The organism is Flavobacterium zhoui, from assembly GCF_042787235.1.
Classification (GTDB): domain Bacteria; phylum Bacteroidota; class Bacteroidia; order Flavobacteriales; family Flavobacteriaceae; genus Flavobacterium; species Flavobacterium zhoui.
On record NZ_JBHZPY010000006.1, the window covers coordinates 115,343 to 173,013 of the forward strand.

Sequence of the window (57,671 nt, forward strand, 5' to 3'; positions counted from 1 at the left end):
ATGCTGCAGTTTTGTGTTGTGTATAAGGATGCCAAAGATACTGGCTGTCTCTTTCTGTTAAAGTCATTTGAATTTTTGATTTTTGATTAACGATTTCAGATTTCAAAATTAGAAGTTACAACTCCAATAAATTTTCTCGGAACGAATCAGCATATTCTTTTATTATATTTTGGTCAAAATACGGTTCCTGCTCTATTCTTCCAATGCATTTTACTCCAGTTTTACTCCCGATTATTTCTTCAGTCGCTTTGTTTTCATCGCCAGAAAAAACAATTCCAGCAATTGCTATTTTTCTGTTTTGTAAAGCTTCAATGGTCAATAAAGTATGATTGATACTTCCCAAATAATGACGGGAAACCAATATCACTTTATAATCGGGCTGAATCAAATCTATAACGCAATCATTTGCATTTAAAGGAACAAAAACACCTCCTGCACCCTCTACAACCAAATGATTTTCTGTTTTGGGTTCAATGATTTTATTTAAATTAATCGTAATTTTGTCCAGCTCAGCAGCAAAATGTGGACTTGCCGGAGTATTCAAAGCATAACTATTAGGATGAATCATTGTCTTTTTATTAGACAAAAATGATTTGACCTTTTGGCTATCGGAGTTTTCTAAATCTCCCGCTTGAATGGGTTTCCAATAATCGGCTTCTAGAGCCTCTGTTATAATTGCCGAAGCAATGGTCTTACCGACATCGGTAGATATTCCAGTGATAAATAGTTTCATTTATTATAATTTTATCCCGTCAGAGTTTTGAACCCTGACAGGTTCTTTTGAACTAAAACACAAAAGTACTTAACAATCGCAATACTTCGGAGATTTCTTCTTGTGAATTATAACTGTGCAAACAAAAACGCAGACGTTCTTGACCTTCGGGAACGGTAGGCGACAGTATGGCTTTGACATCGAAACCTTTTTCCTGTAATTGATTTGCTATGGATTTTACACTTTCGTTTCCCGGTATAATAGCCGATTGAATGGCTGATTTGCTTCGAACAAATAATTGTTTTAATCCTAATACACTCTTCTCTTGGTTGAAATGAATGATATTTCCTCGAAGCAATTCTATATTTTGTTTTTCTTTTTCTAAATAGTGATAACACATTAAAATCGTAGCAACTGAATGTGGCGAAAGTCCCGTAGTATAAATAAAACTTCGCGAAAAATTTACTAAATAATCCCTCAATTCCTGAGATCCTAAAATAGTGGCGCCATGACATCCCAAACCTTTCCCGAAAGTCATAATTCGAGCAAAAATCTGATCTTGCAAATTCAGCATTTGCACCAATCCTTCCCCTTTTGAACCAAAAACGCCCAAAGCATGCGCTTCATCAATAACTAAATAGCAGTTATATTTCGCCGATACTTGTACTAATTCCACAAGATTAGGTGTATCGCCGTCCATTGAAAAAACGGATTCCGTAACGATATAAATGACTGCATTTTGATTTCGAAGAATTAATCGTTCTAAATCCTCAAAATCATTATGATTAAATTTATAAGCTTTAGCATTCGACAATTGAATTCCGTCCCGAATAGAAGCATGACACAATTCATCATATAAAATCAAATCCCCTTTTTGCGGAAGCGAACTAAAAAAACCAACATTAGCATCATAACCTGAATTAAAAATCAAAGCCGATTGCGATTTATGAAACTGTGCTATGAAGTTTTCGGTTTCTGGATACAGTTTATGATTTCCGGATAATAATCTGGAACCTGTCGCTCCGTTTTGAAGGCTATCATTATCCACTAAATACTGATGCGTTTTATGAAAAACAGTTTCAGATTTTGACAATCTGAGGTAATCATTAGAAGCAAAATCAATTGTTTTACCACAAGAAGGTAATTGTCTTAATGCATTATTCTGCTTTCTGATTGCAAGTCTGGCGGATAGATTTTCTGGAAACTGTCTCATATAGTGCAAAAATAAGCATCTTTTTTGGTTTATAAATTTGAATCATTAGTGTTTGTCACTTTATGAAAATACATTCTTATTTCGCATCCTTATAATGTTGAAAAAACGTACAATATTTTGATTAAAATGCAATTCTTTAATAATTAACGTTTGAATAAATAGGAATCAAAATAAAATTGATAAATTTTTACGAAAACGGTTTCGATTTTATGTTATGTTAAATTTATGTTAAAAAACATTAATTTTTTTAATTTTCGCTGTTTCGTTATTAAATAGTTTTCTACTTTCGGCAAATATGAAACGAATTGCATCACTTTTCTTACTAGCAACATTGTTTTACAATGTCTTAGGATACTATACGATGTTTGCCTACCAAAAAGAGCAAACATGGGTGTCTAGTATGGAAAAAATTCCAAGTTCTGAGTTTCAAGTAATACGATTAAATGCTTCTGTTTATTCATTTATTGAAGACACTGATTTTGAATATGTAAATGAAAATGTAATAATTAAAAACAAAAGCTTCCATATTTTCAAAAAAAGAATTCAAAACAACATAATCAGTTTATACTACTTACGTAATTCTTATGGAGATGTAATCGGTAAAGATTTAAACGAAATTGTTGATAATCAATTATTCAACAGTACCCCTTCAAAAGAATCACCTGCAAAAAAAATTCTCAAAACTTCTCTTCCGGATTACATACCAAACAATACAATTTGTATTGATTTTTCGGCAAAAACTGGTTTGAATTCTCGTGAACCAATCATTACCCCAAATAAAGAGTTAGATTCCGGATACCTTTCCTTGTCGTACACGCCGCCTGACGTAGCTTAACATCTCTTATTGTTTAAGCGAAATCATTCGCATCCATGAGGTATATGCAAATTCAGGATTATTTGTAATTATTTATCAGTCAAGACGAACTATTATTCTAAAAAACTTATTGAAATTAACTTTTTAAAACACATTTTTTGTGCGCCTGACCCACATTTTAGTGGAGGTGAAGGAAGTCAATTTTTATATTTTTAAAAGGACAGTGCAGTTTCCTTTTCTAAAATTACGACTTCAATCAATTTGCATAAAAATTTAGATTTCAAAAATATCTTTGAATCATCTATTTACCTTGTAAACCCAAGATTAAATTTTGGCGAAAGCCATTAAATCATCTTGTTTTCTTAACAATAAGAACCAAAAAACCTTTTTATTTTTTTTGAATACCCATATTTCCATTAATGGACAAAGTTGCTATTCCTATCTATTACAATGCGATTTAATTACTAAACAAACCAAACTTTGAAAACTTTATCCTTTATATCTTCGTCCTTTACTTTTATTGCAATTCTTTTCATCTCCATTCATTCAGAAAACATCTCTGCTCAAGGCTGTGTAGCGGTTCGCCAAATGGGAGGTCAAAACATGAATTCTTCCAACTCTTATAATTTAGACCAAGGAGAATTCCAAGTAGGTGCAAATTATCGTTATTTTCATTCATGGAGACACTTTGTAGGAAAAGAAGAGCAACCACAACGTCAAACTACGGGTGGTGGTTTTGATGAAAACGGAAAAGAACGTGGTAATGCCGTTAATATCTATTCACATGCAGTAGACTTAAATATTTCTTACGGATTAACTGACCGTATTCAGTTGAATGCAACATTACCTTATGTAAACAACGAGCGTTCCCAAGTATTAAAGCAAACAACGCCAGTAAAAAACACTTTCCGATATAGTGTTGACGCGCAAGGTATTGCTGACGCTCGCTTGAGTCTTAACTACTGGGTCTTTGATCCTAAAACAGCGAAAAAAGGCAACCTTATGGTAGGTTTAGGAGTAAAACTCAATACAGGAAGTCATGACAAAAGAGATGATGCGCCGCAAGCCGACGGAACTACCAAAAGTGTTGTAATGGATCAGGCTATTCAACCTGGTGATGGAGGAGTAGGTTATTCAGTAGAACTTCAAGCATTCCGACAACTAACAGGACGACTTTATGGTTTTGCCAATGGATATTATTTGTTTAACCCAAGAGAGTCAAACGGCACCTTTAAATCAGCACCAAAAGCAGGATTGGAAGGATATGAAATTTATGCTAGTCCTGATCAATATTTTGGTCGCGCAGGATTTATGGCTGCCGTGGACAAAAAAGAAAACTTCACCGTATCCCTAGCTGGAAGATTTGAAGGAATTCCTGCTTACGATGCCTTTGGAGGTCAAGTAGCTTATCGTCGCCCTGGCTATGTAATTGCTGTTGAATATGGTTTTTCATATAGAATAGGAAATCATGGCTTGAGTTTATACATTCCTTACAATGTTGTTAAAAACCGAATTCAAAGTGCAGCAGATATCGCTAGTCAAGATTTACAAAATTCTGTAATTACAGATCCGACAAAATACGTACACGTCCAAGGTGACGCAGCATTTGCAGATTATTCAATTAATGTAGGCTATTCTTATCGCTTCAATTTAAATAAAAAAATGAAAGTGACTATGAAGCATTAAATAAAAAAACAATAGTTAAAGATCACTTCTTACATTCTATAATTAAACCAGTTTATTAAATGAAAAACTTTTACTTGGGTTGCCTACTGTTGGCACCTTTATTTATAAATGCGCAAACAGAGATTGATGGTATTATGATGAGCAAAAATAATTTTTGCTTTGGGGCGGTTTACCAATACAGCAGTTGGAATGAGTATTGGGAAGGAACCTTCAAAAGAGAGAACTTAAACCTGGGAACAGTATCGACCAAATCCGTTGGGATAATGGGAAACTACGGTATTACCGATAAATTAAATATTCTTTTTAGCGTGCCTTATGTAGAAACAAAGGCTTCTGCTGGTACCATGGGAGGGCAAAAAGGCCTGCAGGATTTATCATTAACGATAAAATATATGCCCATAGAAAAAACAATTGGAAAGGCTACGTATTCCTTCTATGTCTTGGGAAGTTTTTCGACCCCTATATCCAATTACTCCGCTGATTATTTACCGTTAAGCATTGGCCTACAAAGTAAAACAGCAGCTTTACGATTGATGGGGGATTTTCAGCTTGGGAACTTCTTCTCAACCTTATCTGGAGCGTATGTAAAAAGAGCCAACATAACCATCGATAGAAACGCCTATCTCACTGACGAAATTCATTATACAAATGAAGTCGATATGCCTGATGCTATTTCAGTAAATTTTAGAGCGGGTTTTCGATCTAGTAGATTGATCGCAGAATTCGTTATAGACAATTGGGTAACGCAATCAGGAGGATTTGACATTACAAAAAACAACATGCCATTTCCGAGCAATACGATGAACGCCTTAAAATATGGTGTTAATTCTAAATATACATTAAAAAAAATACCTCAATTATCTCTTGTAGGCGGCTTTAACTATGTAGTTCAAGGAAGAAACGTTGGAAAATCTGACACCTTTTATGGTGGTTTATTTTATGTGATTAATATTAAAAAAACAAGCGAACAAGATGAAAACTAAAATACAAAAAATAGCCTCTTCCACTCTTCTTACTTTATTTCTTGCCTGTACGTATTCTTGTAGTGATGATATTGTAGAACGAAACGAGCAATTTCATGCCTTGAACCCAACAAATACTGACGATTTGGCTGGCACTTGGAAAACATTTTTATTGACGACTCCAAACGAATTCGTACTAGATATTCCCATTGCAACAAATACGCCGGCATTCACAAGAGAAATTAATGAAATAAAAAGTTACCAGGTAAACATATCGGAAGATCAAAAAAGAATAATAAAATACTGGAGTGCTGGTGGTGTTTTGCGCTGGAATGAAATCATGCGAACATTAGTGGCTAGGCACAACCGTCCTCCTTATCAAAACGAAGACGGGACTTACCCAGCACCTTCGGCAGCGAATCCGTTTGCAAATCCACAATTTCCATTTTCAAATCCGCCTTATGCAGCCAGAGCGTACGCCTATGTCAGTGCAGCGCAATATGATGCTATGGTTGCCACTTGGTATTATAAAAAATTATACAACAGAGCAGCACCTTTTACCGTGGATGCCACTTTACAAGTTTTAATTCCAAAAAGTCCAATGCCTTCCTACCCGTCTGAAGATGGTGCATTATCTGGCGTTACAGTTGAATTATTAAAATTATTATTCCCAACTGAAATCGCTTACATAGACGGAAAAGCGGAAGAACAAAAACTCTATCGCATCATTAGCGGTGCTAACGTTAGAAGTGACGTAGAAGCTGGGATCATTTTAGGAAGAAAAATTGCAGCCAAATTTATTGCACGAGCTAGTACTGATGGTGCTGGAGCTGCTATTGGAAACCAGGCTCTTTGGACTCAATTGGAAACACAAACGGCGGCTGCCGGCGAAACACCTTGGAAGTCTTTGGATTTACCGGTAAGACCACCAATGTTGCCGTTATTTGGTAAAGTTAAGTCGTTCTTGATGACTCCTGAAATGGTTGTAGCCAACCGCCCAGTACCACCACCATCTACAAAATCAGAACAATTTGCCAAAGAACTGGCTGAAGTAAAAAGCTATGAAAAAAATGCAACTAGAAAAAACATGGAAATTGTTACTTTTTGGGCTGACGGTGTAGGAACTTACACACCACCTGGACACTGGAATGCTATTGCAGCTGAATCATTTGTAGAACAAGATTATAGTGAAGTGCGTTGGGCTAGAAATATGGCACTATTGAATATTGCCATGATGGACGCTGCCATTAGCTGTTGGGACGCAAAATACACTTACTTTAACCCACGACCATCCCAAATGGACCCTTCTATAAAAACATTGACAGGAACCCCTAATTTTCCTTCCTATGTGTCTGGACACTCTACATTTAGCGGCGCTGCCTGTGCAGTTTTATCGCATATTATTCCTGCAAAAGCAAAAAGTTTTATAAATATGGCAAAAGAAGCATCCGATTCTCGAATGTTTGGCTGTATTCATTATAGAAGTGACTGCGAAAAAGGACTTGAATTAGGCGAAAAAGTAGGTGGTTTTGCCATTGCAAGAGCCGCTGTTGATGGCGCAGAATAATACAAATAATTAAGTTGATACTTTGTTTTAATGGTTTGTTTTAATATTTCAGTTTATCAACTACAGCCTAACAGACGTTGGAAATCTGTTAGGCTTTTTATCTTTTAGCAGTTGAATTTCACAATACAATAACTTCTTTTTCTAATCTTGCAAGACACCAAGCGATACAACTAACATATTCAAACATTCTATTATGAGACCAACATTCAACCTTCTTTATTTTAGATTTAGCAAAAAAATGGAAAAGCATAGTATCAATGTGATGCGAATTTCACTGGCAATAGTTTACGTTTGGTTTGGAGCTTTAAAGATTTTTGGGATCAGTCCCGCAGGTGAATTGGTGGAGCAAACCGTTTATTGGTTTCGACCAGAAATATTCATCCCAATTCTTGGAATCTGTGAAGTACTTATTGGACTTGGTCTACTGATAAAAAAATTCATTCCTTATACAATTCTGTTGTTATTACTTCACATGACAGTTACACTTTTTCCCATTTTTATTTTAAAAACAATTTGTTTTAACTCCTTTCCATTTTGTCCAACTTTAATTGGACAATACATTATAAAAAATCTAGTTTTAATTTCAGGAGCACTTGTAGTTTCCGGAAAATACAATGAAAAATATTATATAGAAATGAATTTGAGATTAAGTGAAGAATAAAATCTAAATCCATTTAGTATAATTAAAGATTTCCTAATATTAGGACTACAGAGATAGCAAAGCGCTATTAATTAAACCGTGATCCTTAAAATAAAATGAAACCTATACTTTATAAAAGAGCATCAACCCTAGACGAACTGCAACAAATTAGAGAACTTCAATTACTAAATAGTTCTCAAAATATAAGTTCTGAGGAAAAACTACAAGAGGGATTTGTAACAGTACAACATACCGTAGCGTTATTAGATCAAATGAATACCGCTTGCGCGCATATTATTGCAAAGGAAGGGAAAAAAGTTGTGGGTTTTGCATTGGTGATGCTCTCTAATTTTAGAAATGAAATTGAAGTTCTCATTCCAATGTTTGAAAGAATAGACTCAGTGTTATCACCCAATAAATCGTATGTTATAATGGGCCAAGTTTGTGTAGATAAAAACTATAGAAAACAAGGAATATTTCGCGGATTATATGATTTTTACAGAACGCAACTTCAACATGAGTTTGATTATTTGATTACAGAAGTTGCAGCAATAAATCAACGCTCTATGAATGCACACGAATCCATTGGTTTCAAAAAAATAGACAGTTATGAAGAAGAGGGCATCAATTGGAATATTATGCTTTGGGATTGGAAATAAAAAAAGCCCTGCAAATTGCAGGGCTTTCATTTTATAAATAGAAATTATTTTAGTCTGCTAAAATAATAACTTTATTGTCTTTCATTTCGATTGTTCCTGAAACAATAGCAAGCGTGTAATTTTGATCATCTATTTTAGTAAACTTACTTACTACATCCTTGGTAAAATGGAAGCTTGAAGCTGCAATTTTAATAACTCCTTTTCCTAATATAGAAACAATAGGAGCGTGATGATTCAATATTTGAAAACTTCCGTCAATTCCTGGCAATGTAACCGAAGTTACTTCTCCTGAAAATAATTTTGCTTCTGGTGATACTATTTCTAATAACATATTTTTTAGTTTACAGTCTCAGTTTACAGTCACAGTACTAAATACTGAGACTGAACACTGAACACTAATTTATGCTTCCGCTAACATTTTTTCTCCAGCTTCGATGGCTTCTTCAATAGTACCTTTAAGGTTAAAAGCGGATTCTGGCAAGTGATCTAATTCACCGTCAATAATCATATTAAATCCTTTAATAGTATCTTTGATATCAACTAACACCCCTTTTAACCCTGTAAATTGCTCCGCAACGTGGAAAGGTTGAGATAAGAAACGTTGAACACGACGCGCTCTTGAAACGGCTAATTTATCTTCTTCAGATAATTCTTCCATACCAAGAATCGCAATAATATCTTGTAATTGTTTGTATTTTTGCAAAATTTCTTTCACTCTTTGTGCACAGTCATAATGCTCATCACCTAAAATTTGCGGTGTAAGGATTCTTGAAGTTGAATCCAATGGATCAACTGCAGGATAAATACCTAACTCAGCAATTTTACGAGACAATACAGTAGTAGCATCAAGGTGAGCAAAAGTTGTAGCCGGAGCCGGGTCAGTTAAATCATCCGCAGGAACGTAAACCGCTTGTACAGATGTAATAGAGCCCTTGTTTGTAGATGTAATACGCTCTTGCATCGCTCCCATTTCAGTAGCCAATGTTGGTTGGTAACCTACCGCAGATGGCATACGACCTAAAAGTGCCGAAACCTCAGAACCTGCTTGTGTAAAACGGAAGATATTATCAACGAAAAACAAAACGTCTTTCCCTTGATCAGTACCTGCTCCATCACGGAAATATTCCGCAATCGACAATCCAGAAAGTGCTACACGAGCACGAGCTCCTGGAGGCTCATTCATTTGACCGAAAACGAAAGTAGCTTTAGACTCTCTCATTCCTGGCATATCAACTTTAGATAAATCCCATCCTCCATTTTCCATAGAGTGCATGAATTCATCACCGTATTTTATAATTCCTGACTCTAACATCTCACGAAGTAAGTCATTTCCTTCACGTGTTCTTTCTCCTACTCCTGCGAATACTGAAAGTCCACCGTGACCTTTTGCGATATTGTTGATCAACTCCTGGATCAATACTGTTTTACCAACTCCAGCACCACCGAACAATCCAATTTTACCCCCTTTTGAGTAAGGCTCAATTAAATCAATTACTTTAATACCCGTGAATAAAACTTCAGAAGAAGTAGATAAATCTTCAAATTTAGGTGCTTGTCTGTGAATAGACATTCCGTTTTCACCTGTTTTTGGCAAGTTTCCTAAACCATCAATGGCATCTCCAATTACGTTGAACAAACGACCGTAAACATCGGCACCGATTGGCATTTGGATAGGATTTCCTGTTCCAACTACTTCATAACCTCTACTCAAACCATCTGTTGAGTCCATCGAAATGGTACGAACTGTGTTTTCACCAATGTGAGATTGCACTTCAAGTACTAATAAAGTACCATCTTTTTTTGTGATTTCTAATGAATCATAAATTTTTGGAAGTTCAACATCCTTACCGTTGAAAACAACGTCAACTACTGGGCCAATGATCTGGGCAACTTTTCCTATTACTTTAGACATTACTTATGTATTTATTAAATAGCTATTTAGGTTTATGAAACAGAACCAATCGAAACTTATCGATTAGACACTTTTTTCAGTGCGCAAAGATAATTTTTTAAAATAAAAAATCAATACCTTTTTCTATAAAAAACATGAAAAAATTAAAGTATTATTTAAAAACGGATCTAAAACAAACAAAAACCTTTTATCCCACTTAAAACAAGAAACCACCTCATTACAAAATGGGTGGTTTCTTTATCAAAAATTAAAAACAATTTTATTGAATAACTGCAGGATACAATATTGGATAAAGACTCAAATCAACCGGTTTTAAAGTTGAAGAGTATTTAGCATTAATTGCAGCCATAAATGCATTTGTTATTAATGCGTAACCTCTCGGCCCTGGATGAACACCATCAAGCGAAAACGCTCCACCGGTCACATAAGCTGAAGTGAGTGTGAAACTATTACTAACAACACCTCCAGTTGACAATTGAGTCATAATAGCTTTAGTATCAACAAAAGCCAGACCTTTAGCATCTGCAATTGCTTTTATAGTAACATTATAAGCATCTGTAGCAACTTTAACTTCCGCAATTTCCGTTGGTATTAATACGTGCTTATCTTGTAATGGATACGTAATTCCGAATTTATTTAAAGGAGAAGGCGGTGCCATTCCAATACCAGAATCACTTGCGGTAGGAGCTGCTCCTATTGCAGATTGAGTTGGCAAAAGCACTAAATCCGTAGCAGTAGCTTGTCGAGCCTGCCCAAAAACAGTTCCGTAAAAAGCTGCTGTTGCCGCTCCCAAACTCGGAGTAAAAGCTGCCGTTAATTGAGCAGATAAATTTGTTAAAGACTCATCCTTAATCAACATTGGATTAGCAGCCGTTGTAGAAAGAAGGTTAATTCTAGTTCCTGCTCCAAACGCCGTTAACGCTTGTTTTAATGGCCCATACAATTGTGCATTTAACGCACCTATAGTAGCCTGTCCTACCGCTTCACTACCACCACCAAGAACTTTAGCAGTCAAAGGATTATAAGGAACGGTCGTGAAATATGGAAGCGTACTTACATAAGGAAGATTAGCCACCACTCCTTTTGCTCCATTTGCTGTTAAACCATTGACTAATCCTGAATAAACACTTGCAAAAACATTAGGATCTGTTATGTCATTTCCGCCATAAGTAGCTGGATTTAAATTACCTGTTTGGTTTACACCAATACCTCCAGAAGTAGCATAACCCAAAACATCATTCCCTCCTATCCACAAAGAAAAGAAAGTGGGAGCCTGAACTAAAGCATCTGCCAAAACTGTTGTTCCCGATGCAGTTGCAAATCTTGCAAAATAAGGATTTGCAGCACCTGTAGCTACTCCAGCAACATTTCCATAACCAGGAGCAATAAGATGATAACTTTTTGCTCCGGGAACTCCTAAATTATTAAAAGGTCCTGTAATTTTTGAAGTCACCTCAGTTGTTGGAACACCTGGAACCGGAGTCGGAGAAGATGTACTTAATTTAAAGTACAAACGAGTACCAGCAATTACATTTCCTCCTAATAACAATCCTCCCAAATTATCCGATGTGAAAGGCGTTTTAAAATCGCCTCCACCAGCAGTGACAAATTGTTGAGCTAAAATATTCACATAAGAACCTTCTTGTCCTTTTTTGAAAAGAGCCCCATCACTATATCCTGCAGCGAATGAATCTCCCAAGGCAACATATTTTGTAAAACTTGCACTACCTGATGTTACCGGAACTTCAACAGGTGTCGAATTTTCATCGTCGTTATTACATGCTATAAAGGTTAACGAAACCAATAGTAGCCATTTGAAATTTTTTATCATGGTTGTATTTTTTAAAAATTATTGATTTAATTAAGGATTAATCGTCCAAGAAGCAAAATATTGATGCCCAATTAATCCAGCGCCTAATACTTGACTGTATTCTTTCCCTCCAATATTAGAAGCTCCTAATTTAAGTGTTGATTTTAATTTTGGTATGTTATAATTGATTTGAGCATCAACCACCGTAGCCGCGCTAATCATACCATCTACCATTGTAGATTGCCATAAATATTCGCTATTCCATCTTCCACTTACGTTAAATCCAAAATTTTCAAATAACTTTTCGTTTCCAAATGAAGCTTTCAACTTATGTTTTGGCGTGTTAAAACCTGCTTCAAAACTTGGATCTTTAGCTTGGTCAAATTTAAATTCAGCAAAATTATAATTAACTCCAAATTCAAAGTCTTTATATACTTTTTTAGAAAGTCCAAGACCAAATCCAAGAGATTTAATTTCTACATTAGTATTAGTATACAATTGATACACTCTGAAATTACCATTTTGAAGTGCATGTAACGTTTGAGCACCCGGATTCGTTGGACCCGCAAGAGGATTTGGAGAATCTTGCGTAGTACCATATAAAGGTGCTACAACATTTAAATTTCCAATAAAATCGTTATAAATATTATAATACCCATTGATATCAACCGAAACGTCTTCTATGAATGATCTATATCCCAACTCAAATGCTTTAACTTGTTCAGGTTTTACATAATTTACGTTTGTTTTTCTTAATAATGCAGAAGCCGCAATAGGATTACTAGCCGCTAGAGCACTAAAAGCAGCTACTGAGGAAGCGGTATACGAATTATTGTAAGCATTTAAACCAGTTAAAACAACCGTTGTTCCTCCGGCTAAAGCTTGACCAACTGCAGTTGAAACAGGCCAAACTTCGCTATATCTTGTTAGGTTGTCAGGAGCTGAACCAAGAAGCAAAGCACTTCCTACATTAAACCCGATGTATTGATCTTGGGTTGATGGGTTTCTAAAACCTGTTTGAAAAGAAGCTCTAAAGTTGTGATTCTTTCTTTCCCCTGCTGAATACACAAGAGATACTCTTGGAGAAACATTTCCATCGAAATTTTTTGATTTATCATAACGAACAGATCCTGTAAATTTCAATCTATCGTCCATTAATTTTTTTGTTAACTGAGTATAAAAACCATAGTCAGTATAATTAATTGGTCCGTTTGCATCTGTATAAATTCGGCCATGAGAATTCAACTCATACAATCTAAAAGATCCTCCAACCTGAATTTCTGCAAATTTTACAATGTCTTTAAAATTATAATTAGCATCAGAGTGGTATATTCTTGAATTATCAACCAATTTCGAACCCGAAAGCACACTTGGATCAGCAATAACACTATTAAAAGCAGCTTTAAATTCTGGTGTACCTGGAAGAAATCTTCCTGTATCAGCCGTATTTCTTGCAACTATGTGTGCATTTTCAGGTGTCATTCCTCCTAATGTAGATTGAATGTAGGCTCCAGCATATTGACCAAACCATGTCTTGTCATCTTTCCATTTTCTATTTACATTAATACCTGTAAAAAGCATATCATATGATTTTCCACCATCCTCATTAGTTGTATACCCTCTTACGAAAAAGTTTTTCCCTTTGAATTCTAATTTATGCTGTTGCATAAAAAAGTCATTCAAGTAATATCTATTGGCTCCTTGGTATACAGCATTTCCAAAACCAAATTTACTTTGCCAAATAACCTCTAACTTTTCATTCCCAAAAGGTCTGTAATGAAGTGAAAAGTCGATTTTAGTATTACTAGCCTTGTTATTTGTTAAATCGATTTCATTGTATCCAGTTCTGCTTACATTATAATTTGGAAGTAAGTTTACGGCAGCTTGAGAAATCAAACCTAAAGAGGCTAACGACTGCCCAACTCCCTTTATATTTGTGGAAACCTCGTCACCATAAACATTTATTCCATCATAATTTACATTACTTCTATCAATACCTGAACGAGTCTTGTCATCATAGTTTGTTGCATACCAATCCGTTCCACGCATGTAAGTAAAGTTTACTTTCCCTGCTAATTTTGAACTGAAAGCATGCGCCATTCTTACGCCATAGTCAATATAGTCATTTGTCCCAGCAGCTTCTTGACTTGTCTGTCCAAATTTTGCATAAGCAGTAATTCCTTGACTTGTAAATGGGCTTTTACTATTCATAAATAAAATACCGTTAAAAGCATTTGCACCATATAGAGCAGAAGAAGCTCCTGGCAATAACTCTACACTTTGAACATCAATTTCAGAAACACCAATCATATTTCCTAATACAAAATTCAACAATGGCGATGAATTATCCATTCCATCTACCAATTGCATAAAACGTGTATTGGCTACTGTTGCGAAACCACGCGTGTTTATTGATTTAAAAGACAAACTACTTGTGTTCATTTGAACTTCTTTCATATTTTCCAAACCATCATAGAAAGTCGCAGACGCCGATTTTTTTATGTCAGCAATACCCATTCTTTCAATTGTAACGGGAGATTCCAACACTCTTTCTGGAGTTCTTGAAGCAGAAACGACTATCTCATTCAATTTTGTTTCTTCGTCAGCAAGTTTAACTGCTACTTTTTGATTATTCGATGAAATCGTTACTTTTTGTGCTCCAAACCCCACGCTACTAACATTGATCACGTAAGGTGGTTTTTTTGAAGATTGCAAAGTAAATGAACCATCCATCCCTGTAACAGTAGCGGAGGTTTCACCAACAATTTTAATATTGGCTCCAGGAATAGGCTGATTGTTACTGTCAGTAACAACACCCGAAATTGTATTTTGAGCAAACGTTAAGCTGCAAAAAAACAATGACAAAAAAAGTAAATACACTCTCATTTGGTTAAATTTTTTGATTTATGCTGCCAAAGTACAATTATTTTTAATATTAATAAAAAAACGTTAAAAATAATTCATTATTGTTAACGTTACACCAACATTTTAACACATTTACGACAATATGATTTTTATACTAATCTCTGTTTATGTGTTAAAATGTTGCAATATACTATGCGTACATACTAATTTTAAGAAAAATTTGAGTTTATCATAAAAATGAATAGTTTCATTTATTTTTATCCAAAAAAAAAAGCGAGATCAAAAATCTCGCTTTTTTTATAAAATAGTTTCAAATAGTGTTTTATTCCACCGTAACAGACTTAGCAAGGTTACGCGGCTGATCTACATTACATTCTCTCATAACAGCAATATGATAAGACAAAAGCTGCAACGGTATTGTAGTTATTAACGGAGATAACGCATCCGAGGTTTCCGGAATTTCAATAACATAATCCGCTAATTCACGAACTTGAGTATCTCCTTTAGTAACAATTGCTATTATTCTTCCGCTTCTAGACTTTATTTCCTGAATATTACTTACAATTTTATCATAATGACCTTGTTTTGGCGCAATTACCACAACAGGCATATGTTCATCTATTAAAGCAATTGGGCCATGCTTCATTTCTGCCGCTGGATAACCTTCTGCATGAATGTAGGATATTTCTTTAAGTTTCAAAGCTCCTTCTAAAGCCACGGGAAAATTATACCCTCTTCCTAAATACAAGCAATTTGGCGCATCTTTAAATGTAGCCGCAATTTCTTTAGCTCTATCATTTGTTTCTAATGCTTCTTTAACTTTCTCGGGAATGATTTCCAATTCTTGTAAATACCTATGAAAGTCAGTATTTGACAATGTACCTTTAGCTTTAGCCAATCGAAGCGCTATCATTGTTAACACCGTAATTTGAGTCGTAAATGCCTTTGTTGATGCAACACCAATTTCTGGTCCAGCATGAGTATAAGCACCAGCATGAGTTTCTCTTGAAATAGAAGAACCAACTACATTACATACTCCAAAAACAAAAGCACCGTGCTCTTTGGCTAATTTTATAGCCGCCATGGTATCAGCGGTTTCACCAGATTGAGATATCGCTATAACAACATCTTTACTGTTGATAATTGGATTTCTATATCTAAATTCTGAAGCATATTCTACCTCTACAGGAATTCGAGCAAATTCTTCAAATATGTATTCTGCCACTAAACCGGCATGCCATGATGTACCACAAGCCACGATTATAATTCGGTCAGCATTTAAGAATTTTTCTAAATTATCTTCTACGCCTGACATTTTGATAATTCCTTCATTCGCATGAAGTCTTCCACGATAGGTATCTTTAATTACATTTGGCTGTTCAAAAATCTCCTTAAGCATAAAATGATCGTAACCCCCTTTTTCAATTTGCTCCAAATTCATTTGAAGTTCTTGAATATAAGGATCAACTAAAGAATCATCTTTAATTTTTCTCACTTTCATCGCCTTGTGCAATCTAATAATAGCCATTTCGCCATCTTCTAAGTAGATAGCATTAGACGTATATTCTATAAATGGTGAAGCGTCAGATGCAATAAAATATTCTCCTTCTCCAACACCAATTGCCAATGGACTTCCTAAACGGGCGGCCACAATTTCGTCTGGATTATTTTTATCAAAAACTGCAATAGCATATGCACCAACAACCTGGTTTAATGCAATTTGCACAGCTTTTCCTAATTTTAGTTTCTCTTTTTTTTGTACTTCTTCTATAAGATTTACCAATACTTCGGTATCTGTATCAGAATGAAAAATGTAACCTCTTTTTATCAATTCCACCTTCAATGGTGCATAATTTTCGATAATTCCATTATGAATTATTGCCAAATTTCCCGAATTCGAAAGATGAGGATGAGAGTTAACATCGTTTGGTACACCATGTGTAGCCCAGCGCGTATGTCCCATTCCTATAGTCCCATTAATAGAAATTTCTTTCGATGCTCTCTCCTCTAAGTCTACAACTTTACCTTTAGTTTTAGAAATTTTTAAGTTCTCACCATCATAAAGCATGACACCAGCACTATCATAACCTCTATATTCTAGTCTTTTCAGACCTTTTATAACAATAGGGTAAGCTTCTCTATAACCGATATATCCAACAATTCCACACATAATTTCTACTTAATTAGGTTTCGTATAAAAAATTTCAAGTTTCAATCTTTTGTCCACAGGAACTGTAGATTTTCCTCCGTAAAGAATAGTCCCTAACGGATTCATGACGCTAGCTCTTGGCACTCGTGAAGAAAAAGTATTGGGTGTTTTCAAATAACTTGAAGTCACCGTGCTTATATCTTCAGTCACCACAAGACCTAATTTTACATTTGTTGAATCAGAATTTTTTATTAAATTTCTTATCTGATTTGTAATTCTGATTTTATAAGTCAACCCTTTATTTGTGGCAGTTTCTTTATTAATCATACCTCCATAAATCAATTTCCCGTTTTTAGGGTTTGTACCTGTGGTAGCATCATTAAAATAATCAACAACCGGACGATTATTGGTCAGGTCAAATAAATAGATTCTATTAGGTTCAAAAACTTTTACTCCTCCAACATCTTTCATTTTGTCTGTATCGATGTGAAAAACAAGATTTGCTTCATTAATTAACCAACCATTAGATCTCAAAGTTGTAAGCTCCCCTGGAGTACTAAAAAGATCAAGAATAGCCATTGAACCCTCGCCACCTTTTAAGAATAGATTTTCATCTCCGTCAACAGTATTTGGATTAGCTGTGGCATTCGAGTATAACGCGTTTGTATTAGTTTGCTCTAAAAGACTTACTGAATTTCCAACCATGTTCAGTACGATAGACTTATCAACTCTGGTAACCGTAACCACTGTACCAACTGTTGTAGACAAATCTTCTTTATATTTTATAGTAATTTTTCCTAACTTAAAATTCAATAACGCTAAGTTTCCTGCGCTACTTCCTGATTTTTCTACCTTGAAATACAAACCTCTAAAATAGTCTTTAAACACATCTGCCGTAGCTAATTTACCGGCCGGTGCATGTAATATTTTAGAGTCAAAAAAACTTTTATTCAAGTTCAATCGCATCCCTGGAGCAGTACGCGTTGTAGTTTCGACTTTTGTAGTTGCATCAGTGGTTTTTTCAACATATTCAGCAGCACTAAAAAAGAAACCGTCGTTTTGAGCAACATTTACATCATCATTCAAACGATTTCCAATCTTGCCATTATCAAAATTAACATTCTGATTAGTGTAATATCTTTGCGCTTCTTGAAATCCTCCTGCAGGATCTAAATCTCGCATAAAATATCCCGACTCATAAACGTTTAATTTAATTTCAGCAGGATTTCCGCCGTAAATAGAATCTAATTCATAAACATGACTGCCATCAGTATTTGTAACCGTTTTAGTTGCATCAGTAAAATACGGAACAGTCAAAACAACACTTTCAATTTCGGGATTACTTCCAATTTCAGGACTTACAGAACCTAAACTCAATTGTGTTGCAAAATTAGCGGTTGTTGTCCCAAAAGCAGGATTTGTATAAATTCCCAACCCATTTACAGCAAAATCATTGGATTGTACAGGACCTATTTTTTGATTGTAGGCTATCACATTTGACGTATAGGTGCTAAAATCAAAATGGTTATCACCAATTAAATCCCCACCAATCGCATTATAATCTTTATCACACGAATACAAAAGGATAATGCTTGCTAGAACTAGCATTTTCTTAAAAAAAGAAGTATTGTACATATTTATTAATAAAAGTTGAATTTAAAGAACCTCGTTTTTGTAGAAATTAGTATACGCTTCCGCGAATTTATCTTTCGGGGCGAAAGGTAAAAAAGGTTTCCCTGAAGATTCTATAAATTTTGTTAAACTTGAAGACAGGTTTTCAGATGCAATAATTACGGCGTCAGAGTGCATAATAGTTGCTTTCATAATGTGTTCGTAGTCAGGTGTTTCTAATTCAACAATCGCTTCATTAGGAATTCCGTCAAATTTCACTTTATTAATCATTTCAGCATCCAAAATCCCTTCAAAAGACTGACTGTAAACAGAAGTGACAATTTTGGTTTCAGAAAAAAGAGCCTCATTTTTATAAAAATGTTTCAAATAAATAGGTAACATAGCAGCCATCCATCCGTGAACATGAATAATATCAGGAACCCAATTTAGTTTCTTAACGGTTTCAACAACACCTTTCGCAAAGAAAATAGCTCTTTCATCATTATCCGGATACATAACCCCATCCTCATCCGTGAAGGTTGCTTTCCGCTTGAAATATTCGTCATTATCGATAAAATAAACCTGAATTCTCTCTTTTGGAATGGAAGCGACTTTAATAATCAAAGGCATATCCAAGTCATTAACTACCAAATTCATCCCTGAAAGTCTAATTACTTCGTGTAATTGGTGTCTTCTTTCATTAATATTTCCATATCTAGGCATGAAAATTCTTATCTGTCCACCTTGATCATTGACCATCTTAGGAACGTCATAAGACATTAAAGAAACCTCATTTTCAGCAAGGTAAGGCACCACTTCAGATGATACATATAATATCCTCTTATCTTTCATATTGTAATTTACTTAGTTTATTGGTAATAAAAACCACGCAAAATTACAAAAATTTATGCAGTTATTAACTAAAATAGTAAGTTTGCATTTAATTTTAACAATACCATCATGCATATATTCTACGGAAAAGCGGCTTTGATAGACTTCTTGAAATCTGTTAAAACTACTCATTCCACTATTGGGTTTGTTCCTACTATGGGCGCTCTGCATCAAGGTCATCTGGCATTAATGCAAAAATCATTATTGGAAAATGAAAATACTGTTGTCAGTATTTTTGTAAATCCAACCCAATTTAACAATCCTGAAGATTTAGCAAAATATCCAAGGACATTAGAAGAAGATGTAAAAAAACTTACAGCTTTAAGTTCGAAAATCATTTTATATGCTCCTACGGTTGAAGATATTTATGATGGACAGCCCGTTTCTCAGTCTTTCGATTTTGATGGATTGGAAAACCAAATGGAAGGAAAATTCAGACCGGGTCATTTTGATGGCGTTGGCACCATCGTAAAACGTCTTTTTGAAATTGTGGAGCCTACTAACGCTTATTTTGGCGAAAAAGATTTTCAACAATTACAAATTGTAAAAAAAATGGTCGCAAAAAACAACTTAAAAGTCAATGTTGTTGGTTGTCCCATTTATAGAGAACCCAATAATTTGGCCATGAGCTCCAGAAACGAGCGATTATCCGCCAAAGAAAGAGAAGAAGCTGCCATTATCTTTAAGACATTAAATATTGCAAAAGAAAAATTCATGAGCAAAAGTGCTACTTTGGTAAGTGAATGGGTACAACAATCATTTGAAAAAAATCCAATGTTTACTTTAGAGTATTTTGTAATTGCTGATGAAGCTACACTACTGCCCAGCCTAAGAAAAAATAAAAATAAAAAATACCGTGCTTTTATAGCCATTGTCGTCAATAATATCCGTTTGATTGACACTATTTCATTAAATTAATTACTTTTGTAGCATGCAAATTCAAGTCGTAAAATCAAAAATTCATCGAGTAAAAGTAACTGGAGCTGATTTAAATTATATCGGAAGCATTACTATTGATGAAACTTTATTAGAAGCTTCTAATATAATTGAAGGAGAAAAAGTTTCTATTGTAAATATTAACAATGGGGAACGTTTTGACACTTATGCCATCAAAGGCGAAAAAAATTCTGGCGTAATAACCCTCAACGGACCCGCAGCGAGAAAAGTACAAAAGGATGATATCATAATCATTATTTCGTATGCCACATTAGAATTTGAAGAAGCAAAAACCTTCAAACCATGGATTATTTTTCCTAATGAAAAAGACAATTCTTTAACGTAGTTTTTAGAAAAAAAATCCGCCTTAACGAAATCACAAGATGAATTTTTAAAGATTTTCAACAAAGTCCTTTATAAGATCAAGCATTTCTTGCTTAAATTTTATAACAGTTGTTTTTGTTGGTCTGTTTTTAATAAAAGTAAATAAAGTATTATATTGGTACTCCATTTAGAATTAATTTAATTTCTAAAACCACTAAAATTATGAAACAGATTTTACTCTTATTATTCTTTTCTATTTCAGTATTTTCCCAAAAAACTACACAACCATTCGATTCACAAAAACTGGGTGCAAGCCGAGAAATTACAATTGGGTTGCCGGCATCCTACGAGAAGAACCCAAACAAAAAATATCCAATTCTTATTTTACTTGACGGCGATTACCTTTTTGATCCTTTTTATGGCGCTTTAAACTATGGCGCTTATTGGGATGACCTACCAGAGACTATTGTTGTTGGGATCAATCAAAACAAAAACGATGAACGAGTAAATGACAGCAATTACGATAAAACCGATGCAATTCCCTCGGGAAAAGGCGCTCAATTTTTTGAATTTATTGGAGGTGAACTACTACCTTATTTAGAAAAAAAGTACCGAGTTGCGCCTTTTCGAATTATCGCAGGACATGATACCACGGCGGGATATCTGAACTTTTTCCTTTACAAAGATGCTCCACTATTTAACGCCTACATTTCGTTAAGTCCAGAACTTGTTCCGGAAATGGAAAATCGCATTCCAGAAAAACTTACAAACCTAAAACAACCGATTTTTTATTACCAATCCACAGCTGATGGCGATGTAAAAAAATTGCAGGAACCGATAAAAAAACTGGATGCAAATGTAAAATTGATAACCAATCCTTCGCTCAATTATAAATTTGATTACTTCAAAGGCGCATCTCATTACTCTTTAGTATTGTACTCAATTTCTAATGCCTTATACCAAATTTTTGAATCGTACAAACCAATTTCATCAACGGAATATACAGATAAAATTGCCATACTTCCATCAGGATATGTTGATTATCTTACTGCGAAATATGATCTTTTATCAAAACAATTGAAATTAAATATCCCTGTTCGAATCAATGATTTTAAAGCAATTGAAGCAGCTATATTGAAAAATAAAGCATATCCCGAACTTGAAAAACTAGCTGGTATTGCCCGAAAAAATTATCCAAAATCAATGTTGAGCGACTATGAATTGGGATTGATGTATGAGAAAACAGGCGATCAAAAAAAAGCAGCAAAACAATACCAAAAAGCCTCCCAATTAGAGGAAATTGGAGATTTAACCAAAGACATGATGTTTCAAAAATTTGACGACATGCAAAGTCTAACACCAAAAAAATAATGTCAAAAGTAAAAACTACTTTTTTTTGTCAGAATTGTGGAGCCCAATACTCTAAATGGCAAGGACAATGCAATTCCTGTAAAGAATGGAATACTATAGCCGAGGAAATTATACAAAAACAGGAAAAAGCAGCTTGGAAAAGCGAATCTGTTTCTAGCAATAAGGCACCAAAACCATTACGAATAAACGAAATTGATTCTGCTCAGGAAATCCGAATGGACACTACTGACGGGGAACTGAATCGCGTTTTAGGCGGAGGAATCGTTCCTGGCTCGCTTATACTTTTAGGTGGCGAACCTGGCATTGGAAAAAGTACGCTTTTACTTCAAATTTCTTTAAAATTGCCTTATAAAACTTTATATGTTTCAGGCGAAGAAAGTCAGAAACAAATAAAAATGCGTGCCGAAAGAATCACTCCTAGTGGAGACAATTGCTATATTCTTACCGAAACCAAAACCCAAAATATCTTCAAGCAAATTGAGGCTATTGAACCGGAAATCGTGATTATTGATTCCATTCAGACGCTTCATACCGATTATATTGAATCAACTCCAGGAAGTATTTCTCAAATTAGAGAAACCACTGCCGAATTGATCAAATTTGCCAAAGAAACCAATATTCCCGTGATTCTGATTGGTCATATCACCAAAGACGGAAATATTGCAGGACCAAAAATCCTGGAACACATGGTCGATACCGTTTTGCAATTTGAAGGCGACAGAAATCACGTATATAGAATTTTACGTTCGTTGAAAAACCGTTTTGGTTCCACGGCGGAAATAGGAATTTATGAAATGTTAGGAAGCGGATTACGGGAAGTCTCTAATCCTTCGGAAATACTGATTTCTCATAAAGACGAGGAATTGTCCGGAACAGCGATTGCTTCAACACTGGAAGGAATGCGTCCTTTGATGATTGAAATTCAAGCATTGGTTAGCACCGCCGTTTATGGAACCCCGCAACGCAGTACCACGGGTTATAATGCGAAAAGACTCAATATGATTTTGGCCGTATTAGAAAAAAGAGCTGGTTTCCGCTTGGGAGCCAAAGACGTATTCCTAAACATAACCGGAGGAATTTCAGTAGATGATCCAGCGATAGATTTAGCTGTTGTTGCAGCCATTTTATCCTCGAATGAAGATATTGCAGTCAATAAAGATTTTTGTTTTGCAGGCGAAGTGGGACTTTCGGGCGAAATTCGTCCGGTAAACCGCGTGGACCAACGTATTCAGGAAGCAGAAAAATTAGGTTTTTCAACCATTTTCGTGTCAAAATACAATAAAATTGCATTAAAAAATACAGGAATAAAAATCCGATTGGTAGCGAAAATTGAAGATGTGGCGAGCGAATTGTTTGGATGATTTTAATAACGCATTAAAAGATGAAATCGTTTCAAGAACACTTACAAATCGTCAACTCCTTTCATGAACTTGGTGAAACTATCAAGGCAGCCCAATTTTTAATACAAGAATATGGTTTAGAAAACTCCAATTTCAAAGGCTTTGAATTAAGAGAAAAAGCCAAACCGGAATTTATCCTGATGACCACCGAAGGTGCTCTTGGAGAACCTCAAATCATCCGGATTCCTGAAAATACTTTCGAATATCCGCTGACATTAATGCTCAATCTCCTGGCGCATGAAATGATTCACGTAGGTCAAAAAACGAAAGAAAATAGCATTGAAGATAAAAATGAAAGGGAATGGCAAGCCTATTATGAAATGCTTTTTCATGAAAAATTTCCTCAAATTCCTGAGGTTTCTGATTTTCACAAACGCTTCTTCGCAAAAAAAGGCTTGGAATACTACAATAGAATGGGCGAAGGTTCTTCACTTTAACTAAAATATGCCAATCAAAAACATGAAACATATAATCTGCTGTCTTTTCTGAAGGCAAAAAGTTGTATAATTACTTCGCCGACCCAACGCATAGGATATCACCAGTGAATTGGTTGGATAATATTTATTTGAATTAATCTGTTTGTAATCAAACTTTTAATCTTCGCATTAAAACGAACTTATAACTAAAATTTGGGATGGTTATAATTAATAATTTGTAAATTTATGTTTCAGTTTTAGTTCAAAAGATTTAAAAAAATGTGATTTTGATCAGGCACTTTCTGATTTTTGAATTTTAAGAAATAAAGCTTTTATACACTAAGCTTCTTTAACATAAAAAAATAAAGACATGAAAAGACAAACTGGAATCTGGATAGACACCTCAAAGGCAATTATTGTCACTCTGGAAGGTGGTAAAGACGAAAAAATTTCCGAAATAGACTCTGATGTTGAAAACAGCGTTTACCACGATAAGGAAGGGAACAAAGGCACCTTTTCTGGAGGTCATCATGGCAATAGCGAGTCAAAATTTGAAAACCGAAAAAAAGAACAACTAGATTTCTTTATAAAAGAAGTGCTATCTTATGTAAAAGGAGCAGATGAACTTTTTGTTTTTGGCCCCGCTGAAACAAAGATCAGATTGGAACAAAAAATTCAGGATGAAAAATTATTTGCCAATAAACTAAAAGCAGTTGAAACAGCAGACAAAATGACCTTAAATGAAATCGTTGCAAAGGTTAAAAAATTCTATGTTTCATAGGATCATATCCTTAATTATTTGGTTTAATTACCTTTCCGTTTTACGACGATTGCACTAAAAAAAAGAGGCTGCCTAAAATAGACAGCCTCTTAATTACCACAAATTCCTTAATTATTATTTTACATCAACTGTTTCGACAAAAGTTTTACCATTAGAAGTGATAACAAATGTACATTTGTCTCCTTCCACATTACTTACGTTAAATATCTTACCCACATTTAATTCTCCAGATATGGTTTCGTTATAAAGCTCTGTGTCATTTGAGCTATAAATTTTAACGGCAACAGGTGCTTTACTTGTGTTTAACATATTAAACGTTACAGTTCCGTTTTTGTTTACCAAAACCGGCTTATACACTTCTGAAATAGCATCAACAGATAATTTAGCTACTTTACCAACAACCTCAATTTTGTATCTTGAAATTTTAAGATCACTTTCCGCTTCTAAGAAATAAACACCTTCTGGAAAAGCAGTTAAGTCATACGTTCTATTAATATCGTCACCAGAAGTAACCTTTTCTTGATAAATTAAATTATCACTCGTGTCATAAATCGACAAATCGATTTTTTTGATCTCTCTTAAAGTAAAACTCACCGTCTTTCCCTCTTCTTTTTTTAAATCTAACGAGAAATCAGCGTTTCCTGCATGTGCTTCTACGGCAGTTAATGCTACTGCGGCTAGCACTAAACTAAATTTTAAAATCTTTTTCATAATAGTAAATTTTTAGATTTATAATTGATTATTTATCTGATGCTAAATTACCTTAAGGGATTCATTATGAAGTACTACAGGATTTTCTGATTTATGTGCTATTTTACCTTTTACGAAAACGATTAAGGTTAAAAAAGGTAATTTTATACTTATATTAGGTAATTTTGTGCTATTCTAAATACGTAGTCTATGAAAATAGTACCACCTGCATTCGAAATTATAACTCCATCCTTTGGAAGTTCCTTTTACTATTCCCAATATATTGAAAACGCTAACAGTAAAGCGCACCTATGGCATTATCATCCTGAAATCGAACTAGTGTTTGTAAACGGCGGTTCAGGCAAACGACAAATAGGAAGCCATATATCCTATTATACGGATGGTGACCTAATCCTTATTGGCAGTAATCTGCCTCATTGCGGGTTTACCAATGAAGAAACAGGAAATAAAAACGAAACGGTTATCCAAATGAAGCCAGATTTTCTAGGGAATGAATTTTTTAATATTCCTGAAATGAGAAACATTCAAAATCTTTTTAGTCAAGCCAAAGCCGGAATTGCTTTTGAAGGAGAAACTAAAAAGAACATCGGCATTAAAATAGAATCCATGGAAAAACAGTCGTATTTTGAAAAGTTGATGACGATGTTAAGTATTCTAAGTGAATTAGAATTATCCAATGAATTTACCATTTTGAATGCAGATGGATTTTCGATGGAAATGCAGATGCAGGACAATGACCGCATCAATGCAGTATTTAATTATGTAAAAGACAATTTTCAAGAGCACATTACACTTGAAGAAGTAGCGGTAATCGTTAGTATGACGGTACCGTCTTTTTGTAGGTATTTTAAAAAAATTACGAATAAAACATTCACCCATTTTGTAAATGACTATCGTCTTGTACACGCCTCCAAGTTGCTGGCTGAAAAACCAATCAGCATAACTGAAATATGCTATGAAAGCGGTTTCAATAATTTTAGTTACTTCAATAAATCTTTCAAGGCGTTTGCAGGCAAAAGTGCTTCACAATACCGCCAGGAATTTCGATCTGTCCTTAAATAATACAAAAGCTTGTTATCACTAACAGCTTTGCGTTCGTAAATCGCAATACACAAAAAAGTCCTAAATAATACGATAAAATCATACCCACACTAGTTTTTTCCTTTACTTTACAGTTAAAATCACTTTGTGGTTTCTATTCAATAACAAACTGTTTATGAGAACCGGAAAACAAAAAATAATTCTAGCGTCTACAATATTAATCGTATTGTTTACAGTTTTAATTAGTGTTTTTTATATATTTCGAGATGCAGTTTTACAGCAAACCATCGCCAAGGTTTCTAATACAATGGAAATCGATTATAACAGTACTTTTTCAGTAAAAAAAGCTTCTTTTGATGGGTTTTCAACTTTAAACCTTTCTGATGTTATTTTAGCTCCAAAAAACGCAGACACACTCTTTAAAATACAAAAATTAAGAACAAGTGTCAACATCTGGAAACTACTGATAGGCGATGTACAACTTGGAACTTTAAACATCAAGAATGGTTTTGTACAGCTTACTAACAAAGGAAAAATAAGAAATTTTGATGCTTTTATAAAAAAAGACAAGCAAACAGAAATTGGGAAAGAAAAAAGAGATTATGCTGAATTTGCCTATCGCATTATCTCTAAAGCACTGAATTTAGTTCCAACCGACATGATTTTAGACAATCTTTCCTTTCGGTTAAATGACAACGGAAAAAAAGCGACGATTAATTTCCAAAAAATGCGATTGGTTGATGAGCAACTGGAAACTTCAATAAGAGTTCAAACTAATACTTTTACACAACGTTGGAAAATAAAAGGGTTTGCCGATCCAAGAAATAAAAAAGCTGACATTCGTTTCTTTAATATTGATACCGGCGCAATCAAGGTTCCTTACTTTGACGAACGTTACAACCTAAAATCGAGTTTTGACTCCATTCGATTAAATATTCAGAATATAGATCGTGATGGAGATGAATTGCATATCGACGGTTTTACCTCTATCAAAAATTTAAAAGTAAATCATCCTAAAATTGCCAGTAAAGATGTCGTCATTAAAAATGCGCGTTTTGACTTTCGATTCTTGTTCGGTTCTGATTTTATTTCGATAGACAGTACTTCAACGGTTCAATTTAATAAGGTGAAATTTCATCCTTATGTGGCTTACGAAACCAATAAAGACACCGTTTACAAACTCAAAGTAGTTATTCCAAAGATGAAAGCACAGGATTTCATCTCCTCACTTCCTGATGGTTTGTTCACACATTTTCAAGGAATGGAAGCACAAGGAAATTTTGATTATAATCTAAATTTCTCTTACAACAAAAACAAACCTGATCAGCTGGTTTTTGATAGCAATATAAAGAAGGAAAATCTAAAAATTACAAAATACGGGGAAGCAAACCTCAACAAACTCAATGGAGAATTTATTTACCGGGCACTTATAAAAAACGTATTGCAACGCCCAATTTTGGTTGGTTCTGCCAATGCAAATTATACGCCTTTAAACCAAACATCCGCTTATTTAAGAAAATGTGTTCTGACTACGGAAGATCCTTCTTTCTTTTCTCATCATGGTTTTATTAATGAAGCATTCAAACAATCCATCATAAAAAACATTAAAACCAAAAAATTCGCAAGAGGTGCCAGCACCATTAGCATGCAATTAGTAAAAAATGTTTTTCTTACCCGCGAAAAAACAGTATCCCGCAAACTCGAAGAAATCTTACTGGTTTACATCCTTGAAAATAACAGAATTGTAAGCAAGGAACGCATGCTGGAAGTCTATTTTAATATTATTGAATGGGGACCAAATGTATACGGAATTGGTGAAGCAAGTCGGTTTTATTTCCAGAAAAGTCCATCAGAATTAAATTTGAATGAATGTCTTTATCTCGCCAGAATTATTCCAAGTCCAAAGAAATTCATGTACCAGTTTAACGACCAAGGAATGCTAAAAGATTTTGCCATAAAACAAGAATCTTTCTTAACTAATATTATGTTCAGGAGAGGATTGTTAAGTCCTGACGACACTATTTATCAATCCCAACGCATCATTATTTCTGGGCCGGCACGATCTTTTCTAAGAATTAAAACGCAAGATACTACACAAGTAAAAATCGATTCATTATCCGTTGATGAGGAATTTGATCTTTAATACTAAAATTAAAAAACAACCCTGTCAGCGTTTTGAGCTCTGACAGGGTTTCTTGAAGATTTAAATTTACATTTTTTATTTTAACAAATTATGGAGCCGGATCAGGAATTATAGCCTGAACTTCATCAATAGCTTTTAGAACCTCATCCGAAAGCGATACTTTAATCGTGTCAATATTTTCTTTTAATTGTTCCATAGTTGTTGCGCCTATAATTGTGCTGGTTACAAAAGGCTGTTGCTCTATAAATGCCAAAGACAACTCCGTCAAGGACAGTCCATTTTTCTTGGCAATTTCCTGATATAATCTTGTGGCTGCTGTACACTGCTCGCTATTGTATCTTGAAAACTGCGGAAATAATTTTATTCTCGCATTTGGAAGACTTTCGCCTGTCAGGAATTTACCGGACAAAACGCCAAAAGCCATTGGAGAATAAGCCAATAAACCCACGTTTTCTCTTAAACAAATTTCGGCAGAACCCGCTTCAAAAAGTCTATTCAATAAAGAATATGGATTTTGAATGGTTTTTACTCTTGGCAAATTATTGTATTTACTTTCTTCCAGAAAACGCATGATACCCCAAGGCGTCTCATTAGAAAGTCCTATGTGATTTATTTTCCCTTCTTTAATAAACCCGTCTAATGTCTCCAGAACAGAATGAATGTTATCTTCCCATGCATCGTCTTGCACTTTGAAACCGCGTTGTCCAAAAAAGTTCGTTTTTCGCTCTGGCCAATGCAACTGATACACATCAATATAATCCGTTTGTAAACGTTGTAAACTTTGATCTAATGCAAATTTGATACTGGCTGCCGAAAAATCATTTTTCTCGCGCATGTACGTAAAATTGGGATTAGGTCCCGCAATCTTTGAAGCTAAAACTATTTCTTCTCTTTTGCCTGATTTTTTGAACCAAGTCCCAAGAATTTTCTCTGTACTTCCATAAGTTTCCTGACGCGCCGGCACAGAATACATTTCGGCAGTATCAAAGAAATTGACTCCGTTTTCTAATGCATAATCCATTTGAGCATGACCATCTGCCTCTGTGTTCTGTTGCCCAAAAGTCATGGTTCCAAGGCAAATTTTGCTGACTTTTATATCAGTATTAGGTAACGTTGTGTATTTCATATTCAAGGAAATTGTATTTTAATTTTCGAAAACAAAGATAAAATTTGTTTGTCGTTTTGATTTACTGTTAACACAAAATTGAGAAACGTTTATTTAAGACTAAGTCGGATATTTAAAAAAATAAAAACCCCTAATTCGCCAATTAAAAAACTTTCGTCAACAATTGGATTGAACGAATTAGCGGTAAAAAATTTATTTTAACCAAAAAAGGTTCAAAGCATAAACTTTGAACCTTTGTAATTATCACCTTTTTGAAACTTAATTTATCTCATTCAACATCTTAGAAATTTCGTCTAATCTTGGTGTAAGAATAATTTCGATTCTGCGGTTTTTTGCTTTTCCTTCGGCAGTTGAATTACTTGCTAAAGGAGAAAATTCACCTCGTCCTGCAGCCGTTAAGTTTTGTTTGTTAATTTTTTTGTTTTCGCTCAAAATCGCTACTATTGCTGTAGCTCTTTTAGTAGATAAATCCCAGTTATCCGCTATTGGACCTGAAACTGTAAAAGCATCATCATCTGTATGTCCTTCTATCAGCACGGAAATATCTGGATTGTCACCCAAAACTTTACCTACTTCAATTACTGCTTTTTTCCCTTCAGAACCTACCGCCCAACTTCCGGAATTGAAAAGTAGTTTATTCTCCATAGAAACATATACTTTTCCGTTTTTTTGTTCTACTGTTAAGCCCTTTCCTTCAAAACTATTCAACGCTTTTGACAACGTTTCTTTTAGTTTTTTCATGCTCGCTTCTTTGGCAGCAATCAAATTTTCTAATTCCTGCAAACGCTGGGAACTTTTATTCAAACTCTCTTGTTCAAGAGCCAAAGCTTTCCCTTTTTCGTCTAATTGTTCCAGCAAATCACGATTTTTTTTCATGTTGCTTTGCATAGCGTCGCTGCTGTTTTTTTCTAAAGCTGCGTAAGAATCCTGCAGCACTTTAAATTTATTTTGAGCTGCCGCGTACTCCATTTTTAATTTATCCAACTCCGACTTTGATTTGCTTAAATCCATTTTTAAGGCATCGCGATCTAATTCTAATTGGTTTTTATCCTTTAGCAAATCGGCGTTGTCATCAGCCAGGCTTCTATTTTCTTTTTTTAAATCGGTGAACTTACTTTCTAAGTCATTGTATATTTTCTTAGACACACAGGAGGTTGAAAGTGCCAATACTAATAATCCGATGGAAACTCTTTTAATCATTTTTGTTGGTATTTATGTTGATATTACTGTTGTTTTCGAAAGCAAAAATTCAAATTATATTTGGATGTCCTAGCCCCGATAAAAGTGAAAATCCTTTTTATCAGCCTTTTCGGCTGATAAAAAGATTGCAACGGATAGCGGGAAATAGCTCCTGAAAAGGCTATTCTAATTCCACTAAAACAGGGCAATGATCTGAATGGACTGCATCAGGAAGAATAACGGCTCTTTTCAGTTTATGTTTTAGGGTATCGCTTACTAAATTGTAATCAATGCGCCAGCCCTTGTTATTCCCTCTCGCTCCAGCGCGGTAACTCCACCACGAATATTGGTGCGGCTCACTGTTGAAATGGCGAAAGCTATCCACAAATCCGGACTTCATGAACCCATCAAGCCAGGCTCTTTCTTGCGGTAAAAATCCCGATATGTTCTTATTCCTGATAGGATCATGAATGTCTATTGCTTCATGGCAAATGTTATAATCGCCACAGATGATAAGATTTGGCGTTTCTTTTTTGAGTTCGTCAATGTAATTTTGAAAATCATCCATGAACATGAATTTATGATCCAATCGCTGGATATTTGTCCCCGATGGCAAGTATAAACTCATCACCGAAAAGTCATCAAAATCAGCCCGAAGGTTCCTTCCCTCGAAATCCATGTGCTGTATTCCGGTTCCGTGAATTACATTATTAGGCTTTATTTTAGAAAGAATGGCCACGCCACTATACCCTTTTTTGGTTGCGGAATAATAATATTGATACGGATATCCCGCTTTTGTGATGTCATCTACCGGAATTTGGTCTTCGGTTGCTTTAATTTCTTGAAGACAAATAATATCTGGATTTGCGTGCTGCAACCAGTCTATAAATCCTTTTGAAATGGCAGCTCTGATTCCGTTAACGTTGTATGAAATAATTCTCATTGATTAATTTTTAGTATTTCAAATGTAATAAAAAAGGATAAGTTTGACTCAGAAAAAGAGAGAAAATGGAGTTTTTTGCTATCTTTGTTTCTTGCTCAAAAAAAATTAAAAAATACATGGGTTTAGTAACCGCCAAAGAAGTCGCAAAAGCGATAAATGCAGATAAGTATGGGGTTTTAGGTACTTTTTCAGGCTGGATGCTTATGAAGATGTTAAAAATTTCAACCTTAAACAAAGTATACGACAGAAATAAACATTTAACCGATGTTGCTTTCCTGAATGGAATATTAGATGATCTACAAATAAAATTTGAAATCCCAGAAGAGGATTTAAAACGGTTACCAAAAGATGGCGCTTATATCACGATTTCAAATCACCCTTTGGGAGGTATTGACGGTGTTTTACTATTGAAATTAATGCTTGAAAGAGAACCTAATTTCAAAATTATCGCCAATTTTCTTTTGCATCGAATCGAACCGCTTAAGAAATACATCATGCCAGTTAATCCTTTTGAAAATCATAAGGATGCTAAATCAAGTGTAGTAGGGATCAAAGAAACATTACGTCATTTAAGCGATGGAAAGCCGCTGGGAATGTTCCCTGCGGGAGAAGTTTCTACCTACAAAGATGGTAAATTAATGGTCGATAAACCTTGGGAAGAAGGGGCTATTAAAGTAATTAGAAAAGCACAAGTTCCGGTTGTTCCTATTTATTTTCATGCGAAAAATAGTCGATTATTTTATCTTTTGTCTAAAATAAGCAGCACTTTTAGGACAGCGAAACTGCCTTCGGAAGTATTTAGCCAAAAACACCGCGTGATTAAAGTTCGTGTTGGTAAGCCTATTTCCGTAAGCGAACAAAATGAACACGCATCGTTAGAGGAATATTCAGAGTTTTTGCGAAAGAAAACGTACATGCTTGCAAATCCTTTTGAAAAAGAAAGTACTTTTTTGCCGACACCAACTTTAAAAATTCCAAAAAGTCCTAAAAAAATTGTTACTGCGGCAAGTCAGGAAAAAATGACTAAGGAAGTAAACGCACTGCGAAGTACGGATTGCCGACTATTATTAAGCAAAAACTACGAAGTGTTTCTAGCAGAAGCAAAAAAAATACCCAACATTCTTCACGAAATAGGACGTCTACGAGAAATAACTTTCAGAGAAGTGGGCGAAGGAACAAACGAATCCATTGATTTAGACAAACATGATCAATATTACCATCATCTTTTTCTATGGGATAGTGACGCCAATAAAATTGCGGGAGCTTATAGAATGGGATTGGGTTCTGAAATTTATCCAAAATACGGAATAAATGGTTTCTATTTGAATGACCTTTTCCGATTTGAACCTGAATTACATGACATGATGCACAAGTCTATCGAAATGGGCCGTGCTTTTATCATCAAAGAATACCAGCAAAAACCCATGCCTCTTTTCTTGCTTTGGAAAGGAATCATGCACACTACATTACGTTATCCAGAACATAAATATTTGCTCGGCGGAGTGAGTATCAGTAATCAGTTTTCTGATTTTTCAAAATCACTGATGATTGAATTCATGAAATCGAATTATTACGATCCGTATATTGCACAATACATTCACCCAAAGAAAGCGTATAAGGTAAAGCTAAAGGATGCTGATAAGGATTTCATTTTTGACGAAGCTGAATCCGATTTAAATAAGTTTGATAAAATTATTGACGAATTGGAACCTGGAAATTTACGTTTACCGGTTTTGATTAAAAAATACATCAAACAAAATGCAAAAGTGGTTGCTTTTAATGTTGATCCGCTGTTTAATAATGCCGTTGACGGATTGATGTACATCAGGATTGCTGATATTCCGGAAAGCACTATGAAGCCCGTAATGGAAGAATTTCAAACTGAATTAGAAAGAAAACTAAGCGAAAAAGAAGATTAATTTTCGAATTATAAATAAAAAATCCCGAATTTATTGGGGATTTTTTATGTTTTAGAACCAAGCTTTTTTACTTACTTGATATGTTTGGTAAAATTCTTCATCTGATTTTGTCAGATAAATTATTCCTTCGACAATTCCAATTACAAATCCCAAGCCACATAAAAAACCAAGGATAAGTTGAATAATTCCTTCTTTCGTATAACCTAATATAAATTTATGAACGCCCAATCCCCCTAAAAGAATAGCTGAAATTCCTGCAAGTATCTTCTTGTTTTCTTGTTGAACAGGCTGAGGATTATTCCATGCCTCGTATTTCGAATTTTCCATAAATTAAGTGTTATAAGATTATTTTTCAGTGATTAAAATTAAAAATTTATTGAAATGCTTTGTCAATTGGTTCCCACAGTTCGATTTTATTTCCTTCGACATCTAAAATCCAACCAAACTTCCCGTAATGATAAGTCTCAACTTCACCTACAATTGTTACACCTTCATCCGATAATTTTTGTAATAAAATTTCTAAATTATCTACTCTGAAGTTTTGCATGAATTGTTTTTCGCTTGACGCAAAATAAGTAGTGTCATCCGCAAAAGGTGACCATTGTGTGGAACAATCATTCCCGTTTTTGTCTTTCCACCAAAAAGTAGAACCGCATTCATCGGTTTTTAAACCCAAATGCTTTCCGTACCAAGCCACAAGTTCTTTTGGATTTTTGGATTTAAAGAAAAAACCACCTATTCCTGTAACTCTTTTCTCCGGCTCCGTCCTTTTCTCTTGGCCAAAATATTTTGCTTTAATTTTATCAACAATTACTTGCGCTAACCGCTCCTGACTCTCGAATGTCCAACCGGCAATATGGGGCGTCAGAATTACGTTCTTCGCCTTCAATAAGTATTGGAAAGCTTCTGGCGTATTTTTATCGTGAAAAAGGGTCTCAAAAGACAATTTCTCATATTCCAAAACATCCAAACCTGCTCCGAGTATTTTCCCAGATTCCATCGCCAAAACTAAATCGGCGGTAACAATATTCTTGCCGCGAGAGGTGTTTATTATCCAAAATGATTTGGCAAACCCATTTATAAAATCAAGATCGATCATTTTATCGGTTTCAGGAGTCCATGGAATATGAAGACTGACTACATCTACTTTTTCCTGAAATTCTTGCAATGAAACTTGATTGGCATTACTGTCTCCCACATTTTCCTTAATGTCATAACACAATACTTCCGCATCAAAACCACGGAGTTTTTTGGCAAATGATTTTCCCATATTTCCGTAACCAATAATCCCAACGGTCTTTCCGTCAAGTTCATGACCACGATTGCTTTCCCTGTTCCAATGCCCCGCTCGTATCTCGCTGTCTGCTTGATTCAATTTATTAAACAGAGATAAAATCATTCCTAAAGCATGTTCGGCAACGGCATTCCTGTTTCCTTCCGGTGCTGCAAAAAGCGTAATGTTTTTAGATGCTGCATATTCGCAATCGATACTTTCTAAACCAGCTCCTACTCGTGCGATAAATTGCAAATTAGTGGCTTTGTCCAAAAATGCCTTATCAATTTTGAATCGGCTTCGAATGACAACTCCTTGGTAATCCTGAATTTTGGATTCTATTTCTTCTTTTGAGCTAGTAAAATCGCTATGATTTACAAAACCGGCATTTTGCAATTGATTCCAAAGTAAAGGATGATTGCTATCAATATGAAGGATTTTGATGTCCATAATAAAAATTTTTAAGTTTTAATACGCCAAATTAACAAAAAAATAGCTCCCAAAAGTGTAAATTAGCATTCTTTCTATTCTGGAAATAGGTATCCTGAATTCAATAATAATAAAATTCAAAAAATGAGATTAACAAAAACATTTAAAGCCTTTTTTGAAAGCGAAAAAGCCGGAGGATTATTGTTGCTTTTTGTAACTATACTCTCCCTTTTTCTCGCTAACTCCCCATTTCAAAAGGAATATATTTCATTTTGGGAAACACAATTGGGCCACCACTCTATCACACATTGGATTAATGACGGACTAATGACTGTCTTTTTCCTGTTAATAGGTTTAGAACTGGAACGCGAAATTTACAAAGGTGAATTGTCCAGCATCAAGAATGCTGCATTACCTATTTTTGGAGCCTTGGGCGGAATGGTTGTTCCGGCAGGAATCTTTCTAGTCTTAAATTTTGGAACCTTGACGCAAAACGGAGCAGGAATTCCTATGGCTACGGACATTGCTTTTGCCATTGGTATCTTATCATTATTAGGAAATCGCGTTCCTACATCACTTAAGGTATTCTTGACTGCCCTTGCCGTAATTGACGATTTGGGTGCCATAATTGTAATTGCGATATTCTATACCTCAACAATTGCTTTTGTAAATTTATTTATAGCCTTAGGGATTCTTGGCGGTTTGTTTATTCTGAATCGGATGAAGGTTCACAGTTTATTCCCCTACTTAATTGGTGGTTTTGCCATGTGGTATTTCATGCTTAATTCTGGAGTGCATGCTACTATCACTGGAGTTTTATTGGCTTTTGTGATTCCGTTTGGTGATGGAAGCAAAAAAACATCTTCTTATAAAATTCAGCATTTTTTACACAAACCCGTAGCCTTTGTTATTCTGCCTTTGTTTGCAATTGCCAATACGTGTATTGCGATAGATTCGAATTGGCATGAAGGACTGAATCACCCTAACACTATTGGGATTATAGCTGGACTTGTAATTGGGAAACCACTCGGAATTTGGCTTTTCTCTTTTTTAGGTGTCACTCTGGGGATTTGTGTTTTGCCCAAAGATTTACAATGGAAAACTATTATTGGTGCAGGAATGTTGGGCGGAATTGGTTTTACCATGTCCATATTTATAACATTGCTTGCTTTTAAAAATGATGGCGAAGAAGTAATTACCTATTCTAAAATTGCTATTCTGATTGCTTCCTTTATAGCCGGAACAGCTGGTTTCTTTTGGTTGAAAAACACCTTGAAAATGCCGGTTAAAAAAATAAAGATTAACCAATCGTTTAATTGATTTATCCAATAAAAAAGGGTGTTTAGTTTTAAAACTAAACGCCCTTTTTTATTGAAACTTATGATTGTAATTGAACTATTTACAAGCCACATCAGCTTTACTTATTAGCCCAATAATCAAACACTGTGACTTTCTCAGGAGCTGGGTTTAACAGCGCTACAAAAGCTTTGTGATCCGGGTGAATAAGATAAGTATCTCTATCACCTTCACTACTGAATGTAAGTATAAAGCAATGTGTCAAACCATTGTTCAAGTTTTCAGGACTGTTATTAGTTCCCCATTCAAATGATTTAATTGTTGGGATTTTGTGCTTCAAATCACTCAATGCTGTTACCACTTTAGTTATATATGCGGCATCCGTTCCTTCTTTCCATCCAAACATCACCACATGTCTCAGCACCTGTTTGTGCTTGTCTTGTTGGGCGTTTACGGTATAGGTTGATATTAAAATAAGGGTTATTAGCAATAGTTTTTTCATTGTAGTTTTTTTTTGAAATATACGAATTATTTGAGTTCGATTTGTAGGAGAGGTTGATATTGGAGTAAAAATTACCTACTTTGTTTGCTCATTTGTTGTGGGCGTAAAATCAGAGACGTTTTCGCAGCATAAAAGATGAAGCATTTGCGAAGCAGGGCAGTTTGACGGAGTTGCTACAGAATGGCAAGCCCATACACTAGCATAAATTCGACTTGCTTTATTTGAATATGCAGAGAAGCTTTGGTTACAAAGTTGCTCAAGCTCGAATATAACTTGCGACTTTGCTCTATAAAGAAGATTATATACACGCCCTTAGATTGGCTTTGCGCTATAAATAGAGTTTATTCATTCTCTATCACAATTAATGGCTACCTTGTAGCTCGGATATCCAGACGGTTGGGGACGACGCCAATAAAAAAAGGATCCTATCAACAGTTACGCTGATAAGACCCTTTTTTTAATGGGGGCACGCCCCAAATGACAATTATCCTTTAATTTGCTTCAAAGAGGTTTTGATTCCTCGTATCAATGACGAACTGAATCCGTGCATTTCCATTTCGTTCAATCCTGCAATAGTACAGCCTTGTGGTGTGGTTACACGGTCAATTAATTGTTCTGGGTGAATTTGTTCTTCCATAATCATTTCGGCAGCTCCCTTTACGGTTTGTGCTGAAATAGCCAATGCAGTTTGCCAGTCAAATCCTATTTCGATTCCCGCTTGCATCGAAGCACGAATGTAGCGTAACGCAAAAGCTGTTCCGCTGGCCGCAAGAACCGTTGCTGCATCCATTAATTTCTCGTCTATAATAGGAGCTGTTCCTAAATCCTGGAAAAGAGTGACTACTTTTTGCGCTTTCTCTTTGTCTTTCTCATGGAAAGCAATACAGGTTGCCGATGCGCCAAACTGTGATGCAATATTCGGCATGATTCGGATGGCGCTATTGCCAGCACCTATCTTATTTTGTAAATTTTCGATCGATAATCCACTCACCGCCGAAGCGATTACTTTATTAGAAATCACAGGAAGTATTTCTGCCAAAACAGTATCTACTTGGTACGGCTTTATGGTCAGGATAATGATATCCGCATCTTGAATTTGATGCTTGTTATCTGTAGAAACGGTTACGCCTAGTTGTTCTAAATATAGAATACTGCTTGTATTTCTTCTGGTTATGGTGATTTGATTTCCTTGCGAAAATTTTGATAATCCCTTTGCAATAGCGACGCCTAAGTTTCCTCCGCCAATTATGTGAATTTTCATTGTGTTTTTAGTTGTTGTGGTTATTTAATAGCTCGAATGGTGGTTATTCATTCGGTTTTTTTATTCTAAAATTAAAATCCTAAAATCAAATTTGCAATTCCGAAGTAAATCATAATTCCGAATACATCGTTTGTTGTTGTGATAAATGGTCCTGTTGCAATAGCGGGATCAATGTTGTTTTTATGCAGAAAAAGAGGCACCAGAGTTCCTAAAATTGCTGCAAATAAAATGACTACTACAATCGATATTGATATAGCCATTCCTACTTGAAATTGTCCGTACATAAACGTATGGTAGCCCAATACCATCATTGCGATGATAGTCCCCGATATCATAGCAACGGCTATTTCCTTACTAAAATAACTACGACTAAATTCTTTCAGCGTACCATTTGCCAAACCTTGAACAATGATTGCCGATGCCTGAACCCCAATATTTCCAGCTGTTGCCGATAGCAAAGGCATAAAAATAATAAGTGTGTAATGATCTTTGGTAATCCCTTCATTGCCTTTTATAACATAGGAAGCTATTAATTCGATTAGCATACCCATCAACAACCAAGGCAAACGTGCTTTGGTGTGTTCATAAATACTGTCATTCGTTTCAACATCCTGGGTAATACCCGCCGCTAATTGGTAATCTTTATCGGCTTCATCCTTGATTACATCGATAATGTCATCAATCGTGATTCTACCCACTAAACGACCCAATTCATCAACTACCGGGATTGCTTCTAAATCGTATTTCTGCATGATTCGGGCCACCTCTATATCTTCAGTATCTACGTTTACCGAGTTTAGTTTACGGATATAAATGTCATTAATAGGGGTTTTTGTTGAAGTGGTCAGTAAATCTTTGAGCGACAAACGTCCTTTTAATCTATTTTCATCATCTACCACATAAATCGAATGAACTCTGGAGATATTTTCAGCCTGAATACGCATTTCTTTCACACAAGTCAGGACATTCCAATTTTCATTGACCTTAACCATTTCCTTATGCATGATTCCACCGGCAGTGTCTTCTTTATAACGAAGTAAATCAACAATGTCCTTGGCATGCTCAACATCTTGAAGTTCTGATATTACCTCAGCCTTTAAATCTTTGGAAAGTTCCGCAATAATGTCAGCAGCATCATTTGTCTCTAATTCATCGAGCTCTTCAGCGATTTCTTTTGCTGAAAGTCTGCCTAAAATATTCTCCCGCAAATCATCTTCTAATTCAAGAAGAATTTCTGCTGTTTTATCACTGTCTAATACTTTAAAAATATAAGTAGCCTCGTCAAAATCAAGCTCGTCAAGAATTTCGGCAATATCAGCGTGGTGCATATCATTCAATAAAACTTCCAGTTGTTGGTCGTTTTTGTTTTGAATAAGCTGCTCTAATTCATGAATAAGTTCTTTGCTGATTTTAAACTCCATCGGCTTCTATTTTTTGGGTAAGTTCTATGAACTGTTCTACACTTAATTGTTCTGGTCGAAGATCAAAAACAGGATCCTCTCTCAGTTTATCTGACAAATTTAAGGTTTTTAAACTATTACGCAAAGTCTTTCTGCGTTGTTGAAAACCAGTTTTAACCACCGTAAAAAATAATTTTTCTGCGCAAGGCAAGCTATAATCTTCTTTTCTGCGCAAACGTAAAACTCCTGATTTTACTTTCGGTGGCGGAATAAATACGTTTTCATCTACAGTAAATAAATATTCGGCATCATAAAATGCCTGCACTAAAACGGACAGAATTCCATAAGCTTTTGTCCCCTTTTTTTCGCAAATGCGCTGCGCCACTTCTTTCTGGAACATCCCGGCAAATTCTGGAATTTGGTGGCGATATTCTAATGTTCTAAAAACAATTTGTGTAGAAATATTATATGGAAAATTACCTATGATAGCGAATTGTTTTCCTTCAAAAGTTTCATTAATATCATACCTCAAAAAATCTTTAGAAATGATTTTATCCTTTAATTTCGGGTAATTTTCGTCTAAATATGTGACCGATTCTGTATCGATTTCTATAACGTAGGTATTGATTGGTTTGTCCAACAAATATTTTGTCAAAACACCCATTCCTGGTCCTATTTCTAATACATCATCATATCCCTCTAAATTCAACGTGTCAGCAATGTCTTTTGCAATGCTTTCGTCTTTCAAGAAATGTTGTCCGAGGTGTTTTTTGGCTTTTACTTTTTCCATTTTGTTTATTTTTTTGCCACAAAGGCACAAAGGTGCAAAGTGTTTTTATATTTTATTAATATCCAGAAAATTATCGCAAACTGAATACTATACACTATTTCTTATATCCTATCTTTTCTCTTTCTGGTGTGATTTCTTTATTTTCCATAAGTTCATCTACATATTGAAAAACGAGTTCTATGTTTTTTCCTTGATTTTCAATTTTATTTTTCATTATTTCAAAATCAATTCGTAAATCAGAATTATCAGAGAGCAGTTGCCTCGTTTTTGTGAATATTCGCATTATCTGAATATTGGTTTGAATTGCTTTTTCACTATTCAAAACACTCGATAACATTAATACTCCATGTTCTGTAAAAGCCATCGGCGCATAACGCAAACCCATCTTTTCAGAATTGGAGGTCACAATTTGTGACCTCCAATTCTCAAACTCTTCCTTATTCAATTCAAACATAAAATCTTCAGGAAAACGATTGATATTTCTCCTAACCGCTTGTTTAAAAACCTTAGTCTCGACACCGTAAAGCATTGCCAAATCACGATCTATCATTACTTTTTGATTTCTGATGAAATAAATCTTATTGATAACGATGTCATCCGGAATTATTGAAATTTTATCGCTCATAAAATGAAATTTTTATGTTTTTTTAATTGGAGGTCACAAATTGCGACCTCCAATTATATATATATTACAATCCGAAATTGATATCACAAATTGCGACTTCAAGATTTTGATTCAAAACGATACCCTGAATGTGATTGCTTTAGTTCCCTGCAATGACTCTAATAATCCGAAATCAATTCCAACTCGGTTCTAAAAGCAAGCATTTTATCTCCAAATAAACGCAATCCTTCTTCGCGAAAAGCAGGTGCATCTTCCAGATAATATTTCTCCAAAGTTTCTTTGCTGTCTGTCGTGTATTGAACCGAATAAGTAGTTCCTCCCAATTCTTCTTCAATTAGCACCCGCACCATTCTTGCTGATGAGAATTTCCCAGTAGCCAAAACTTCAGGGATGTGCTTGTGTTGCATCCAAATCATCCATTGATCGTGAACGCTTTCATGTATGTTTGTGGTAACGTTGTATATTATCATTATTGTTAATTTGGTTAATCGGTTTTTAGGTTAATCGGTTAAACAATTAACCGATTAAACATTAACTTATAAATTTGTATCGCCTCTCAGTTGCCTGAATGTCTTTCTGGCATCAACAAAATAAATACTGTCCTGATGATTGAAAATTATCTTTTCGTATAATGGTTTTGCTTTTTCGGGCAACATTAATTGTTTGTTATAAATTTCTGCCGAAAAAAACAATGCTTCGTCAACATAAATCCCATCACTATGATGGTCTATAATACTTTGATATTGGCTTAAAGCCAAAGTAAAATCCCCCAGTTTTTCGTAAATTCTTCCTAATCGCAATAACGTAACCGCCTCTATTTCCTGCCCTTTGTAATTTTTTAATATCGTCTGAAATTGAGCTTCCGCTTCCTGATTCCTGTTTTGATATAAAAGATAATCTCCTTTTGCAAATTGCTTCAAAGCCGTTTGTGTCGAATCTGCAACGGTATTATCATTAATCAAAAGAAAATATTCCAAAGCATCATTTGCAATCAATTGTGTATTAGCCGATTTCAGTTCCTTAAATTGTCTCAATGCCCAGACAAAATCAGTCTTGAAATAACTCGTTTTAGCCGATTTTAAACTGGCTTCATGCGCAATCACATCATTTTTTAAATCCAATTCAATTTGGGAATAATAAATCAACGCTTGATTGAATTTTTCTTCATAAAGCAAAATATCTGCTAATTCCATTTTGGCCTGAGCCACATCATAATCATTCAATTCCAACTCTAGTGCTTTCGTAATTATTGCTTTTCCATCTTCCGGTTTTTTTAAATTAAAAGTAACGAAATGCGCTTGAATCAGCTGCAAAGATAAGGTAAAAGGACTTATTTCATATTGTTTCAGTAAAGCCTGTAATTCTGCATTGATGGCAGCAAAATCTTTTTCTTTAGCCTTTCCTATTTTCATTTTTATCAAATAGGAATTGGCTTGAATCAACAGTTCTAAATCTTTTGTGTTTTCCAAAACGAAACCAAGAATCTCCTTTGCCGCTTCCTGATTGTCTTCCTCAATAGCCAATTGTCCTAAATTGACAATATTAGAGAGTGATTCCGGGTCGCGTTTATAAATTGCTTTTTCTTGGATAAATGCTTTTTCAAATTCTTTTTGTTGCACATAATACCAACTCAAATAGCGATTCCAAAAAATATCCTGATTTTTTTGAGTCCTAATAATTAATGCCTTGCGCAAGGTTTCATTAAAACTGGCATCTCCCTCATCAACCATAAAACGTGCCAGTTGATTTTGAATCATTATCGAATTTTGAGGATTCGCATAGGCTTCATTCAAGAAGGTTGAAATCATCATTTCGGCATTGCCCAATTGCCCATAAAGCAGTGCTATTTGATAATTAAAATTGAAATTAGGTTCTAATTCTGTAGCGGTTTGGTAGGATTTTAAGGCGTAATCTAACAATACTTTTTTCTCAAAAGAATTAGAAATACCATAAACCTCATTTGGGTTTTTCTTGATTCGTTCTAATGCCTGATCGTAGAAATTTTTGGCTTTTGCATCGTTTTTTTGCAACTGAAAGTTATAACCTAACTCAACAAGAAGATTGCCTTGATTGTATTTGTTTAATCGTGTTTGTATCGCTTTCTCTGCAACATCAAACTGCTTTAATTGCTGATAACAGTCGATAGTTCTTAAAAAATACTGAGTGTTTTGAGGAATATTTTCCAATAACTCTTCATAACTGATTTTGGCTTTTTCAAAATCGCCTTTGTCATAATAATATTGAGCCAATTGTTCGTTTTGAGAAAAACAGACTAATGAAAAAAACAGGGTTATATGTAGAAAGAGTTTTTTCATTGATTTCGAATCATTTTTTAACCATATAAGGCATTTAAGGTCATTTAAGTAAATTAGATATTACCAAAGATTGAATTCATTAAGGAAATGTATAATCCCAAGAAGAATAAATGCAACCCCGGCAGCGTAACCTGTAAATTTTATACTAAACAATTTACTTTCTGGCAGTTTGTGTGCGTACCAAAACATAAAAATACCAACCGTTATTGCCATAAGACTTTGAACAATAATTTTCCAAAATGTTACTGAATCCATATTTGTATAAATTATCTACAACACTTATATGACCTTAAATGCCTTATATGGTGGAATTTTTAGTCGATAATCTCAAACCCGCAATACGGACGCAACACTTCTGGTATTACGATTCCTTCCGGAGTTTGGTAATTTTCTAAAATTCCAGCCAAAACTCTTGGCAAAGCCAATGAACTTCCGTTTAAGGTGTGTGCCAATTGGTTTTTTCCGTCTTTATCTTTGAAACGCAATTTCAAACGATTCGCTTGAAAAGTCTCAAAATTAGAAACCGAACTAATTTCTAACCAACGATCTTGCGCGGTAGAAAACACTTCGAAATCATATGTCAAAGCTGAAGCAAAACTCATATCACCTCCGCAGAGACGCAATATTCTATAAGGCAATTTTAATTCACGCATAATACTTTTCACGTGCTCCACCATTACGTCCAAAGCTTCGTATGATTTATCAGGATGTTCTACACGTACGATTTCCACTTTATCAAATTGATGCAAACGATTCAACCCACGTACGTGCGCACCATAAGAACCTGCTTCTCTACGGAAACATGGCGTGTAAGCCGTAGTTAAAACGGGTAATTCATTTTCGTTTAAGATTACATCACGGAATAAATTCGTCACCGGAACTTCAGCTGTTGGAATCAGATATAAATCATCGGTTTTATCATGGTACATTTGCCCTTCTTTGTCTGGCAATTGTCCCGTTCCGTAAGCCGATGCTTCATTTACCATGTGCGGAACCTGAACTTCGTTGTATCCTGCTGCGGTATTTTTATCCAAGAAATAATTGATTAAGGCGCGTTGTAATCGTGCTCCTTTTCCTTTATAAACCGGAAATCCTGCGCCAGCGATTTTTACGCCAAGTTCAAAATCAATTATATCGTATTTTTTTACCAATTCCCAATGCGGTTGTGCGCCTTCGTGTAAAACTGGAATTTCCCCTTCTTCAAAAACGTTTAGGTTTTCCTCCGGTGTTTTTCCAACAGGAACAATATCAGCAGGAAGATTGGGTAACGTATATAGTTTCTCTAAAAGTGCTGCGGCAAGTGCATCAGCAGTTTCCGCTAAAGCTTTGCTTTTCTCTTTATTTAAAACTGTTTTTTCTTTTAAAATTGCGGCTTTAGCTTTCTCTCCAGCTTTCATCAATTCGCCAATATCTTTGGATAATTTATTAGATTCGGATAAAATGTTATCTAACTCCACTTGCGTAGCGCGACGTCTCTCATCCAGTTGTACCACTTCTTCAACAACACTTGTAGCATCGATGTTTCTCTTTGCCAAAGCGGTGATTACTTTTTCTTGATTCTCTCTAATAAATGCAATTTGTAACATAGTTGATTTTTTTAAACGCTAACTTATATAATAATGGAAGCAAATTTAAGGAAATGTTTGATAGAAATGGGGGAAAAAATTAGTCAAAAGTCCAAAGTCATAAAGTCACAAAGTCAAGCTTTAAGAAACAACCTTATTTAGTCACCCTTAATTTAAATATATTATCATGTTGAAAAGACAATGGAGTACAATAGAAAACACCTTTAAGACTTTTGACTTACGACTTTTGACTTAGTTTAGGCTCTTTTAATCTCATGACCCACAAATTCTTCTATGGTCGCAAACATGTCATCTACAGAAAGAACTTCAAAATCTGGGTGTGTTTTTAAAAAAGTAGCATTCAAAGTAACCAGGTTTTCTTCTATTTCGAAAAAAGTGTCGTTGTTAAGCAAATCTCGGATAGGATTTACGCCTTCCAGTTTCCCTTTCAGGAATTTATTCAACTTTACGCTGCTCATTAATTTTACTTTTTTGGATTGTTGTTGGAACAATTCCAAATGCTTTTCGGCGCCAATTAGTGCTAAACCTTCTTCTATCAGTTCATTTAATTCTTTATCCCAACTCGAATTATAGACAAATTGAGCAAAATTTCCCTCCGTATATTGTGAGGTATAATAATCTAAATAATAACTCATTATAGCATCTTCGTGAATCAAATCATCGTTTACGCCTTCCTCGCGCATTAAGTTGATTACCGAAATATTAGAGTGAATTACATCTTGGAGATTTTCACTGGCCATTGCCGTTTCTGAAATAATTATTCTGTCGAATTCCATAGGTTTAATATTTAAATACTAAAGTGCAAATTTCAGTTAAATTATTACAGGAAAGAAATACAATGCGATTTATATGCTATCAGATTCGTTACTATTCTTTTTCTGATTCATTTTGGCAACTAAAGCTTTCAACCGTAACGCTTTTTCTTTTTTATCCTCTTGAAGTTTCGCCTTTTTTCGATTTAGTAATTTGGTATGTAAAGCCTTATTTTTGGTGCTCTTTTCGGGTCCTTTTGCCATAATTTACAGTCTTCTTTAATTACGGTTACAAATATAAATAATCATTTTACATTATCTCAAAAAACGTCTTACGCCAACAAATCCCCTAGCCCCGATAAAAGTGGAAATCCTTATTGTTTTTTCTTTAAAAACAATAAGATTGCAACGGATAGCGGGAAATAGCTTCAAATAAAAATTCTATTGCTTATTTTTGCACTCAATAAAATTGAATCATGATACAGAATCCAAAAAGATATACGATTACAGCGGCATTGCCGTATACGAACGGACCGATTCATATTGGCCATTTGGCGGGTGTTTACGTGCCTTCGGACATTTATTCCAGATATTTAAGATTGCAGGGAAGAGACGTTTTGTTTGTTTGCGGAAGTGACGAGCACGGCGTAGCGATTTCGATGAAAGCCAAAAAAGAAGGCATTACGCCACAGGAAGTAATCGATAAATACGATGGAATTATCCGTAAATCGTTCTCTGATTTTGGAATTTCGTTTGATAATTACTCCAGAACTTCGGCTAAAATCCATCATGATACCGCTTCGGAATTTTTTAAAAAACTATATGATCAAGGTGATTTTATCGAAGAAGTAACCGAGCAATTGTATGATGCAAAAGCGGATCAATTTTTGGCAGACCGTTTCGTGGTGGGAACTTGCCCAAAATGTGGCAACGAAGAGGCCTACGGCGATCAATGCGAAAAATGTGGCTCTACACTAAACGCAACGGATTTGATTAATCCAAAATCGACCATTACAGGAGAAACTCCGATAATGAAAGCAACGAAACACTGGTTTTTGCCATTGGATCGTTATGAAGATTTCTTAAAAGAATGGATTCTCGTGGGACATAAAAATGACTGGAAACCGAATGTGTATGGACAAGTAAAATCATGGATTGACGGCGGATTAGAACCTCGCGCGGTAACTCGGGACTTGGATTGGGGAATTGATGTTCCGGTTGAAGGTGCCGAAGGAAAAAAATTATACGTGTGGTTTGATGCACCAATTGGCTATATTTCATCTACCAAAGAATGGGCTTTGCGCGAAGGAAAAGATTGGGAACCGTACTGGAAAGATCAAGATACGAAACTGGTGCACTTCATTGGGAAAGATAATATTGTTTTCCATTGCATCATTTTCCCGGCGATGTTGAAAGCCGAAGGAAGTTATATTTTGCCTGACAATGTGCCTGCGAATGAGTTCTTAAATTTGGAAGGAAATAAATTGTCGACTTCAAAAAACTGGGCGGTTTGGTTGCACGAATATTTGGAAGAATTCCCCAATCAGCAAGATGTTTTGCGTTACGCTTTGACATCAAACGCTCCGGAAACTAAGGATAATGATTTTACTTGGAAAGATTTTCAAGCGAGAAATAACAACGAATTGGTAGCGATTTACGGTAATTTTATTAATCGCGTGGTGGTTTTAACCAATAAATATTACAACGGAATTGTCCCTACTCCAAATGAACTTTCGGAAGTGGACGAAGCTACTTTAACCGAATTGAAAGCGTATCCTGCAGTGATTTCAAGTTCTCTGGAGCGTTATAGATTCCGTGAGGCTTTGAGTGAATTAATGAATGTGGCGCGTTTAGGAAATAAATATTTGGCGGATGAAGAGCCATGGAAAGTCATCAAAGACAATCCGGAGCGTGTGCAAACGCAAATGTATGTAGCGTTGCAAATTGCAGCTGCCTTGAGTGTTTTGTGTGAGCCTTTTTTACCGTTTACAGCAAAGAAACTTTCTAGAATTCTAAAAATTGAAGATAAAATAGGTTGGAATACCATTTCAGAAACATCTGATTTGATTCCGGCTGAACACCAAATTGGAGAAGCGGAATTATTGTTTGCTAAAATTGAAGACGAGGAAATCCAAAGACAAATAGACAAACTAGAAGCGACTAAAACTGCTAATAAAGCGGAGAATAAAGTTGCAGAACCACAAAAAGAAGTGATTCAATTTGAGGATTTTACCAAAATGGATATTCGTGTGGGAACAATTTTGGAAGCAGAGAAAATGCCGAAGGCAAACAAGCTTCTGATTTTGAAAGTAGACACTGGAATTGATGTTCGAACTATAGTTTCAGGAATTGCCGAAAGTTTCAAACCAGAAGACATTGTTGGCAAACGCGTGACTGTTTTGGTGAATTTGGCTCCGAGAAACCTTCGTGGCGTAGAAAGTCAAGGAATGATTTTGATGACTACAAATGCTGAAGGAAAATTGGTATTTGTAAACCCGGATACCGATGGTGTTGCTAATGGAGAGACGATAAATTAAGAAAAATTAACTGTGAATTCGCTAATTACTATGTATTCTTACTATATTAATTAGCGAATTTGCGGTAAAATCAAACAAATATGAGCCCTAAAGTAATTGCTTTCGACGCTGATGATACCTTATGGATCAACGAAACGTATTTTGATGAAACTGAGAAGAAATTCTGTGGTTTGATGGAAGATTATTTGTCGCATCAAGGAATCTCCAAAGAACTCTTTAAAGTAGAAATCGATAATTTAAAATTATACGGGTATGGAATCAAAGGGTATATTCTTTCCATGATTGAAGCAGCGATGTCTATATCAAATAATACAATTCCGATTCAAATCATCGAAAAAATTATCCGATACGGAAAAGAATTGCTTGAAAAACCAATCGTCTTATTGGATGGCGTAGAAGAAACTTTGGAAACTTTACACGGAAAATATAAATTGGTCGTTGCCACCAAAGGCGATTTATTAGACCAACGCCGAAAACTGCACAATTCTGGTTTGGGACATTATTTCCACCATATCGAAGTGATGTCAGACAAGCAAGAAATTGATTATTCTGATTTGATCAAACGATTGGAAATACAACCATCCGAATTTTTTATGATTGGAAATTCCTTAAAATCGGATATTCTACCGGTTTTAGCCATTGGCGGACATACGGTCCACATTCCTTTTCACACGACTTGGGCACACGAAAAAATTGAGCATAAGGTAGAGCATAAAAATTTTAGTGCTTTTGAAAAAATAACTGACGTATTGAAGAGATTACAATAATACTTTCTCTACGTGACGCTATTACTGATTAAGAATTTGCCGATTACAGACAGTTTTCAACCTGAATACTCGCATAATTGTACTGATTAACAAGGTAAATATGATAAAAAGCGGACTATTTATTTGGTTTTAAAAAAAAATATGTTTTACATAGAACACCTTAAACACTGATTAACAAATACTTACGTCGAACCTGTTTTTTAGTGCTTATAGAATTATTGATAAACTTTATATAATTAACGGTTTATTTTTTTTATATAATATTGTGATGTATTTTTGCATAAATTAAAAATTGAAAACAATTATGAAAAAAATCATACTTTCGTTAGTATTTGCTTCTGTTATGACCACGATGAGTGCTCAAACAGAAACTGTAAAAAGCACAGAAGCATCAGTTGAAACTCCTTTCAACAAATGGTCTGTAGAATTAGCTGGTGGTTTTAACAAATACCAAAGACCAGCAACAGCAGGTTATTCAACTTCATTAATAAGTCCATACGTTGTAGACTTAGGAGTTCGTTACATGCTTAACAACAAATTCGGTTTTAAAGCTGATTTTGGTTACAACAGCTTCACAAATAAAGCGGAGTCAAAAAGTTTTGATACCAAGTACTACAGAGTAGACTTACAAGGTGTTGCTAACTTAGGAAGAATCATGAGTTTTGAAACTTGGACTAAATCTATTGGTTTATTAGGTCATGCTGGTGTAGGTTTATCATTCTTAGAAAGAAAAGATCCTTCTTACTTAAAAGACAGAATGGGTAACTTCATGGCAGGTTTAACTGGTCAAATCAAATTGTCAGACAGAATTGCATTAACTGGAGATTTTACGACTATCATTAACGCAAAACAAAATCTTGCTTTTGACGCAGCTAGTTCATCTAACACTAGAGGTTTTGGTGGAATTCTTTTCAACGGTACTGCTGGTATTACAGTTTACTTAGGTAAAAACGTAAAACATGCTGACTGGGTTATCGATAATGAAGGTAAATTTGATGCAATTGATGCAAGATTTGCGGCTATCGAAAACAAAATGTTAGATTCTGACAATGATGGTGTAGCTGATTATTTAGATCAAGAACAAAATACTCCAGCTGGAGCAATGGTTGATACTAAAGGTAAATCTATCGACAAAAACAACAATAACGTTCCTGATGCAACAGAAGATTACATCATGAAGAATTACGCAAGTAAATCTGGTGACACTACTGTCGTATATGATAACGAATTGATTAAAAGTTTAATTAATGGTGGTTATGTAGCTGTTTATTTTGATTTTAATAAATCAAAACCAACTAACGTTTCTACAGAAGGTACTGATTTTATCTTAACTTACTTAAGAAACAATCCTACTGCATCAGTTGACATTATTGGTCATGCTGACGAATTAGGAAGATCTGCATACAATGATAAATTATCTAATGCAAGAGCTGCTAATGTAAAAAACACTTTAGTTAAAGCTAAAGTTGATGCATCAAGATTGAATGTAATCGCTGCTGGTGAAGACACTTCAGTTGACAAAGATTCAGACAGTGCAAGAAAATTAGTTAGAAGAGTTACTTTCAGAGTAAAATAAGCTACTTTCTTAATACTAGTAAAAGCCCTAAAGGAAATTTCCTTTAGGGCTTTTTTATGTCCTAAAACTTCATTTTAAAGGATATTAGCTTCTCCTTTTCAGTAACGATTTACAATTAACCCGATAAATCAATTTAAGGATTAAAAGTATTGCTGTACTTTTGGTATATAAATAAAATTAAAAAATCTTGAAAACACTTTTAGATATCGATAACTGGAATAGAAAAGAACACTTTCTGTTTTTCAAACAAATGGAAGAACCTTTTTTTGGCGCCACTGTCCAAATTGATTGCACGAAAGCGTTTCAAACTGCAAAAGAGCTAAATAGTTCCTTTTTCATCCATTACTTACACAAAACATTAATTGCTATCAATACGATCGAATCTTTTAGATATAGAATCAATGAGGATGCAATCTTTATTCATGACTTTATAAATGCCTCGGCAACAATTGGTCGAGAAGACGGAACTTTTGGATTTTCTCTAATAGAATATAATTCTGATTTTACTGTTTTTCAAAAAACTGCCTTAACAGAAATTGAACGTATTCAAAGTACTACTGGTCTTTTCACCAGAACTTTCGAGGAGGATAATGTAATTCATTTTTCAGCAATTCCTTGGTTGAACTTCACCTCGCTTTCACACGCCAGAAGCTATAGTTTTCCTGATAGTTGCCCGAAAATATCTTTTGGCAAAATGCTGGTTGCAGAAAACGGGAAAAGAACTATTCCTATGTCGGTTCATGTTCATCATGGATTAATGGACGGATTACATTTAGGTCAATTTATAGATTATTTTCAAGAGATTATGAATCAGTAAATTAAGTTTTTTTTGTAACTTTACTTAAAACATACTAGCATGTTATCAAAAAATATAGAACAAGCATTGAATATTCAGGTTCGTATCGAGGCTGAATCATCCCAAACCTATCTTTCTATGGCTTCTTGGTCAGAAACACATGGTTTAGAAGGAATTTCAAAATTTATGTATGCTCAGTCTGATGAGGAGCGTACACACATGCTTAAGTTAGTCAAATACATCAACGAACGCGGCGGTCATGCCAAAATTTCTGAACTAAAAGCACCAAAAACCAGCTACGAAACATTCAAAGAAATGTTTGAAGAACTTTACAAACACGAAATTTTCGTTTCCGATTCAATTAATGAACTAGTTCATCTTTCTTTTTCCGAAAAGGATTACGCCACACACAACTTTTTGCAATGGTACGTAGCGGAACAAATAGAAGAAGAGGCTCAGGCTAAACTTATTTTAGATAAAATAAACCTCATTGGAGATGATAAAGGTGGTTTGTATTTATTTGACCGAGATATTCAGCAGATGACTTTAAACAGTTCTGCATTCAACGAGTCTAAATAGTCAAACACACTTTAGAATCCATAAATAATTCCACTTGATTTTAACTTCATAGAAATTGAGTAAGAAAAAGAAAAATAAAGACAAGAAAAAGGATAAAAAAGAGCATTCTGAAAAGAACGCCACTAAGGGCAAACTCAAATCAAAATGTTGCGAAAGCTATAAAAAAGGGGAAGACAAACGATGCAAACGATGCCCTGGATTTGATTTACGGAAGAAAAAGAGTGATTAGTGATTACCGGTCAATTTTAATCAGGAACCACTGCTTACTAGTAAATTCTTCGACAGGTCGTGTGAGAAATAAATTAACACAAAAAGAACAGCCACTTCTCGAAGAATGAGAATGTGGCTGTTTTTCATAAGGTTACCCCATTTTTTTAAAAATTTTTAGTCCTAGCAAATCACTGGTACGAATGATTGCTGGATCCTAATATTATTTCCCTAAAAGAAGCACGTCATTAACCACAACTTCTGTGACATAGCGTTTCTCGCCATTTTTATCATCATAACTTCTATGGGTTAATTTACCTTCGATAGCAATTTCTTTTCCTTTAGTTACGTATTTCTCTATTATTTCGGCCGTTTTTCCCCAAGCAACTAATTTGTGCCATTGGGTTTCTTCTACTTTTTCTCCTTTGTCGTTTTTGTAGCTTTCATTTGTCGCTATTGTAAAATTGGCTATTTTTTTTCCTCCGTCAAAATTTTTGATTTCCGGATCATTCCCTACGTGTCCAATTAACTGTACTTTGTTTCTCAATGCATTCATGGCGTGTAAAATTTAAATGTTAGTGTATATCTTTTATTTGTTGAATCGCTATTCGATTTCAACAGGGCAAAGATGCGATGGGTTCCGAAATTTATTCGGTTACTAACTGTTTACTTTCGGTTGTAATTGTTTGTAACCGTTTGTAAATGGATTAATTTGATTATATTTGATGGAAATCAACTTCTTATGCAAGCAAAAATAAAAAAAGTAGAATTACGTAACTTACAGATTGAAGACTATAAGGAGTTAAAAAAATCAATGATAAAATCTTATCCAGAGCTAGAAGACTCCTATTGGAAAGAAGAAGATATTGAGAAAATACTTTCCATGTTTCCTGACGGACAACTGGTAATTTTAGCGGATAAAAAAGTAGTAGGCGCCGCCTTTTCATTAATTGTAGATGAAATTTTAGTTGATAAAAATCCTGATTACGCAAAAATAACAGGAAATTTTACTTTCTCGACACACAATCCAAAAGGGGAAATCTTGTACGGAATTGATGTATTCATTAATCCGGATTATAGAGGTTTGCGCCTTGGTAGAAGATTGTATGATGCCAGAAAAGAACTATGTGAAAAATTGAACCTAAAAGCTATTGTTTTTGCAGGAAGGATTCCAAATTATAACAAATACGCTGAGGAACTAACCCCGAAAAAGTACATCGAAAAAGTAAAACGGAAAGAACTGCAGGACCCCGTCCTCTCGTTTCAATTAAGTAATGATTTTCACGTGATGAGAATTATGAAAAATTACCTCCCAGGAGACATCGATTCAAAAGAATTTGCCGTTTTATTAGAATGGAACAATATTTATTATGATGAAAGCCCCCAGTTAATAAACACCCAGAAAAGCATTATCAGAATTGGATTAATCCAGTGGCAAATGCGACCCTTAATAAACTTGGACGCCTTATTCGAACAGGCAGAATTTTTCATTGATGCCATTTCGGGTTACAAAAGTGATTTTGCCCTTTTTCCTGAGTTATTTATTGCCCCACTTATGGCAGATTATAATCATTTATCAGAACCTGATGCTATTAGAGAGCTTGCCAAATATGCAGATCCCATTCGCAAAAAATTTCAGGAATTTGCCATATCTTATAATATTAATATCATTTCGGGAAGCATGCCTTATTTAGAAAATGGTACGTTGTATAATGTAGGGTTTCTTTGTAAAAGAGATGGAACCTCTGACATGTATTATAAGATTCACATCACTCCAAATGAAGTTTTACATTGGGGAATGAAAGGCGGTTCCCAAATTAAAACTTTTGATACCGATTGCGGAAAAATAGGAATTATGATTTGCTATGATGTCGAATTCCCGGAACAATCAAGAATAATGGCCGATGAAGGAATGAATATTTTATTTGTACCATTTTTAACAGATAACCAAAGTGGCTATATAAGAGTAAAACACTGCGCGCAGGCAAGAGCTATAGAAAATGAGTGTTATGTCGCCATTGCCGGATGCGTTGGAAATCTTCCAAAAGTGAACAATATGGACATTCAATATGCGCAATCAGCCGTTTTTACGCCTTCGGATTTTGCATTTCCAAGCACCGGAATAAAAGCGGAAACAACGCCTAATACTGAAATGACTTTGATTGTAGATGTCGATCTGGATTTGCTCAAAGAACTGCACGAACATGGAAGTGCCAGAATCCTAAAAGACCGTCGAACTGATTTGTATGAAATTAGAAAAATCAATCCATGAATAAAACCTGCCTTGAATGTGGAGAAAAAATTGTAGGACGCGAAGACAAAAAGTTTTGCAGCGACGGTTGTCGTAATGCCTACAATAATAAGATAAATAAAGACAGTACGAACTTTATGCGTAACATCAACAATAAGTTACGTAAGAATTACCGAATTCTATCCGAACTCAATATTGAAGGAAAATCTAAAACTACTCGAGCCAAACTCTTAAGCAAGGGTTTTGATTTCGAATTTTTCACTAATATTTTGCATACCAAAACAGGAAATACCTACTATTTCCTATATGACCAAGGCTACATGGTTTTGGACAATGATTTTTACATGTTAGTCAAAAAAGACATTTAGAACCCAATTCTATTTAAATGAAAAAAGATTATTCCTCAATTTTTGCCAGTTTATTTATCCTTGTGATTCTGGGATTCATATACTTTACAATGATGCCACACTGGATTTCTAACGAAACCGAATCGCTTTCAGAATTTTCGACCAAAAGAGCATTGGCCCAAGTAGAAGCCATTTCAAAACAACCTCATTATGTAGGTTCACAGAATCATCAAGTAGTGGCTGATTATCTTATAAAAGAGCTCCGCCATTTAGGCCTACAAACATCAATCCAGGAAGGATTTACCCTTAGTGATTGGGGAAATTTGGTAAAATCAAAAAACATATTGGCTCGTATAAAAGGCAGCTCCAGTTCTAAAGCCTTGCTTTTACTTTCGCATTACGACAGCGCGCCCCACTCCTTCTCACATGGCGCAAGTGATGATGCATCAGGCGTGGCAACAATTCTGGAAAGTGTCCGCTCATTTTTGCACACTAACAAAAGACATAAAAATGATATTATAATTCTATTTTCGGATGCAGAGGAATTAGGTTTAAATGGCGCCGCACTTTTTGTAACTCAGCATCCGTGGGCAAAAAACGTAGGTTTGGTTTTGAATTTTGAAGCACGTGGTTCCTCCGGACCCAGTTATATGCTAATGGAAACCAACAATGGAAATGCCGGACTGGTAAAAGAATTTGCTTCCGCAAAAGCGACTTTTCCTGTTTCTAATTCCTTGATGTATAGCATTTATAAAATGTTGCCCAATGACACCGATTTGACTGTTTTTAGAGAACAAGGAAATATTCAGGGTTATAACTTTGCCTTTATAGATGATCACTTCAACTATCACACTGCCCAAGATGACATTAAGCACCTGAATACAAATACATTGGCTCACCAGGGAACTTATTTGATGCCTTTGCTTAATTATTTTTCGAATGCTGATTTGAACACCACACTAGCTGCTGCTGATGATGTTTACTTTACGATTCCCTACACTTTCATATTTTATCCTTTCAGTTGGGTTTTGCTGATGGTGGTAATCGCTTTGACATTATTTATTTTCCTGTTGTTTTTAGGACGAGCCAAACGCATTTTGTCATTCCGAGAAATTGCTCGCGGATTTATTCCATTTTTGGGTTCCATAATTATTACCGGATTAATCACATTTTTTGGATGGAAAGCATTGTTGAAAGTCTATCCGCAATACAATGATTTACTCAACGGATTTACGTACAATGGTCATGCCTACATTGTCGCTTTTGTCCTTTTAGCTGTCGCAATTTGTTTCACATTTTATCAGCATTTTTCAGCCAAGAAAGTAACAATGAATCATTATGTGGCTCCATTACTCATTTGGATTATCATTAATGGATTTATTGCTTTTAGTTTACAAGGAGCAGGATTTTTGATTATTCCCATTTACTTTGCACTAATTTCTTTTGGAATTTTTATTGTGACTCAAAAGTCAAATAAAATACTAAATCTTATCTGCGGCATTCCAGCCTTATTAATAATAGCACCATTTATCCAGATGTTCCCTGTCGGTTTGGGATTAAAAGTATTGTTTGGAAGTGCGCTACTTACCGTTTTAACTTTTGCATTATTGCTCCCTGTTTTTGGGGCTTTCGTCAAAAAAGGAAGGTGGTCCTCCGTATTTTTCATACTCGCCATTGCCTTTTTTGTAAAAGCACATTACAGCTCCGGATATGAATTTGGAAAAGCAAAATCTAACAGCTTGTTGTATGTATATAATACGGATACCAACAAAGCCAGTTGGATGACCTACGATACCAATCTTGATTCCTGGACCAAAAATTATCTAGGTGAGAAGCCGAAACAAGCAACCGCAATGGAAGATACGCCATTGTTTAGTAAATACAATTCCAAGTTTACGTATCAAGCTGATGCTCCCATAAAAGTTCTCGAAAAACCAACTATTGAATTTCTTGAAGATAGAATTATTGGAAATCAAAGGTATTTGAAAATGAGGATTTCACCCAACCGAAAAGTAAACCGTTATGACATTTTTGCCAATGAAAAGATGACTCTCCAGAATTTTAAAGCAAATGGCGCAAGCACTTTAGGCCAAAAAGGTTCTAAATACAAACGAAACGGGAAGAAGATTTTGAGTTACTACGTGATAGATAATTTACCATTGGAAATGCAGTTCAGCATGGATGCCACAACCAATTTAGACATGGCCTTAATGGAAAGCTCCTTTGACTTAATGACAAATCCATTGTTTTCGATGAAAAAAAGAGAAAATTGGATGATGCCAACCCCATTTATTTTGAATGATGCGGTTGTAATTAATGAAAAAATAAAATCCAGTCCAGTAGTTGTGGTTGTAAAACCTGTCGTTACCCCAACTAAAAATTATATTAAAAAAGAACCTCTAATAATACTAACGGATAGCCTTAAAGTTCCAAAAATTTAATGAAATTTGCAACAATAAAAGAAGTCAGCATATTATGACGGCACAGAAGTAAACAAAATTGGTTACAATAAATAAAATGGCAAAAATTAGTATCCTAGGTTGCGGTTGGTTGGGTTTGCCTTTGGCGAAAGCCTTGCTAAAAAAAGGATTTTCAGTGAAT

The 57,671-nt window shown here is 35.0% G+C and carries 53 protein-coding genes and 1 pseudogene (2 of these 54 running past the window's edge); 26 read left to right on the forward strand and 28 right to left on the reverse strand.

The window, feature by feature from the left end; genetic code table 11:
- The 3 genes in view from bioA to ACFX5F_RS08825 are tightly spaced (at most 52 nt apart) and all read right to left on the reverse strand, a layout consistent with a single transcriptional unit that may run on beyond the window.
- Window positions 1-67: the beginning of an adenosylmethionine--8-amino-7-oxononanoate transaminase gene (gene bioA / locus ACFX5F_RS08815; RefSeq protein WP_379851695.1), read on the reverse strand. The gene continues 1,205 nt to the left of window position 1, outside the view; only the first 67 of its 1,272 coding nucleotides appear in the window; its start codon is at window positions 65-67; its stop codon lies beyond the left edge, outside the window.
- Between the two features lie 48 nt (window positions 68-115).
- Entirely contained in the window at window positions 116-733 is a 618-nt protein-coding gene (gene bioD / locus ACFX5F_RS08820; RefSeq protein ID WP_379851696.1) for a dethiobiotin synthase, read from the reverse strand.
- Window positions 734-785: 52 nt separating this feature from the next.
- A complete protein-coding gene (locus tag ACFX5F_RS08825; RefSeq protein ID WP_379851697.1) occupies window positions 786-1,925 on the reverse strand; it encodes an aminotransferase class I/II-fold pyridoxal phosphate-dependent enzyme in 1,140 nt (379 codons plus the stop codon).
- Between the two features lie 295 nt (window positions 1,926-2,220).
- Here ACFX5F_RS08825 and ACFX5F_RS08830 point away from each other — a divergent pair, with 295 nt between their 5' ends.
- From ACFX5F_RS08830 to ACFX5F_RS08855, 6 genes are all read left to right on the forward strand, one after another.
- Window positions 2,221-2,760, forward strand: a complete 540-nt coding sequence (locus tag ACFX5F_RS08830; protein WP_379851698.1) for a hypothetical protein — start codon at window positions 2,221-2,223, stop codon at window positions 2,758-2,760.
- A 459-nt stretch (window positions 2,761-3,219) separates the two neighbouring features.
- On the forward strand, window positions 3,220-4,425 hold the full coding sequence (locus ACFX5F_RS08835) for a hypothetical protein (protein WP_379851699.1): 1,206 nt from the start codon (window positions 3,220-3,222) through the stop codon (window positions 4,423-4,425).
- Window positions 4,426-4,484: 59 nt separating this feature from the next.
- On the forward strand, window positions 4,485-5,408 hold the full coding sequence (locus tag ACFX5F_RS08840; RefSeq protein WP_379851700.1) for a hypothetical protein: 924 nt from the start codon (window positions 4,485-4,487) through the stop codon (window positions 5,406-5,408).
- Complete coding sequence (locus ACFX5F_RS08845) at window positions 5,398-6,954, forward strand: vanadium-dependent haloperoxidase (protein WP_379851701.1); 1,557 nt, start codon at window positions 5,398-5,400, stop codon at window positions 6,952-6,954. Before ACFX5F_RS08840 ends, ACFX5F_RS08845 begins: the two co-directional genes overlap by 11 nt.
- Window positions 6,955-7,192: 238 nt before the next feature.
- Window positions 7,193-7,615, forward strand: a complete 423-nt coding sequence (locus tag ACFX5F_RS08850; protein WP_379851702.1) for a DoxX family membrane protein — start codon at window positions 7,193-7,195, stop codon at window positions 7,613-7,615.
- A gap of 95 nt (window positions 7,616-7,710) precedes the next feature.
- Window positions 7,711-8,253 carry a GNAT family N-acetyltransferase gene (locus tag ACFX5F_RS08855; protein WP_379851703.1) on the forward strand — a complete coding sequence of 181 codons (543 nt, stop codon included), beginning with the start codon at window positions 7,711-7,713 and terminating at the stop codon, window positions 8,251-8,253.
- 49 nt (window positions 8,254-8,302) lie between these two features.
- On the opposite strand, the gene ACFX5F_RS08860 is transcribed toward ACFX5F_RS08855, so the two are convergent.
- From ACFX5F_RS08860 to ACFX5F_RS08890, 7 genes are all read right to left on the reverse strand, one after another.
- Window positions 8,303-8,584: a FoF1 ATP synthase subunit delta/epsilon gene (locus ACFX5F_RS08860; RefSeq protein ID WP_379851704.1), complete on the reverse strand. Its 282-nt coding sequence runs from the start codon at window positions 8,582-8,584 to the stop codon at window positions 8,303-8,305.
- Window positions 8,585-8,653: 69 nt separating this feature from the next.
- On the reverse strand, window positions 8,654-10,165 hold the full coding sequence (gene atpD / locus ACFX5F_RS08865; RefSeq protein WP_073204939.1) for a F0F1 ATP synthase subunit beta: 1,512 nt from the start codon (window positions 10,163-10,165) through the stop codon (window positions 8,654-8,656).
- A 259-nt stretch (window positions 10,166-10,424) separates the two neighbouring features.
- Window positions 10,425-11,996 (reverse strand): G-D-S-L family lipolytic protein, encoded by a 1,572-nt coding sequence (locus tag ACFX5F_RS08870; RefSeq protein ID WP_379851705.1) that lies wholly within the window; start codon window positions 11,994-11,996, stop codon window positions 10,425-10,427.
- Between the two features lie 30 nt (window positions 11,997-12,026).
- Window positions 12,027-14,861, reverse strand: coding sequence for a TonB-dependent receptor (locus tag ACFX5F_RS08875; RefSeq protein ID WP_379851706.1), 2,835 nt, complete (start codon window positions 14,859-14,861; stop codon window positions 12,027-12,029).
- 301 nt (window positions 14,862-15,162) lie between these two features.
- A complete protein-coding gene (gene glmS, locus ACFX5F_RS08880) occupies window positions 15,163-17,010 on the reverse strand; it encodes a glutamine--fructose-6-phosphate transaminase (isomerizing) (protein WP_379851707.1) in 1,848 nt (615 codons plus the stop codon).
- Between the two features lie 9 nt (window positions 17,011-17,019).
- Window positions 17,020-18,597, reverse strand: coding sequence for a BamH family beta-barrel-assembly machinery protein (bamH, locus tag ACFX5F_RS08885; RefSeq protein WP_379851708.1), 1,578 nt, complete (start codon window positions 18,595-18,597; stop codon window positions 17,020-17,022).
- 48 nt (window positions 18,598-18,645) lie between these two features.
- Window positions 18,646-19,452 carry a glycogen/starch synthase gene (locus ACFX5F_RS08890; protein WP_073204923.1) on the reverse strand — a complete coding sequence of 269 codons (807 nt, stop codon included), beginning with the start codon at window positions 19,450-19,452 and terminating at the stop codon, window positions 18,646-18,648.
- Between the two features lie 108 nt (window positions 19,453-19,560).
- Between ACFX5F_RS08890 and panC the strand changes: the two genes are divergently transcribed.
- The 6 genes from panC (at window position 19,561) to ACFX5F_RS08920 (ending at window position 24,719) form a co-directional block, all read left to right on the forward strand.
- Window positions 19,561-20,409 carry a pantoate--beta-alanine ligase gene (gene panC / locus ACFX5F_RS08895; protein WP_379851709.1) on the forward strand — a complete coding sequence of 283 codons (849 nt, stop codon included), beginning with the start codon at window positions 19,561-19,563 and terminating at the stop codon, window positions 20,407-20,409.
- A gap of 13 nt (window positions 20,410-20,422) precedes the next feature.
- Window positions 20,423-20,773: an aspartate 1-decarboxylase gene (panD, locus tag ACFX5F_RS08900; protein WP_379851710.1), complete on the forward strand. Its 351-nt coding sequence runs from the start codon at window positions 20,423-20,425 to the stop codon at window positions 20,771-20,773.
- 200 nt (window positions 20,774-20,973) lie between these two features.
- Window positions 20,974-22,122, forward strand: a complete 1,149-nt coding sequence (locus ACFX5F_RS08905) for an alpha/beta hydrolase (RefSeq protein WP_379851711.1) — start codon at window positions 20,974-20,976, stop codon at window positions 22,120-22,122.
- Window positions 22,122-23,483 (forward strand): DNA repair protein RadA, encoded by a 1,362-nt coding sequence (gene radA / locus ACFX5F_RS08910; protein ID WP_379851712.1) that lies wholly within the window; start codon window positions 22,122-22,124, stop codon window positions 23,481-23,483. The genes ACFX5F_RS08905 and radA overlap by 1 nt, the downstream gene beginning before the upstream one ends.
- Before the next feature lie 20 nt (window positions 23,484-23,503).
- On the forward strand, window positions 23,504-23,959 hold the full coding sequence (locus ACFX5F_RS08915; protein WP_379851713.1) for a hypothetical protein: 456 nt from the start codon (window positions 23,504-23,506) through the stop codon (window positions 23,957-23,959).
- Window positions 23,960-24,308: 349 nt separating this feature from the next.
- Window positions 24,309-24,719, forward strand: a complete 411-nt coding sequence (locus ACFX5F_RS08920) for a hypothetical protein (protein ID WP_379851714.1) — start codon at window positions 24,309-24,311, stop codon at window positions 24,717-24,719.
- Between the two features lie 114 nt (window positions 24,720-24,833).
- Here ACFX5F_RS08920 and ACFX5F_RS08925 read toward each other — a convergent pair whose 3' ends face one another.
- Entirely contained in the window at window positions 24,834-25,430 is a 597-nt protein-coding gene (locus ACFX5F_RS08925; protein ID WP_379851715.1) for a T9SS type A sorting domain-containing protein, read from the reverse strand.
- A 189-nt stretch (window positions 25,431-25,619) separates the two neighbouring features.
- On the opposite strand from ACFX5F_RS08925, the gene ACFX5F_RS08930 reads away from it, so the two are divergent.
- A complete protein-coding gene (locus ACFX5F_RS08930; protein WP_379851716.1) occupies window positions 25,620-26,492 on the forward strand; it encodes an AraC family transcriptional regulator in 873 nt (290 codons plus the stop codon).
- Between the two features lie 154 nt (window positions 26,493-26,646).
- Entirely contained in the window at window positions 26,647-28,614 is a 1,968-nt protein-coding gene (locus ACFX5F_RS08935; RefSeq protein ID WP_379851717.1) for a transglycosylase domain-containing protein, read from the forward strand.
- A gap of 88 nt (window positions 28,615-28,702) precedes the next feature.
- On the opposite strand, the gene ACFX5F_RS08940 is transcribed toward ACFX5F_RS08935, so the two are convergent.
- The 3 genes from ACFX5F_RS08940 to ACFX5F_RS08950 all read right to left on the reverse strand — a co-directional run bounded on the left by ACFX5F_RS08940 (window position 28,703) and on the right by ACFX5F_RS08950 (window position 31,862).
- Window positions 28,703-29,740 (reverse strand): aldo/keto reductase, encoded by a 1,038-nt coding sequence (locus tag ACFX5F_RS08940; RefSeq protein WP_379851718.1) that lies wholly within the window; start codon window positions 29,738-29,740, stop codon window positions 28,703-28,705.
- Between the two features lie 258 nt (window positions 29,741-29,998).
- Window positions 29,999-30,940: an OmpA family protein gene (locus ACFX5F_RS08945; protein WP_379851719.1), complete on the reverse strand. Its 942-nt coding sequence runs from the start codon at window positions 30,938-30,940 to the stop codon at window positions 29,999-30,001.
- A 160-nt stretch (window positions 30,941-31,100) separates the two neighbouring features.
- The gene (locus ACFX5F_RS08950; RefSeq protein ID WP_379851720.1) at window positions 31,101-31,862 is read right to left on the reverse strand and encodes an exodeoxyribonuclease III; all 762 of its coding nucleotides are present in this window, start codon (window positions 31,860-31,862) and stop codon (window positions 31,101-31,103) included.
- Between the two features lie 116 nt (window positions 31,863-31,978).
- On the opposite strand from ACFX5F_RS08950, the gene ACFX5F_RS08955 reads away from it, so the two are divergent.
- Entirely contained in the window at window positions 31,979-33,781 is a 1,803-nt protein-coding gene (locus ACFX5F_RS08955; RefSeq protein ID WP_379851721.1) for a GNAT family N-acyltransferase, read from the forward strand.
- A 51-nt stretch (window positions 33,782-33,832) separates the two neighbouring features.
- Here ACFX5F_RS08955 and ACFX5F_RS08960 read toward each other — a convergent pair whose 3' ends face one another.
- Together ACFX5F_RS08960 and ACFX5F_RS08965 are read right to left on the reverse strand one after the other, a co-directional pair.
- Complete coding sequence (locus ACFX5F_RS08960) at window positions 33,833-34,108, reverse strand: TM2 domain-containing protein (protein ID WP_379851722.1); 276 nt, start codon at window positions 34,106-34,108, stop codon at window positions 33,833-33,835.
- Between the two features lie 457 nt (window positions 34,109-34,565).
- Window positions 34,566-35,504 (reverse strand): annotated as a pseudogene (locus tag ACFX5F_RS08965) (2-hydroxyacid dehydrogenase); the annotation flags it as partial.
- 123 nt (window positions 35,505-35,627) lie between these two features.
- Between ACFX5F_RS08965 and nhaA the strand changes: the two are divergent.
- Window positions 35,628-36,803: a Na+/H+ antiporter NhaA gene (gene nhaA / locus ACFX5F_RS08970; RefSeq protein WP_379851723.1), complete on the forward strand. Its 1,176-nt coding sequence runs from the start codon at window positions 35,628-35,630 to the stop codon at window positions 36,801-36,803.
- Between the two features lie 97 nt (window positions 36,804-36,900).
- On the opposite strand, the gene ACFX5F_RS08975 is transcribed toward nhaA, so the two are convergent.
- The 11 genes from ACFX5F_RS08975 to ACFX5F_RS09025 all read right to left on the reverse strand — a co-directional run bounded on the left by ACFX5F_RS08975 (window position 36,901) and on the right by ACFX5F_RS09025 (window position 46,274).
- On the reverse strand, window positions 36,901-37,281 hold the full coding sequence (locus tag ACFX5F_RS08975; protein ID WP_379851724.1) for a Dabb family protein: 381 nt from the start codon (window positions 37,279-37,281) through the stop codon (window positions 36,901-36,903).
- Window positions 37,282-37,765: 484 nt separating this feature from the next.
- Window positions 37,766-38,542 carry a pyrroline-5-carboxylate reductase gene (gene proC, locus ACFX5F_RS08980; RefSeq protein ID WP_379851725.1) on the reverse strand — a complete coding sequence of 259 codons (777 nt, stop codon included), beginning with the start codon at window positions 38,540-38,542 and terminating at the stop codon, window positions 37,766-37,768.
- Between the two features lie 71 nt (window positions 38,543-38,613).
- Window positions 38,614-39,963, reverse strand: coding sequence for a magnesium transporter (gene mgtE / locus ACFX5F_RS08985; RefSeq protein ID WP_379851726.1), 1,350 nt, complete (start codon window positions 39,961-39,963; stop codon window positions 38,614-38,616).
- Window positions 39,953-40,732: a 16S rRNA (adenine(1518)-N(6)/adenine(1519)-N(6))-dimethyltransferase RsmA gene (gene rsmA, locus ACFX5F_RS08990; RefSeq protein ID WP_379851727.1), complete on the reverse strand. Its 780-nt coding sequence runs from the start codon at window positions 40,730-40,732 to the stop codon at window positions 39,953-39,955. The genes mgtE and rsmA overlap by 11 nt, the downstream gene beginning before the upstream one ends.
- A 94-nt stretch (window positions 40,733-40,826) precedes the next feature.
- Window positions 40,827-41,357, reverse strand: a complete 531-nt coding sequence (locus ACFX5F_RS08995) for an ORF6N domain-containing protein (protein ID WP_379851728.1) — start codon at window positions 41,355-41,357, stop codon at window positions 40,827-40,829.
- A gap of 158 nt (window positions 41,358-41,515) precedes the next feature.
- Window positions 41,516-41,827, reverse strand: coding sequence for a DUF4286 family protein (locus ACFX5F_RS09000; protein ID WP_379851729.1), 312 nt, complete (start codon window positions 41,825-41,827; stop codon window positions 41,516-41,518).
- A gap of 66 nt (window positions 41,828-41,893) precedes the next feature.
- On the reverse strand, window positions 41,894-43,672 hold the full coding sequence (locus tag ACFX5F_RS09005) for a tetratricopeptide repeat protein (RefSeq protein ID WP_379851730.1): 1,779 nt from the start codon (window positions 43,670-43,672) through the stop codon (window positions 41,894-41,896).
- A 60-nt stretch (window positions 43,673-43,732) separates the two neighbouring features.
- The gene (locus ACFX5F_RS09010; protein WP_379851731.1) at window positions 43,733-43,927 is read right to left on the reverse strand and encodes a hypothetical protein; all 195 of its coding nucleotides are present in this window, start codon (window positions 43,925-43,927) and stop codon (window positions 43,733-43,735) included.
- A gap of 59 nt (window positions 43,928-43,986) precedes the next feature.
- Window positions 43,987-45,258 carry a serine--tRNA ligase gene (serS, locus tag ACFX5F_RS09015; protein ID WP_379851732.1) on the reverse strand — a complete coding sequence of 424 codons (1,272 nt, stop codon included), beginning with the start codon at window positions 45,256-45,258 and terminating at the stop codon, window positions 43,987-43,989.
- A gap of 236 nt (window positions 45,259-45,494) precedes the next feature.
- A complete protein-coding gene (locus tag ACFX5F_RS09020) occupies window positions 45,495-46,034 on the reverse strand; it encodes a DMP19 family protein (protein WP_379851733.1) in 540 nt (179 codons plus the stop codon).
- A 69-nt stretch (window positions 46,035-46,103) separates the two neighbouring features.
- Window positions 46,104-46,274 (reverse strand): hypothetical protein, encoded by a 171-nt coding sequence (locus ACFX5F_RS09025; protein ID WP_379851734.1) that lies wholly within the window; start codon window positions 46,272-46,274, stop codon window positions 46,104-46,106.
- A gap of 212 nt (window positions 46,275-46,486) precedes the next feature.
- On the opposite strand from ACFX5F_RS09025, the gene metG reads away from it, so the two are divergent.
- The 6 genes from metG (at window position 46,487) to ACFX5F_RS09055 (ending at window position 52,494) form a co-directional block, all read left to right on the forward strand.
- Entirely contained in the window at window positions 46,487-48,547 is a 2,061-nt protein-coding gene (gene metG / locus ACFX5F_RS09030) for a methionine--tRNA ligase (protein ID WP_379851735.1), read from the forward strand.
- Window positions 48,548-48,627: 80 nt separating this feature from the next.
- The gene (locus ACFX5F_RS09035; protein ID WP_379851736.1) at window positions 48,628-49,314 is read left to right on the forward strand and encodes an HAD family hydrolase; all 687 of its coding nucleotides are present in this window, start codon (window positions 48,628-48,630) and stop codon (window positions 49,312-49,314) included.
- 304 nt (window positions 49,315-49,618) lie between these two features.
- A complete protein-coding gene (locus ACFX5F_RS09040) occupies window positions 49,619-50,890 on the forward strand; it encodes an OmpA family protein (RefSeq protein ID WP_379851737.1) in 1,272 nt (423 codons plus the stop codon).
- Between the two features lie 187 nt (window positions 50,891-51,077).
- Window positions 51,078-51,707, forward strand: a complete 630-nt coding sequence (locus ACFX5F_RS09045) for a CatA-like O-acetyltransferase (protein WP_379851738.1) — start codon at window positions 51,078-51,080, stop codon at window positions 51,705-51,707.
- Between the two features lie 39 nt (window positions 51,708-51,746).
- Window positions 51,747-52,265 (forward strand): ferritin, encoded by a 519-nt coding sequence (locus ACFX5F_RS09050; protein ID WP_379851739.1) that lies wholly within the window; start codon window positions 51,747-51,749, stop codon window positions 52,263-52,265.
- Window positions 52,266-52,320: 55 nt separating this feature from the next.
- Window positions 52,321-52,494 (forward strand): hypothetical protein, encoded by a 174-nt coding sequence (locus ACFX5F_RS09055; RefSeq protein ID WP_379851740.1) that lies wholly within the window; start codon window positions 52,321-52,323, stop codon window positions 52,492-52,494.
- Between the two features lie 201 nt (window positions 52,495-52,695).
- Here the strand turns inward: ACFX5F_RS09055 and ACFX5F_RS09060 are convergent, their stop codons facing one another.
- Window positions 52,696-53,028 (reverse strand): single-stranded DNA-binding protein, encoded by a 333-nt coding sequence (locus ACFX5F_RS09060; RefSeq protein ID WP_379851741.1) that lies wholly within the window; start codon window positions 53,026-53,028, stop codon window positions 52,696-52,698.
- Between the two features lie 186 nt (window positions 53,029-53,214).
- On the opposite strand from ACFX5F_RS09060, the gene ACFX5F_RS09065 reads away from it, so the two are divergent.
- The 4 genes from ACFX5F_RS09065 to ACFX5F_RS09080 all read left to right on the forward strand — a co-directional run.
- On the forward strand, window positions 53,215-54,744 hold the full coding sequence (locus ACFX5F_RS09065) for a carbon-nitrogen hydrolase family protein (protein ID WP_379851742.1): 1,530 nt from the start codon (window positions 53,215-53,217) through the stop codon (window positions 54,742-54,744).
- Window positions 54,741-55,091: a hypothetical protein gene (locus tag ACFX5F_RS09070; RefSeq protein ID WP_379851743.1), complete on the forward strand. Its 351-nt coding sequence runs from the start codon at window positions 54,741-54,743 to the stop codon at window positions 55,089-55,091. The genes ACFX5F_RS09065 and ACFX5F_RS09070 overlap by 4 nt, the downstream gene beginning before the upstream one ends.
- Window positions 55,092-55,108: 17 nt before the next feature.
- Window positions 55,109-57,511 carry a M28 family peptidase gene (locus tag ACFX5F_RS09075; protein WP_379851744.1) on the forward strand — a complete coding sequence of 801 codons (2,403 nt, stop codon included), beginning with the start codon at window positions 55,109-55,111 and terminating at the stop codon, window positions 57,509-57,511.
- Between the two features lie 76 nt (window positions 57,512-57,587).
- A protein-coding gene (locus tag ACFX5F_RS09080) for an SDR family oxidoreductase (protein WP_379851745.1) crosses the window boundary here: on the forward strand, window positions 57,588-57,671 show its start. The gene runs 747 nt beyond the window's last position; only the first 84 of its 831 coding nucleotides appear in the window; its start codon is at window positions 57,588-57,590; its stop codon lies beyond the right edge, outside the window.

Coding starts and splice junctions, on each gene's coding strand:
- ACFX5F_RS09005 (WP_379851730.1), bottom strand. CDS start 43,672: ATGAAAAAACTCTTTCTACATATAACCCTGTTTTTTTCATTAGTCTGT.
- panD (WP_379851710.1), top strand. CDS start 20,423: ATGCAAATTCAAGTCGTAAAATCAAAAATTCATCGAGTAAAAGTAACT.
- ACFX5F_RS08960 (WP_379851722.1), bottom strand. CDS start 34,108: ATGGAAAATTCGAAATACGAGGCATGGAATAATCCTCAGCCTGTTCAA.
- glmS (WP_379851707.1), bottom strand. CDS start 17,010: ATGTGTGGAATTGTTGGATATATCGGTTATAGAGAAGCTTACCCTATT.
- ACFX5F_RS08870 (WP_379851705.1), bottom strand. CDS start 11,996: ATGATAAAAAATTTCAAATGGCTACTATTGGTTTCGTTAACCTTTATA.
- ACFX5F_RS08950 (WP_379851720.1), bottom strand. CDS start 31,862: ATGAGAATTATTTCATACAACGTTAACGGAATCAGAGCTGCCATTTCA.
- ACFX5F_RS08940 (WP_379851718.1), bottom strand. CDS start 29,740: ATGAAATACACAACGTTACCTAATACTGATATAAAAGTCAGCAAAATT.
- serS (WP_379851732.1), bottom strand. CDS start 45,258: ATGTTACAAATTGCATTTATTAGAGAGAATCAAGAAAAAGTAATCACC.
- nhaA (WP_379851723.1), top strand. CDS start 35,628: ATGAGATTAACAAAAACATTTAAAGCCTTTTTTGAAAGCGAAAAAGCC.
- ACFX5F_RS09020 (WP_379851733.1), bottom strand. CDS start 46,034: ATGGAATTCGACAGAATAATTATTTCAGAAACGGCAATGGCCAGTGAA.
- ACFX5F_RS09025 (WP_379851734.1), bottom strand. CDS start 46,274: ATGGCAAAAGGACCCGAAAAGAGCACCAAAAATAAGGCTTTACATACC.
- ACFX5F_RS09060 (WP_379851741.1), bottom strand. CDS start 53,028: ATGAATGCATTGAGAAACAAAGTACAGTTAATTGGACACGTAGGGAAT.
- bamH (WP_379851708.1), bottom strand. CDS start 18,597: ATGCTAGTTCTAGCAAGCATTATCCTTTTGTATTCGTGTGATAAAGAT.
- bioD (WP_379851696.1), bottom strand. CDS start 733: ATGAAACTATTTATCACTGGAATATCTACCGATGTCGGTAAGACCATT.
- proC (WP_379851725.1), bottom strand. CDS start 38,542: ATGAAAATTCACATAATTGGCGGAGGAAACTTAGGCGTCGCTATTGCA.
- ACFX5F_RS08905 (WP_379851711.1), top strand. CDS start 20,974: ATGAAACAGATTTTACTCTTATTATTCTTTTCTATTTCAGTATTTTCC.
- ACFX5F_RS08855 (WP_379851703.1), top strand. CDS start 7,711: ATGAAACCTATACTTTATAAAAGAGCATCAACCCTAGACGAACTGCAA.
- ACFX5F_RS09010 (WP_379851731.1), bottom strand. CDS start 43,927: ATGGATTCAGTAACATTTTGGAAAATTATTGTTCAAAGTCTTATGGCA.
- ACFX5F_RS08945 (WP_379851719.1), bottom strand. CDS start 30,940: ATGATTAAAAGAGTTTCCATCGGATTATTAGTATTGGCACTTTCAACC.
- ACFX5F_RS08860 (WP_379851704.1), bottom strand. CDS start 8,584: ATGTTATTAGAAATAGTATCACCAGAAGCAAAATTATTTTCAGGAGAA.
- ACFX5F_RS08920 (WP_379851714.1), top strand. CDS start 24,309: ATGAAAAGACAAACTGGAATCTGGATAGACACCTCAAAGGCAATTATT.
- ACFX5F_RS08845 (WP_379851701.1), top strand. CDS start 5,398: ATGAAAACTAAAATACAAAAAATAGCCTCTTCCACTCTTCTTACTTTA.
- ACFX5F_RS09040 (WP_379851737.1), top strand. CDS start 49,619: ATGAAAAAAATCATACTTTCGTTAGTATTTGCTTCTGTTATGACCACG.
- ACFX5F_RS08975 (WP_379851724.1), bottom strand. CDS start 37,281: ATGAAAAAACTATTGCTAATAACCCTTATTTTAATATCAACCTATACC.
- ACFX5F_RS09050 (WP_379851739.1), top strand. CDS start 51,747: ATGTTATCAAAAAATATAGAACAAGCATTGAATATTCAGGTTCGTATC.
- mgtE (WP_379851726.1), bottom strand. CDS start 39,963: ATGGAGTTTAAAATCAGCAAAGAACTTATTCATGAATTAGAGCAGCTT.
- ACFX5F_RS09065 (WP_379851742.1), top strand. CDS start 53,215: ATGCAAGCAAAAATAAAAAAAGTAGAATTACGTAACTTACAGATTGAA.
- ACFX5F_RS08915 (WP_379851713.1), top strand. CDS start 23,504: ATGAAATCGTTTCAAGAACACTTACAAATCGTCAACTCCTTTCATGAA.
- ACFX5F_RS08995 (WP_379851728.1), bottom strand. CDS start 41,357: ATGAGCGATAAAATTTCAATAATTCCGGATGACATCGTTATCAATAAG.
- atpD (WP_073204939.1), bottom strand. CDS start 10,165: ATGTCTAAAGTAATAGGAAAAGTTGCCCAGATCATTGGCCCAGTAGTT.
- ACFX5F_RS08840 (WP_379851700.1), top strand. CDS start 4,485: ATGAAAAACTTTTACTTGGGTTGCCTACTGTTGGCACCTTTATTTATA.
- metG (WP_379851735.1), top strand. CDS start 46,487: ATGATACAGAATCCAAAAAGATATACGATTACAGCGGCATTGCCGTAT.
- ACFX5F_RS08850 (WP_379851702.1), top strand. CDS start 7,193: ATGGAAAAGCATAGTATCAATGTGATGCGAATTTCACTGGCAATAGTT.
- ACFX5F_RS09035 (WP_379851736.1), top strand. CDS start 48,628: ATGAGCCCTAAAGTAATTGCTTTCGACGCTGATGATACCTTATGGATC.
- rsmA (WP_379851727.1), bottom strand. CDS start 40,732: ATGGAAAAAGTAAAAGCCAAAAAACACCTCGGACAACATTTCTTGAAA.
- ACFX5F_RS08930 (WP_379851716.1), top strand. CDS start 25,620: ATGAAAATAGTACCACCTGCATTCGAAATTATAACTCCATCCTTTGGA.
- ACFX5F_RS08890 (WP_073204923.1), bottom strand. CDS start 19,452: ATGAAAGATAAGAGGATATTATATGTATCATCTGAAGTGGTGCCTTAC.
- ACFX5F_RS09070 (WP_379851743.1), top strand. CDS start 54,741: ATGAATAAAACCTGCCTTGAATGTGGAGAAAAAATTGTAGGACGCGAA.
- ACFX5F_RS08875 (WP_379851706.1), bottom strand. CDS start 14,861: ATGAGAGTGTATTTACTTTTTTTGTCATTGTTTTTTTGCAGCTTAACG.
- ACFX5F_RS08830 (WP_379851698.1), top strand. CDS start 2,221: ATGAAACGAATTGCATCACTTTTCTTACTAGCAACATTGTTTTACAAT.
- ACFX5F_RS08955 (WP_379851721.1), top strand. CDS start 31,979: ATGGGTTTAGTAACCGCCAAAGAAGTCGCAAAAGCGATAAATGCAGAT.
- panC (WP_379851709.1), top strand. CDS start 19,561: ATGCATATATTCTACGGAAAAGCGGCTTTGATAGACTTCTTGAAATCT.
- ACFX5F_RS09075 (WP_379851744.1), top strand. CDS start 55,109: ATGAAAAAAGATTATTCCTCAATTTTTGCCAGTTTATTTATCCTTGTG.
- ACFX5F_RS09000 (WP_379851729.1), bottom strand. CDS start 41,827: ATGATAATATACAACGTTACCACAAACATACATGAAAGCGTTCACGAT.
- ACFX5F_RS08925 (WP_379851715.1), bottom strand. CDS start 25,430: ATGAAAAAGATTTTAAAATTTAGTTTAGTGCTAGCCGCAGTAGCATTA.
- radA (WP_379851712.1), top strand. CDS start 22,122: ATGTCAAAAGTAAAAACTACTTTTTTTTGTCAGAATTGTGGAGCCCAA.
- ACFX5F_RS08935 (WP_379851717.1), top strand. CDS start 26,647: ATGAGAACCGGAAAACAAAAAATAATTCTAGCGTCTACAATATTAATC.
- ACFX5F_RS08825 (WP_379851697.1), bottom strand. CDS start 1,925: ATGAGACAGTTTCCAGAAAATCTATCCGCCAGACTTGCAATCAGAAAG.